General features: G+C 48.4%; 47 protein-coding genes, 4 tRNA genes and 4 pseudogenes (1 of these 55 running past the window's edge). 17 read left to right on the forward strand and 38 right to left on the reverse strand.

Features of this window, described 5'->3' with window-relative positions; translation table 11 throughout:
- Positions 1-59 precede the first annotated feature (59 nt).
- The 4 genes from CIL02_RS13215 to CIL02_RS13230 form a co-directional block, all read right to left on the reverse strand.
- The gene (locus CIL02_RS13215) at positions 60-917 is read right to left on the reverse strand and encodes an enoyl-ACP reductase (RefSeq protein WP_094402421.1); all 858 of its coding nucleotides are present in this window, start codon (positions 915-917) and stop codon (positions 60-62) included.
- 175 nt (positions 918-1,092) lie between these two features.
- Positions 1,093-2,577, reverse strand: a complete 1,485-nt coding sequence (locus CIL02_RS13220; protein WP_094402422.1) for a glycoside hydrolase family 10 protein — start codon at positions 2,575-2,577, stop codon at positions 1,093-1,095.
- 106 nt (positions 2,578-2,683) lie between these two features.
- On the reverse strand, positions 2,684-4,258 hold the full coding sequence (locus CIL02_RS13225; RefSeq protein WP_094402424.1) for an OmpP1/FadL family transporter: 1,575 nt from the start codon (positions 4,256-4,258) through the stop codon (positions 2,684-2,686).
- Positions 4,259-4,404: 146 nt separating this feature from the next.
- Positions 4,405-5,385 (reverse strand): hypothetical protein, encoded by a 981-nt coding sequence (locus tag CIL02_RS13230; RefSeq protein ID WP_094402425.1) that lies wholly within the window; start codon positions 5,383-5,385, stop codon positions 4,405-4,407.
- Between the two features lie 144 nt (positions 5,386-5,529).
- Between CIL02_RS13230 and prmA the strand changes: the two genes are divergently transcribed.
- Entirely contained in the window at positions 5,530-6,396 is an 867-nt protein-coding gene (gene prmA, locus CIL02_RS13235) for a 50S ribosomal protein L11 methyltransferase (RefSeq protein WP_094402427.1), read from the forward strand.
- Positions 6,397-6,408: 12 nt separating this feature from the next.
- On the opposite strand, the gene CIL02_RS13240 is transcribed toward prmA, so the two are convergent.
- The 10 genes from CIL02_RS13240 to nspC all read right to left on the reverse strand — a co-directional run bounded on the left by CIL02_RS13240 (position 6,409) and on the right by nspC (position 11,806).
- Positions 6,409-7,098 (reverse strand): DNA alkylation repair protein, encoded by a 690-nt coding sequence (locus CIL02_RS13240; RefSeq protein WP_094402428.1) that lies wholly within the window; start codon positions 7,096-7,098, stop codon positions 6,409-6,411.
- Positions 7,095-7,700, reverse strand: a complete 606-nt coding sequence (locus tag CIL02_RS13245; RefSeq protein WP_094402430.1) for a 4'-phosphopantetheinyl transferase superfamily protein — start codon at positions 7,698-7,700, stop codon at positions 7,095-7,097. The genes CIL02_RS13240 and CIL02_RS13245 overlap by 4 nt, the downstream gene beginning before the upstream one ends.
- On the reverse strand, positions 7,687-8,979 hold the full coding sequence (gene gldE, locus CIL02_RS13250) for a gliding motility-associated protein GldE (RefSeq protein ID WP_371589505.1): 1,293 nt from the start codon (positions 8,977-8,979) through the stop codon (positions 7,687-7,689). Before gldE ends, CIL02_RS13245 begins: the two co-directional genes overlap by 14 nt.
- 85 nt (positions 8,980-9,064) lie before the next feature.
- Entirely contained in the window at positions 9,065-9,502 is a 438-nt protein-coding gene (locus tag CIL02_RS13255) for a single-stranded DNA-binding protein (RefSeq protein ID WP_094402433.1), read from the reverse strand.
- Positions 9,503-9,538: 36 nt separating this feature from the next.
- Positions 9,539-10,096, reverse strand: coding sequence for a hypothetical protein (locus CIL02_RS13260; RefSeq protein ID WP_094402435.1), 558 nt, complete (start codon positions 10,094-10,096; stop codon positions 9,539-9,541).
- A gap of 31 nt (positions 10,097-10,127) precedes the next feature.
- Positions 10,128-10,200, reverse strand: a tRNA-Gly gene (locus CIL02_RS13265).
- Positions 10,201-10,218: 18 nt separating this feature from the next.
- A tRNA-Leu gene (locus tag CIL02_RS13270) sits at positions 10,219-10,302 on the reverse strand.
- Between the two features lie 25 nt (positions 10,303-10,327).
- Positions 10,328-10,409, reverse strand: a tRNA-Leu gene (locus CIL02_RS13275).
- A gap of 42 nt (positions 10,410-10,451) precedes the next feature.
- Positions 10,452-10,524, reverse strand: a tRNA-Gly gene (locus CIL02_RS13280).
- A gap of 112 nt (positions 10,525-10,636) precedes the next feature.
- A complete protein-coding gene (gene nspC, locus CIL02_RS13285) occupies positions 10,637-11,806 on the reverse strand; it encodes a carboxynorspermidine decarboxylase (RefSeq protein WP_094402437.1) in 1,170 nt (389 codons plus the stop codon).
- A gap of 98 nt (positions 11,807-11,904) precedes the next feature.
- Between nspC and CIL02_RS13290 the strand changes: the two genes are divergently transcribed.
- The 3 genes from CIL02_RS13290 to CIL02_RS13300 all read left to right on the forward strand — a co-directional run bounded on the left by CIL02_RS13290 (position 11,905) and on the right by CIL02_RS13300 (position 13,969).
- Positions 11,905-12,513, forward strand: coding sequence for a thiamine phosphate synthase (locus tag CIL02_RS13290; protein ID WP_094402438.1), 609 nt, complete (start codon positions 11,905-11,907; stop codon positions 12,511-12,513).
- Positions 12,514-12,567: 54 nt separating this feature from the next.
- Positions 12,568-13,506 carry a ribose-phosphate pyrophosphokinase gene (locus CIL02_RS13295; protein WP_094402440.1) on the forward strand — a complete coding sequence of 313 codons (939 nt, stop codon included), beginning with the start codon at positions 12,568-12,570 and terminating at the stop codon, positions 13,504-13,506.
- 127 nt (positions 13,507-13,633) lie between these two features.
- Entirely contained in the window at positions 13,634-13,969 is a 336-nt protein-coding gene (locus CIL02_RS13300; RefSeq protein WP_094402441.1) for an MmcQ/YjbR family DNA-binding protein, read from the forward strand.
- Positions 13,970-14,038: 69 nt separating this feature from the next.
- Here the strand turns inward: CIL02_RS13300 and CIL02_RS13305 are convergent, their stop codons facing one another.
- From CIL02_RS13305 to CIL02_RS16785, 11 genes and pseudogenes are all read right to left on the reverse strand, one after another.
- Complete coding sequence (locus CIL02_RS13305; protein WP_240513703.1) at positions 14,039-14,566, reverse strand: GNAT family N-acetyltransferase; 528 nt, start codon at positions 14,564-14,566, stop codon at positions 14,039-14,041.
- 182 nt (positions 14,567-14,748) lie between these two features.
- A complete protein-coding gene (locus tag CIL02_RS13310) occupies positions 14,749-14,931 on the reverse strand; it encodes a hypothetical protein (RefSeq protein WP_094384305.1) in 183 nt (60 codons plus the stop codon).
- Entirely contained in the window at positions 14,912-15,493 is a 582-nt protein-coding gene (locus CIL02_RS13315) for a zeta toxin family protein (protein ID WP_094402443.1), read from the reverse strand. The genes CIL02_RS13310 and CIL02_RS13315 overlap by 20 nt, the downstream gene beginning before the upstream one ends.
- Positions 15,494-15,796: 303 nt before the next feature.
- Positions 15,797-16,018 (reverse strand): hypothetical protein, encoded by a 222-nt coding sequence (locus CIL02_RS13320; RefSeq protein WP_094402444.1) that lies wholly within the window; start codon positions 16,016-16,018, stop codon positions 15,797-15,799.
- A gap of 286 nt (positions 16,019-16,304) precedes the next feature.
- On the reverse strand, positions 16,305-17,633 hold the full coding sequence (locus CIL02_RS13325; RefSeq protein ID WP_094402446.1) for an ATP-binding protein: 1,329 nt from the start codon (positions 17,631-17,633) through the stop codon (positions 16,305-16,307).
- 704 nt (positions 17,634-18,337) lie between these two features.
- The gene (locus tag CIL02_RS16775) at positions 18,338-18,775 is read right to left on the reverse strand and encodes a VOC family protein (protein WP_371589506.1); all 438 of its coding nucleotides are present in this window, start codon (positions 18,773-18,775) and stop codon (positions 18,338-18,340) included.
- A pseudogene (locus tag CIL02_RS16780) lies at positions 18,761-19,354 on the reverse strand (DJ-1/PfpI family protein); the annotation flags it as partial. The pseudogene CIL02_RS16780 and the gene CIL02_RS16775, both read right to left, overlap by 15 nt.
- Positions 19,355-19,364: 10 nt before the next feature.
- Positions 19,365-20,375 (reverse strand): acyltransferase family protein, encoded by a 1,011-nt coding sequence (locus tag CIL02_RS13340; RefSeq protein WP_094402447.1) that lies wholly within the window; start codon positions 20,373-20,375, stop codon positions 19,365-19,367.
- A gap of 28 nt (positions 20,376-20,403) precedes the next feature.
- Entirely contained in the window at positions 20,404-20,898 is a 495-nt protein-coding gene (locus tag CIL02_RS13345) for a DinB family protein (RefSeq protein ID WP_094402449.1), read from the reverse strand.
- A 342-nt stretch (positions 20,899-21,240) separates the two neighbouring features.
- Positions 21,241-21,672: a pyridoxamine 5'-phosphate oxidase family protein gene (locus CIL02_RS16430; RefSeq protein WP_170935104.1), complete on the reverse strand. Its 432-nt coding sequence runs from the start codon at positions 21,670-21,672 to the stop codon at positions 21,241-21,243.
- Positions 21,673-21,723: 51 nt separating this feature from the next.
- Positions 21,724-22,023 (reverse strand): annotated as a pseudogene (locus CIL02_RS16785) (zinc ribbon domain-containing protein); the annotation flags it as partial.
- 252 nt (positions 22,024-22,275) lie between these two features.
- Between CIL02_RS16785 and CIL02_RS13355 the strand changes: the two are divergent.
- From CIL02_RS13355 to CIL02_RS13370, 4 genes are all read left to right on the forward strand, one after another.
- Complete coding sequence (locus CIL02_RS13355) at positions 22,276-23,331, forward strand: MBL fold metallo-hydrolase (RefSeq protein WP_094402452.1); 1,056 nt, start codon at positions 22,276-22,278, stop codon at positions 23,329-23,331.
- A 68-nt stretch (positions 23,332-23,399) separates the two neighbouring features.
- Positions 23,400-25,418 carry a glycoside hydrolase family 88 protein gene (locus CIL02_RS13360; protein WP_094402454.1) on the forward strand — a complete coding sequence of 673 codons (2,019 nt, stop codon included), beginning with the start codon at positions 23,400-23,402 and terminating at the stop codon, positions 25,416-25,418.
- 45 nt (positions 25,419-25,463) lie between these two features.
- Positions 25,464-26,222, forward strand: a complete 759-nt coding sequence (locus tag CIL02_RS13365) for a (Fe-S)-binding protein (RefSeq protein WP_094402456.1) — start codon at positions 25,464-25,466, stop codon at positions 26,220-26,222.
- Positions 26,219-27,637: a lactate utilization protein B gene (locus tag CIL02_RS13370; RefSeq protein WP_094402457.1), complete on the forward strand. Its 1,419-nt coding sequence runs from the start codon at positions 26,219-26,221 to the stop codon at positions 27,635-27,637. Before CIL02_RS13365 ends, CIL02_RS13370 begins: the two co-directional genes overlap by 4 nt.
- A gap of 388 nt (positions 27,638-28,025) precedes the next feature.
- Here the strand turns inward: CIL02_RS13370 and CIL02_RS13375 are convergent, their stop codons facing one another.
- Positions 28,026-28,607: an LUD domain-containing protein gene (locus CIL02_RS13375; RefSeq protein WP_094402459.1), complete on the reverse strand. Its 582-nt coding sequence runs from the start codon at positions 28,605-28,607 to the stop codon at positions 28,026-28,028.
- A 694-nt stretch (positions 28,608-29,301) separates the two neighbouring features.
- Between CIL02_RS13375 and CIL02_RS13380 the strand changes: the two are divergent.
- From CIL02_RS13380 to carB, 4 genes and pseudogenes are all read left to right on the forward strand, one after another.
- Positions 29,302-31,353: pseudogene (locus CIL02_RS13380) on the forward strand (TonB-dependent receptor domain-containing protein); the annotation flags it as partial.
- A gap of 98 nt (positions 31,354-31,451) precedes the next feature.
- A complete protein-coding gene (locus CIL02_RS13385; protein WP_240513705.1) occupies positions 31,452-32,861 on the forward strand; it encodes a DUF4374 domain-containing protein in 1,410 nt (469 codons plus the stop codon).
- 4 nt (positions 32,862-32,865) lie between these two features.
- Positions 32,866-34,167 (forward strand): PepSY domain-containing protein, encoded by a 1,302-nt coding sequence (locus CIL02_RS13390; RefSeq protein WP_094402464.1) that lies wholly within the window; start codon positions 32,866-32,868, stop codon positions 34,165-34,167.
- A 649-nt stretch (positions 34,168-34,816) separates the two neighbouring features.
- Positions 34,817-38,047 carry a carbamoyl-phosphate synthase (glutamine-hydrolyzing) large subunit gene (carB, locus tag CIL02_RS13395; protein WP_094402465.1) on the forward strand — a complete coding sequence of 1,077 codons (3,231 nt, stop codon included), beginning with the start codon at positions 34,817-34,819 and terminating at the stop codon, positions 38,045-38,047.
- 259 nt (positions 38,048-38,306) lie between these two features.
- On the opposite strand, the gene CIL02_RS13400 is transcribed toward carB, so the two are convergent.
- The 11 genes from CIL02_RS13400 to CIL02_RS13455 all read right to left on the reverse strand — a co-directional run bounded on the left by CIL02_RS13400 (position 38,307) and on the right by CIL02_RS13455 (position 50,411).
- Complete coding sequence (locus CIL02_RS13400; RefSeq protein ID WP_094402466.1) at positions 38,307-39,764, reverse strand: NADH-quinone oxidoreductase subunit N; 1,458 nt, start codon at positions 39,762-39,764, stop codon at positions 38,307-38,309.
- A gap of 84 nt (positions 39,765-39,848) precedes the next feature.
- Positions 39,849-41,360 carry a NuoM family protein gene (locus CIL02_RS13405; protein WP_094402468.1) on the reverse strand — a complete coding sequence of 504 codons (1,512 nt, stop codon included), beginning with the start codon at positions 41,358-41,360 and terminating at the stop codon, positions 39,849-39,851.
- Positions 41,361-41,376: 16 nt separating this feature from the next.
- Positions 41,377-43,368: an NADH-quinone oxidoreductase subunit L gene (gene nuoL / locus CIL02_RS13410; RefSeq protein ID WP_094402469.1), complete on the reverse strand. Its 1,992-nt coding sequence runs from the start codon at positions 43,366-43,368 to the stop codon at positions 41,377-41,379.
- Between the two features lie 6 nt (positions 43,369-43,374).
- On the reverse strand, positions 43,375-43,683 hold the full coding sequence (gene nuoK / locus CIL02_RS13415; RefSeq protein WP_094402471.1) for an NADH-quinone oxidoreductase subunit NuoK: 309 nt from the start codon (positions 43,681-43,683) through the stop codon (positions 43,375-43,377).
- Positions 43,680-44,195 carry an NADH-quinone oxidoreductase subunit J gene (locus tag CIL02_RS13420; RefSeq protein ID WP_094402472.1) on the reverse strand — a complete coding sequence of 172 codons (516 nt, stop codon included), beginning with the start codon at positions 44,193-44,195 and terminating at the stop codon, positions 43,680-43,682. Before CIL02_RS13420 ends, nuoK begins: the two co-directional genes overlap by 4 nt.
- A 9-nt stretch (positions 44,196-44,204) precedes the next feature.
- The gene (locus CIL02_RS13425) at positions 44,205-44,738 is read right to left on the reverse strand and encodes an NADH-quinone oxidoreductase subunit I (RefSeq protein WP_094402474.1); all 534 of its coding nucleotides are present in this window, start codon (positions 44,736-44,738) and stop codon (positions 44,205-44,207) included.
- A gap of 27 nt (positions 44,739-44,765) precedes the next feature.
- On the reverse strand, positions 44,766-45,851 hold the full coding sequence (gene nuoH / locus CIL02_RS13430) for an NADH-quinone oxidoreductase subunit NuoH (RefSeq protein ID WP_094402475.1): 1,086 nt from the start codon (positions 45,849-45,851) through the stop codon (positions 44,766-44,768).
- A 43-nt stretch (positions 45,852-45,894) separates the two neighbouring features.
- On the reverse strand, positions 45,895-47,460 hold the full coding sequence (locus tag CIL02_RS13435) for an NADH-quinone oxidoreductase subunit C (RefSeq protein ID WP_094402477.1): 1,566 nt from the start codon (positions 47,458-47,460) through the stop codon (positions 45,895-45,897).
- 8 nt (positions 47,461-47,468) lie between these two features.
- A complete protein-coding gene (locus CIL02_RS13440) occupies positions 47,469-48,341 on the reverse strand; it encodes an NADH-quinone oxidoreductase subunit B (protein WP_094402478.1) in 873 nt (290 codons plus the stop codon).
- Positions 48,332-48,682, reverse strand: coding sequence for an NADH-quinone oxidoreductase subunit A (locus CIL02_RS13445; protein ID WP_094402479.1), 351 nt, complete (start codon positions 48,680-48,682; stop codon positions 48,332-48,334). Before CIL02_RS13445 ends, CIL02_RS13440 begins: the two co-directional genes overlap by 10 nt.
- Before the next feature lie 874 nt (positions 48,683-49,556).
- Positions 49,557-50,411, reverse strand: a complete 855-nt coding sequence (locus CIL02_RS13455) for a hypothetical protein (RefSeq protein WP_094402482.1) — start codon at positions 50,409-50,411, stop codon at positions 49,557-49,559.
- 167 nt (positions 50,412-50,578) lie between these two features.
- Here CIL02_RS13455 and CIL02_RS13460 point away from each other — a divergent pair, with 167 nt between their 5' ends.
- From CIL02_RS13460 to CIL02_RS13480, 5 genes and pseudogenes are all read left to right on the forward strand, one after another.
- Entirely contained in the window at positions 50,579-52,972 is a 2,394-nt protein-coding gene (locus CIL02_RS13460) for a mechanosensitive ion channel family protein (protein ID WP_371589489.1), read from the forward strand.
- Positions 52,973-53,059: 87 nt separating this feature from the next.
- Positions 53,060-53,836, forward strand: coding sequence for a 3-deoxy-8-phosphooctulonate synthase (gene kdsA / locus CIL02_RS13465; protein WP_094402485.1), 777 nt, complete (start codon positions 53,060-53,062; stop codon positions 53,834-53,836).
- A complete protein-coding gene (locus CIL02_RS13470; RefSeq protein WP_094402487.1) occupies positions 53,837-54,811 on the forward strand; it encodes an SIS domain-containing protein in 975 nt (324 codons plus the stop codon).
- Positions 54,808-56,067 (forward strand): phosphatidylserine/phosphatidylglycerophosphate/cardiolipin synthase family protein, encoded by a 1,260-nt coding sequence (locus tag CIL02_RS13475; protein ID WP_240513707.1) that lies wholly within the window; start codon positions 54,808-54,810, stop codon positions 56,065-56,067. The genes CIL02_RS13470 and CIL02_RS13475 overlap by 4 nt, the downstream gene beginning before the upstream one ends.
- Positions 56,068-56,151: 84 nt before the next feature.
- Positions 56,152-57,270: pseudogene (locus tag CIL02_RS13480) on the forward strand (YhcG family protein).
- Positions 57,271-57,627: 357 nt separating this feature from the next.
- Here CIL02_RS13480 and CIL02_RS13485 read toward each other — a convergent pair.
- A protein-coding gene (locus CIL02_RS13485) for a response regulator transcription factor (protein WP_094402594.1) crosses the window boundary here: on the reverse strand, positions 57,628-57,671 show its 3' end. The gene runs 550 nt beyond the window's last position; the window shows 44 of its 594 coding nt (coding positions 551-594); its start codon lies beyond the right edge, outside the window; its stop codon occupies positions 57,628-57,630.

Below are 57,671 nucleotides of genomic sequence, written 5' to 3' on the forward strand. Positions count from 1 at the left end.
AAATCCGCCTCAACTGCAAGTATATTTACAGAACACTATCTGAATATCTAATAAAGAATTTATCCATAGATAATCTTTCCGTTCTCGTCCTCGTAAGGAGTGAGGTCCTTAGAGTACTGGTTCATGGCGCGGAGGCTCATACCCATTGACGAGAAGCCGCCATCGTGGAACAGGTTCTGCATAGTAACCTTGCGTGTGAAGTCGCTGAACATCATGACGCAGTAGTTGGCGCAGTCCTCGGCAGAAGCGTTGCCGAGAGGCGACATCTTGTTGGCGAAGTCCATGAGGTTGTCCATATCCTTGATGCCCTTGCCTGCTGTGGTTGGGGTTGGCGACTGCGAGATGGTATTGATACGTACGTTCTTCTCACGTCCGTAGATATAGCCGAAGCTACGTGCTATGCTCTCGAGCATGCTCTTGGCATCGGCCATGTCGTTGTAGCCGAAGAATGTGCGCTGTGAGGCTACGTATGTGAGAGCCACTACGGAACCATACTCTGCTATGGCGTCCTGCTTCTTGGCCACCTGCAACATCTTGTGGAAAGAGATGGCAGAGATGTCGAGTGTTTTCTGAAGATAATTGTAGTCGAGGTCATCGTATGTACGGCGCTTGCGTACGTTAGGGCTCATGCCTATGGAGTGGAGAACGAAATCAATCTTTCCACCAAGAAGTTCCACCGACTGTGCGAACACCTTCTCCAGGTCTTCAACGCTTGTTGCATCGGCAGGGATTACAGGGGCGTCAAGCTGCTTGCTCAAACCGTCAAGCTCACCCATACGCAGTGCCATCGGAGTGTTGCTGAGTGTTATCCTGGCACCTTCTTCTACAGCCTTCACGGCTACTTTCCATGCGATAGAATCCTCGTTCAATGCGCCGAAGATGATACCGCGTTTTCCTTTCAATAAATCGTGATTCATATATACAAAAATAAATTCGGCTGCAAAATTACACATTTGCAACCGAATTGTGCATATCTTTAAAGATACATTAACAGTTTTTGTACGAAAACCTTTTCATTACGTGCTTTTTCTGCACATACAGAGCGATTTGTGTAATCGGCAAATGCTCTTGTGCCAGATTGGCTTATGCCTGTCAGAGCTTCACCTTCTTCTTTGCCGCCTTGCTCTCGTTGGACATGCGGTCGAGGCTTGTCACCATATATGTATATGATGTGTTACCATCCTCGTATGGCAGTTTGTAGAAGGTGTCGGTAGTAATGGCAACGATGCTACGCTCATTGTTGATGTCGGCCTTTTGTCCTTTTGCAAAGCGGTAAACGACATAGCGTACAGCCTCATCCTTCCATCCGCTACCCTTTGGAGCTGTCCAGAACAATATGTAGCCATCGCTCGTCCATACGGGCTTCACCTTTCTTGGCTTGGCAGGAGCCTTTTCATCTATATTGGGGGTTTGTGGCTGTAGAGCCGGATAACGCCAGTAGGTGTTGCGAAGAATGGTTCCATAGTTGCCCACGTTGTCGGCAACGGCCTTGGCATACCAGAGCACGGTACCCTTGACATTGGGAAGCTGCTTGTGCATGGCATACTTGGCGGGCATCTGGTTGACGGAAGGGTTGGCAAGATCGGGGTATTTCACGGTACGCTCTACGTCCTCACCGATATACAGGGGACACTTGGCAAAATACTTGTTCCACCATTTCATGAGCGTCGCATAGTCTGCCGTAGGGTGGCCTATCTGCCAGTATATCTGCGGCACACAATAGTCTATCCAGGAGTTGTTGGCCCAAAGGAGCACATCGGCGTACAGGTCGTCGTAATTCTGCAGCCCGTTGGTATCGGAGCCGTTCAGAGGGTCGTTCTTCTTATTGCGGTAGATGCCAAAGGGCGACACACCGAACTTCACCCATGGCTTGCGCTGATGGATGGTCTTGGAGAGCTGCTCTATGAAGAGGTTGACATTGTAGCGCCGCCAGTCGCCACGGTTCTTGATGCCATTGCCATACTGACGATACTGGTCATCATCGGGTATCACCTGTCCCGGTACGGGATAGGGATAGAAATAGTCATCGATGTGGAGGCCGTCAATGTCGTAGCGGCTTACTATGTCGTCGACAACCTTGCAGATGTAATCCCTGTTCTGTGGAATACCGGGATTGAGTATGTACAGTCCATCGTAGGCAAACACCCGTTCGGGATTTGTTATGGCTATGTGGTTGGCGGCCAAGGAGGTTGTACCCTTTGTCTTGGCGCGATAGGGGTTTATCCACGCATGCAGTTCCATTCCGCGCTTATGGCACTGGTCTATCATCCACTGCAGGGGGTCCCAGTAAGGCGATGGCGCCTGTCCCTGAACACCTGTAAGGAAGCGGCTCCAAGGCTCGAGCTTGCTCTCGTAGAGGGCATCACACTCTGGACGCACCTGGAAAATGATGGCGTTGACACCATCACGCTGCAGTTCATCAAGCTGCTCCGTCAAGGTAGCCTGCATAGCCGACGTGGACATACCCTGGAACTGTCCGTTTACACACTGTATCCACGCACCCCTGAATTCCCTTTTCTGGGCATAAGCAGAAACGAGGATGAATAACGCTGTCAAGAAAAATAAGGTTCGTTTCATAGACATAAAGTAATTGCAGATGCAAAGGTAACAAAAAAAATGGAGAGTAAAGAATTCCGATGTAAAAATTCCATACTCTCCATTATTCAGCTGACAAGCTGACAACTTAGAACTTATATCCCAATGTGAACAAAAGCTGATGACGCTTGTTGCTTACCTTCACGGCATCGGCATAGTTGTCAATGCTCTCAATGGTTCCGTCGGGATTGTCGAAGTCGCCGTAGCTGTCGAGGAAGGGGTGGAAGTTGCCGTTCTGCGCACTGTACTGATAGGCTACATCAAAGCTGAACTTGCCTACGTTGTAGCCGATACCGCACGTAACACGGTTGGTGGACTCCCAGTTGACATAGTCGGTAGAAGAGGCGTAGTAAGAGCCTTCGGAGGTGATGGTTCCGTCCTTATAGCCGTTCTTCTCGAAGAGTGGCGACACGTAGTTGTAGCCGAAGCGTATGGCCAGCATTGGGTCAGGCTTGAACTCGAGGCCAAGCTTTACGGTGCTCACCCCCTTTAGCGTACGCTCCGTATGACGGTTCATGTTCTTGTCGCTGCTCGACTCATCGTAATAAGTGCCATACCATGTATCATAATATCCGCCATCAATGACACGGGTGTCCATGGATGTGTAGTCGGCATATTCATATCCTGCTCCGATAGCCAGGAAGTTGCCAACGGTATGTCCAAGGCTCAGTCCGAACTTCCAAGGAGTATAGAGCTTGAAGTCGTAGGCCTCACCATTGTCAGGTGCAGCATTTCCATCAGTCATATATGTATAGTTGGTAGTGGTAAGGTCGTACCATGTTGGTGTAGCCACAGACACGCCTATACGGAACGGGCTGTCCTCCACAGGACGGAAGATTACGCCGGCCTTTACATCGAAACCAGTACCGGTAATCTCGCGGTCGTCAACAACGGCCAGTTGGCCGATATTGTCGATGTTGGGCGCGAACTGCTCGCAGTACTCGCTGTAGCCCTTATAGTGGACATCATGTATGCCGACAGTAAGTCCGAGATACACACGGTCATTTATATTGCCGCTAATATTGAAGTCATACTCTCCGATATAGCCTCTCGTGGCCTTGTTGAAGTCGTAGGCCGTAGACTCATAGTAGCCGTAGTCGTTCCCGTATTTTATGAGGTTGTTATAATATAGGTAATCCAGCTGGTTGTTTGTGATGCAAGTTTTGCCCTCATCAGGAAATCCTTCGTTGTCAAGCTCATAAAGCAGGCCGCTGCGTAACTTTATATACGACAGTTTGTTCTGCGATGCACCGTCAAGACGGTCGGAGGCAGCAAGTATCTGGTTGAAATTCTTGCTCTTATGATAGTTGAACGCAAAGTTCACATAAGAGTTACGGCCTGAGCGCTTGGCAAAGACAAAGCCTATCTGGTCGAAGCTGACAGTGTTCTTGTGGCCAGGCGAGAAATTCTCGACATCCTGCTGCGATACAAGGCCAAAGGAGCCTGTCACCTGCGACTTGCGGAAAAGGCCGATGCCGGCAGGATTAGTACCAATGGTGGAGATGTCGGCTCCGAGAGCGTCCATAGCTCCTCCCATACCAACATATCGTGCGGTACCGTTGAGGTCATTATCGATAAGATTGGTATTCTCGTATGTTTCTTGCGCATAGGCAGAGAGCGTCATAAACGACAATGCTGCCAGACTAAATAATTTTGTATTCATATTATGGGTTGAATTTTATCCAACCGTTTCTCGCCATGGCAATGACTGAACAAGTTCATCATTGCTCATCTGGCTTAACGAAAACGTTGGAATATATTTGTTACTACATTATATTATATTATATATATGTTGATACCGCGACGCTGTTATCGTCTGCCACCAAAGTGTCCACCGCCACCGCCGCCTGAGAAGCCGCCGCCGCGGGTGCCTCCTCCAGAGAAGCCGCCCGACGAAGAGCTTGAGCCTATGGAGCGGCTGCCGCTGAACGATGGTGTCGACTGTGAGTTGGATGGAGTATAGCTGTTGTTGCGGTATGTGTTGTTGCGGCTGTCACCGGTATTGTAGCTTCGGGAGCCGAAACGGTATGTAGACTGCGACGTAGCTGTGGAAACCGTTCTACGGTTGCCGAAACGAGAGCTGCCTGTATTCTTGCCATTGCCCAGCCTGCCTGCTACAAGACCATGGTTGCTCGTTCCGCTGATGCTTCCTCCAGGACGGTTGGGACGGACGGCCACACCACCCCATCCTGGATAATGTCCGAACCAAGGGTCATACCAGCCACCATACCAGCCATGCCATCTGTGCCAGCCCCAGTAGCCACCGGCATACCACGGGTCGTACCAGCCATAATACCATGGATCATAGCACCAGTCATAGTACCATGGGTCGTACCAGCCGTAACGGGAATACCAGAATGGCGAGTGCCACCCGTAATGCCATGGAGCGCAATAACCATCCCAACGGCTCATGTAGCGGGTGCACCGATAGTCATCCGAATCGTCATATCCGCCTGCAAAGTCATTGCCGGTATACTCGGAAAAGACGAAAGTGGTGTCAATATACGCTGAGTCGGGATAGACTCCTGCTCCTGCCTCGAAGCTTATCACATCACTTGCCACGGAGTCGGCACTGATGGTCTGATAGGAGCTGCGATAGCGTCCGCGTCGGTTGTACTCATCGACCGGGCGGTTGCTGCCAACATAATATGCGGGCCTGTTGTCATAGACAACTTCCGCACGCTCTGCCTTAGCCGACTTCTTTGGTGTGAAGTAGAGGTCATCGTCCTGCGCCATCATGGTCAGGGGCATCGCTCCACACAAGACTAATAAGAGAATTAACTTTTTCATGTTTTCTACTCCTTTATTTCTGTTTTTACTATTCACGTTGCAAAATTAACTATGATTATATTGCAAATTTACGGAAAAACCCTAAAGAATGATAGGAATTTCCCTATTTTTTATATATTTGCATGTGATTTTTAACTAATAATTATGGAATATATAGTTGCAGATATCAAAATAGAATGCCAAGACGGCATGATACAGATTGCCCGCGACCTGCTAACCGACGACCTGGGCGTAGTGGGCTTTGAGTGCTTTGAGGATACAGAGGACGGCATCATGGGGTATATACAGAAGGACGCTTACGACAGGAAGAAGATGGACGAAGCCCTGAAAAGCTTCATTCTGCCCGACGTAAGCATCACATATACCGTGAAGGATGCAGAATACAAGGACTGGAACAGCGAGTGGGAAGAGGCTGGCTTTGAGCCAATAGACATAAACGGCGCCATCACGGTATATGACGCAAGACATCAGGATGCAGACAGCATAAAGACTCCCATTGCAATAGGCATAGAGACAAGGCAGGCTTTCGGCACCGGCACCCATGAGACTACGCGCATGGTCATAGAGGCACTCCTCAACCAGAAGCTGCAAGGCAAACGGGTTCTCGACTGCGGATGCGGTACCGGAATACTCGGCATAGCGGCCTCAAAGCTCGGAGCAAAAGATATAATAGGCTACGACATAGACGAATGGAGCACGCACAACGCCACGCACAACGCAAGCATAAACAATGTCACTAACATGCAGGTGATGCTCGGCGACGCATCGATACTGAAAGAAGTCAAGGAGAAATTCGATGTCGTCTTGGCAAACATCAACCGCAACATTCTGCTGAGCGACATGCCTGTATTCGCATCGCTTATGACTATCGGAAGCACACTCATTATCAGCGGTTTCTACTCTTCAGACGTACCATTGCTTGAAGAAAAAGCTGCAGAACTGGGAATGGAAATTACAGACATTAGGACAGACAATGAATGGACATGCCTGACATTGAACAAGAAGAAATAACAAAGGTGACCGTCACCGTCTCAATGTCCTAAGGTACGCCTTGTGCTCAAGGCTAACCCTACGGCTTTCAACAGCCTTTTGTATGGACTTGTTGTGCGTCCACACAGGTAATTTGTTGGCTTCTATGTAACGTATGGCGTAGGCATATTGTTTTGCAAGGGCCGTAGCAAAATACCATGCCACCATCATTCGTACATAATAATGTGGGTTGTCAACAGAGCCAACAAGGTGAAGATGACTTTCACAGAAACCATCATCAAGGAAATGTGTCATTAGCATGCCTATTCCAAAACGGCAAACAAAAGGCCGACTATCGGAGAGCCACCGGCAGGCATCAGACTCAAGGCGCTCACTATAACGGCGATTGCGGAAAAGCTTTGGACGAAGCATATCGCATGTTGCCCAGTTATCAACAAAAGGCAGGAACTTGTCAAGCTCAGCCACTACCCTATCGTAGTCTTTCAACTCAGCAATAACAAAACCACGAAGATTGTCCTCCTCAAAATACTTTTCTGGCAGACTCATGCCCAAGACAACGTCTGGACATTCCCTTGCCAAATTCTTGGCAAGAAGACGGAGTTCAGGCGTTCTGACTCCAATAACGCGATCCTTATTGACATCAGGCATCAGAGAGCTGCTGAAATCACGATAACGGACATCCTGCATCTCAAATAGTTTGCGCTCTATCTCTGATATGTTCATGGTATTATATAAGTCATAACGAAGCAATCTGTCACATAATAATTTACTGTTACCATATCGCCTGACTGCATATTCTCGGCTATGATACTTCCTGCGGATGACAGCTCGTAGACGTGGAGACGGATGTCGAGTAAGGCCAGATGTTGTGAGGAAAAGTATTTATAGACAGCCTCCTTGGTACACCAGCATACCAGCTGACGGGTAATGCCATCGTCCTGCTCATCGTCACGTATAAACCGGCCAGCAATCTTGGCAACCCTATTGCTAACATACTCAATGTCTACCGACACATCATGCTGAGGGGACAAAATAACTGCGGCATAGCCACGGGTGTGGCTGATGCTTACATGCCAGCCATCAATAAACGGACGTCCATCCTTATTATGGCTGACGACAAGGTTCCCGTCACCCGTCATAATATGTATAAGAGCATGCACAGACAACACCTCAAGCCGACGGGCATCACGACTATGAGAGTCCAGCACATGCTGCAGTTTACCAAGCGACGGCATCATGGCGAGCATATCGCTGACTGTCTCCTCCATGCGCCATATGCCAAGGATAGCCCCTGACGTCAGATGGTCTATTCTAAGCAACGCCATTCTTCTTGTCGTGTACTATGACCTTCACACGGCTTATACGCCTCTCCTCCAATCCAACAACCTCAAACGAGTAGTTAAGATGGTCTATCTTTTCATGGATGCTCAGGAAATCGCCCTTTAGCTCAAGCAGAAGTCCTGCCAGCGTGTCTGCATCACCCTCGACATCAGCAAACTCGTCATCGTCAATCTGTAAGATGCGGCAGAAGTCACTAAGAAGAGTCTTGCCTTCAAACAAATAGGTATTATAGTTCAGCTTGGAGTAGGTCTTCTCCTCCTCATCAAACTCATCGTTTATCTCACCGACTATCTCCTCAAGAATGTCCTCAAGGGTTACGATACCACTGGTACCGCCAAACTCATCGACAACAATGGCAATATGCACCTTGTTCTCCTGGAACTCACGCAGCAGGTCGTCAATCTTCTTAGTCTCGGGCACGAAATACGGAGGTCTGATAAGGCTCTGCCATCTGAATGACGAAGGCTTGCTAAGATGCGGCAACAAGTCCTTTATATACAATATACCGCAGATGTTGTCAGTGTTTTCCCGATATACAGGTATGCGACTGTAGTTGTTCTCAACTATGCACTTCAGAACATCGGTATAGCTCGAACGGATATCCAGGTCAACAATGTCCTGGCGGCTCGTCATCACCTCCTTGGCCGTTTCGTCACCAAAGCGGATAATGCCCTGCAACATGCTCTTCTCCTCCTTAATCTCATTCTTGTCAGTAAGCTCAAGCGCCTGCTCCAAATCGTCTACGCTCAGTTGCCGTGCCTCTTTCTGCACGACTTTCTCTGCAAGCATGCCGCTGTGTATGAGTATGGTCTCCAATGGCCAGAAGAACTTGCGGCAGAATACTATTCCCGACACAACACGGCGGCAAAAAGCCAATGGAGCCTGACGGCTGTAAACCTTCGGCATAATCTCGCCGAAAAGCAGCAACAGGAAAGTGAGCAGGACAGTGATGAAGAGAAATTCCAGCACTTCAGACTTAAACCAAACCAACGAGCCTATGACGTAATTGCACAGCATGATGATGGTTACGTTGACGAAGTTGTTCGTGATAAGTATTGTAGCGAGTGTTCGCTCAGAGTCATCACGCAATATGGAAATGCTCTTGTCAGCAGGATTCTTCTCTGGATCGAGGTTGTCAAGGTCCTGTGGAGACAAGCTGAAGAATGCTATCTCCGAACCACTGGCGAAGCCAGACAATAAAAGCAAGAAAGCAGCCAGAATGGCTGCTAACAGAACACCCGTGGTAATCGGTTGGAAAACCACGAGATCGCTAATGTGTTGTATGTCTATAAAGTCCAATTTTACTTAATATTTGCTGTTTGCGTTCATACTGTAAATCTGATCAAAGTCAAAATGGCAGCTGCTCATTGAGGTCCGACTCCTGCTGTTGCTGTCGCTGCTGTGACAGTTGCGACGTTTGAGGCTGTTGCTGAGCCTGACTTTGTGTCTGAGATAATGAGCGTGGAGTCAGAAGTTCCATGTTCTCCACCTCTATTTCGGTATATTGATGTCTGATACCACGTTTGTCGTCATATGAACGGTTGCGCAGCCGACCTTCCACATATATCTTGTCACCCTTATGCACATACTGCTCAACTATCTTTGCAAGCCTTCTGCTGAACATCAGATAGTGCCAGTCTGTTCGATCAGGTACCTGAGTGCCATTTGGCAGAGTATAACCGCGCTCAGTTGTGGCTAATGAGACTTTAGCAATAGCCTGATCAGCCTCAAAATAATGTACCTCAGGGTCTTTGCCCACATTGCCTATCAACATCACCTTATTCATATAGCATTTCAGGTTTTGATTAGCAGACAAATATACTTACTTCCACATTCCAAGATACTTGAAATGGAAATTCTTTCCTTTTGCTGACGGGAACTGGCTACGGGCGTCAACACGGTCTCGAAGATTCTCTATGATACGGTTGTAACAGTCCATGCCCGATACTGCCTTGCAGCGAGCTACGAACTTAGTGTCACGATACTCAAACTTTCCTGTTGATGGCACCATGACAACGCGCTTGAAGTCAAGCTCACCCTCATACCATCCCTGTTTCTTTTCGTTTAGACGTGCTAGCGGATTGTCGGCATTCTGCCTGCGGTCTATAGGCATGTTGGCGTTATTGGTGTTTGGATGTATAGCTTTCTTTTGCTTGAAATCAAGCATGGTCTGCGCAAGAGTTTTAATAACGATGAAATAAACTCTTGAACGCACCTTATACCTCTTCGGATAAAAGACATCACTTGCGGCATAGTCACGAATATCAGCCTCAAGTTCCTCAGTCATGTTAATATCTGATATGGAACTAAGAAAATCAATAGCTTCCTCGACACTATGTACTAATGTCTCGTTGTCAAAATAGCGTAAATATAAATTCATTGATTTTGTTATGTTTCTCTTAAAAGAAAAGAGCGGAAAACGGGACTCGGACCCGCGACCCCGACCTTGGCAAGGTCGTGCTCTACCAACTGAGCTATTTCCGCAACACTAAATATAAAATGTGAAGAGGAGGAGACTCGAACTCCCACGTCACAATTGACACTACCCCCTCAAAGTAGCGCGTCTACCAATTCCGCCACCTCTCCAACATTAATCCATTCTGAATATTAGTGCCCAGAACAGGACTCGAACCTGCACGCCTCTCGGCACACGCACCTGAAACGTGCGCGTCTACCAATTCCGCCACCTGGGCATTAGAAGATATTCTTCTTGTTGGTCATATTTCCAGAATGTGAGCGGAAAACGGGACTCGGACCCGCGACCCCGACCTTGGCAAGGTCGTGCTCTACCAACTGAGCTATTTCCGCATTTCCTTGCGCTGCAAGGAGCACTTCTCTTAATGCGGTTGCAAAGGTACAGCTTTTTTCCGAACCAGCAAACTTTTTCCCACTTTTTTTTTAGAAAAGTGCTTTTTTTCCTTCAATCCATCCTATTTTTATAGTCGTCATAGCCATATTGACGCAAGATTTCAAGATTTCCATCCATTCGGAGCAACGCTATGGCAGGATGGTTCACCCCGTTAAACATGTTTGTCTTTACCGTCGTATAGTGGAGCATATCCTCGAAAATGACATTCTCGCCAATATGCAACTCATGGTCGAAACGCCACTGACCCATGAAATCACCACTAAGACACGAATTGCCACCCAGCCGGTAGACATGCTCCATACCATTTACATCCTCGTCATCGCCGACAACATCCGCACCACGTACGGCAGGCATGTATGGCATCTCAAGGCAATCGGGCATATGGCATGTGAAGCTGACGTCGAGTATGGCGGTACGGATACCCCGGTCCTCAACAACATCCACGACCTGCGACACAAGCGGTCCCGTCTGCCATCCAAACGCACTGCCTGGCTCAAGTATAACCTTCAAGTGCGGATATCGCATGCGGAATCCCTTTATTATATTAATAAGGTGTAAGACGTCATAGCCCTTGCGCGTCATCAGATGGCCTCCACCAAAGTTTATCCATTTGAGCTGAGGAAACCACCGTGAGAATTTCTCCTCTATGTGTACAAGGGTACGCTCGAACACATCTGCCCCACTCTCGCAATGGCAATGACAATGGAATCCCTCTATAGCGGAAGGCAGGACGTCAGGAAGCTTTATACTGGTGACACCGAACCGGCTACCGGGAGCGCATGGATTATAAAGTTCAGTACCTACCTCGCTGTATTCCGGATTAACCCTCAGCCCTATACTCAGATTGGAATTGGCCGAGAGGGCAGCCCCATGCAGTCTCTCAAACTGTGTCAAGGAATTGAAGGTCAGATGGCTTGAGCAGCGGGCGACAGCCTCGATTTCCGAGTCAAGGTATGCTGGTGAGTACGTATGGGTGGGAGCACCAAATTCCTCAAAGCCCAAACGAGCCTCATTGAGGGAACTGGCCGTGGTTGACGATATGTACTCCCTGAATATCGGGAACGTCTTCCAGAGGGCGTATGCCTTGAAAGCGAGAATTATCTCAGCTCCCGACTCTTTGGCGACATGGCTTATCAGGGTAAGATTACGACGTAACGCTTCCTCTTCCAAAATGTATGTCGGAACGGAAATCTCACTGAAAGTTTGCTTGTTTACAATCATATTACAACAATTTTAGTGCAAAGATAGCTTTTTATTTCCGTAATAATTGCAAATTTGGGATAAAATCCCTACTTTTGCACTCGAAAACAAGAGAAACGATGAAGCTCGTAATAATGACTAAATCCACATTCTTTGTGGAAGAAGACAAAATACTAACTACGCTCTTCGACGAGGGTATGGACAACCTGCATCTTTTCAAGCCAGGGTCCACACCTTTATATGCTGAGCGCCTGTTGTCTCTTATACCTGAGGATTATTACAGGAAAATCACTGTACACGACCATTTCTATTTGAAAAACGAGTACGACCTCGCCGGCATACACCTTGACAGCGCGGACACTGAGATTCCCAACAACTACAAGGGGAAAATAGGGCGCACGTGCACCGACATACAGATGCTCAAGGAGATGAAGAAGAAGTCAAGTTGCGTATTCCTGAAAAACATCTTCGACTGCATAGAGTTCAGCGAAGAGAAGAAGACTTTCACACAGCAGCAACTTGAGGATGCTGCAGACAAGGGACTCATCGACAGGCATGTGTACGCACTCGGCGGCATGAGCCTCGACAATATCCGTATGGCAAAGACGCTGGGCTTCGGAGGCGTCGTCATCTGCGGTGACCTCTGGAGCCGCTTCGACATACACAACCAGACCGACTTCAAGGAACTCATAGCACATTTCGAGAAACTAAGAAATGCCGTCAGGTAACATTACTCAGCACACTACAATATATAAACACATATAAAAACACCAATAATAAAAATGAGTGCACAAAACTCTTTTTTGGTTTTCTCGGGTACAAGCACGAGATACCTGGCAGAGAAAATCTGCGCAAGCTTAGGATGTCCATTGGGAAACCTCGTTGTCACGAAGTTCTCTGATGGAGAATTTGCAGTGTCGTACGAAGAGTCCATACGTGGCCGTGACGTATTCCTCGTTCAGAGCACATTCCCCAACTCCGACAACCTGATGGAGCTTCTGCTCATGATCGATGCTGCCAAGAGAGCATCGGCAAGGCACATCATCGCGGTTGTACCATACTTCGGCTGGGCACGACAGGACCGCAAGGACAAGCCAAGGGTAAGCATCGGAGCTAAGCTCGTTGCTGACTTGCTGAGTGTGGCAGGCATAGACAGGCTGATAACGATGGACCTGCATGCAGACCAGATACAGGGTTTCTTCGACGTACCTGTTGACCATCTCTACGCCTCAGGGGTGATACTGCCATATCTGCAGAGCCTCCACCTTAAGGACCTCGTAATAGCATCTCCTGACGTAGGCGGAAGCAAGAGGGCAAACACATACGCCAAGTATCTCGGCTGTCCGCTCGTACTATGCAACAAGACCAGGGCCAGGGCAAATGTTGTTGAGAGCATGCAGATAATTGGTGATGTCAAGGGCAAGAATGTTGTCGTTATCGACGACATGGTCGACACTGCAGGCACCATAACCAAGGCTGCCGACATAATGAAGGAAGCTGGTGCTCTGAGCGTAAGGGCATGTGCCTCGCATTGCGTTATGAGTGGCCCCGCATCAGAAAGGGTTCAGAACTCCGCTCTTGAGGAGATTGTATTCACCGACTCCATCCCCTACTCCCACAGGTGCTCCAAGGTTAAACAGCTTTCTGTGGCTGACATGATTGCCGAGACCATCCGCAGGGTAGTAAGCAACGAGAGCATCAGCTCACAGTATCTTGTATAAGACAACAGTATTTATATATGCACCGTACAACGAAGAGCCAATTCTCTGTTGTACGGTGTTTACATATTAAGTTGGGGGCTGTTCCCCCACTCGATAATCTCACCATACCGCTAACCAACATCAGACTATGAACATCGAAGAAGTTAGGGAATACTCTTTATCCCTGCCGGAAGTAACCGAAGATATGCCTTTCGGCGATGACAACATTGTATTCAGAATAAACGGGAAGATTTTCCTGTGCCTCTGTCTAAATGCCGTTGAACCCCACTTCGCTACTAAGTTACGGCCTGAGCGCAATGAAGAACTGAGAGAACAGCTCGAGTGGGTAAGGCCAGCATGGCATTGGAACAAGAAGCACTGGAGCGACATCTACTATGAGCATATAGACGGACGCTGCGTGAAAGAGTGGATTACAGAAGCGTACAACCTCGTTGAAAGCAAAAACAAGAGAAAGTCAAAATAGCCTTCCCATGTTTTCCTACACAGCAGTTTCCTATTACTAGACTGATGGCTCTACCCCCTATAACGATGCTTAAAGTGACTTAAGTTCAAGCCTCAATACCCTTATAGGCCTGTTCTCTCCTAAGTGCAGACTGTTGTCGAATACGGTTTCGCCGGTAGCTACGAAACCACACTTTTCCATTACTCGTCCAGATGCATGATTATCTGTGAAATGTCCGCTGATGAGCGAACGAATAACGGTTGTTTCACGAATATGTGCAATCATAAGCCGAAGAGCTTCAGTACAGATGCCCTTTCCCCAATATGGCTTACCTACCCAATAGCCCACCGTGGGTTCTCCTTCCCGAGCAGGCAGGGAGCAGTCGCACGACGGACCATAGCCAATGGCTCCTATTGCCTCGCCTGTTTCGTTCCATACGATGGCCCATGTTGTAGGATTATTGAACACTGTGCGTATTATCTCCAAACTCTCCTCTTCAGACTTATGAGGCTGCCAACCTGCACGCGGCCCTACCTCAGGGTCACTTGCGTATTTATACAAAGCCTTGGCATCCGTCTCAAGCCAATGGCGAAGCGTTATTCTTTCTGTTTTCATCATGAAATTCAATTCAATTGGAAAATTATTGTACTCTTGAGGGGAATAACTGCCATCAAAAAGATAATGCACATTGTGCCAATCGTTGGAGTGTAAACAACATCAGTTTTAACAAACAAAACTGTTAACCAGAATCAGTACACGTCAAAAAGGATGATGTCAATATTTTCTATCTTAAGTCATGATTATTGAAACCGAGGGTTGGCGGCAATCACATCTTTTGCCGCAACGTGATATATCCTTCCGTTGTCGTCTTGATAAACACACGTCTCTCCCCTTGCCGCCTTTTCGTGCAGCATGTTGCGCTCGGCCTCAAGAAGGCCTGCCCTTACTTTATTACGGAATATCTCAAGTTCTTTTTCTGACATAGCTTTTAATTGTTTCAAATTTCACAGAATTGATTATATCTATTATCTCTTTAGCCCCAACCGCAATTTCTTCTCTATCATTATCACTATTGTCGTATATCATCCAACTGTCAACCTCATTCATAAACAGGTTGAATAGGTTGGAGATACCGGCGGAATATCTTCTGATGATGACGTCTTGAGGAATGTTGTGGCCACCATGGGCAACACGCTCAGCCACTCGCTGCATAGCCAGTTCTGGGGATTTCAACCAAAAGTAAATAAGATGCACTTGGTATCCTTCGGTGTGGGCACGTCTTACAAGATTGATATATGAGCGTGTGGCTAGTGTAGTCTCGATGGAAAAAGACTCTCCTCTTCTAATCAGACAATCAATCCTTTCAAGCATAAGTCTTCCAGCCTCTATTGCTACTCCTTCGGGGTTGAATGGCGACAATCCTTTGGCGATTTCATCAGCATTCACGAATTCCCTTACCAAAAGAGCTTTTGGTAGTATCGTCATGGAAGCTGTGGTCTTTCCCGCCCCATTACATCCTGCTATGATATATAACAATCGAGCCATCGTAACGCAAAATTACAATAAAAATGTGTATTCTCCAAATAATTTCATGAAATCTACATTACTTTAATGCGAAACAGTCAACTACAGTTTGGCTTATTGTTCCGGCATCTCCACATTCCACCATACTAATAGCAGTCATCTCGGCTGACTGTGGCGAAGATGCAGACACTTGGAGGACAATAGTCTCTCCAAGGTCTGTCGTTATCTGTACGTCAAAAAATTCCATTCAGTTTTCTCCTTATAACCTCAATGTCATGATTGTGGTCACGTTTGATTCTTTTACTTTCCCCAAAGTCTGAATAACTAATTGTTGCTTCGATCGTATGTAATACTCACACAGAACATAGACTCGATATCTTCAAGGTCGCGTTCCAATGTCCTTACACCTATCTCCTTATATCCATATATATAATATAGGCTATCGTTGACACGGCTCAAAAGCTCCTGCTTGGATATCCGTTGCCGTTTCTTTATGTTGTTTAGGATAAGCAGCATCCTACGCATCTGTTCTACCTGCTTGCTCATATCATTATCAATTTTGGTTGCAAAGATAATGATGCTTTGCGTCAAAACATGTCGCGACCACAAAAAAATGAATACAAAAATAAAAATAATGGTGAATGTGACATTATTTCAAGGTTTTATGTGGCGGTTGGAATCTTCCCGAAGTGAAGTTGCCCCCATGCCACTATATAGCTTATTTCCCTAAGGAAATTCTGGGCGAGGGGCGACCCACCAACGCCCATTTCTGGCTCATCCATTTAAGCACAGGGGCAGCATGGCAGTAGTCGTAATCCAGTTTTTTCATTATTTATGAAGTTGATGTCATACCATATATCTTCGATATCCTGTCGGCAAGATACAGGGGCAGGTTTAGAAGGTCATCATCCTGGCGGATGTTCCTTGTGGAAAAACGCAAAGACAATGAGGGAGAATAGGCCTTACGGTAAATGGACAGACTCTTAGCCCTGACATTGTTTTCAGACTTCACCTCCACCGGCACTATCTCATTATCTATCTGCAAGACAAATTCCACTTCTGCCGTATTGCCGGAAGTCCAGTAAAAAATACTGTCACCGAATTGCCGTCTCAATGATTGTAATACATAGTTTTCCGATAAAATGCCTTTGAACTCAGTGAATAGTCTGTTGCCGGATATTGCAGATTGAGCAGTCAATGAAAACTTACTGCACAACAGACCGACATCATTCAGATACAATTTAAAGGCATTGCTCTTGCTGTATGCAGACAATGGCAAACGAGGAGTTTCAATCATATTTACCCTCTGTACGATTCCGGCAAGGCATAGCCATTCGATGGCAGATTCATATTCCCTGGCTCTCGCTCCCTTTTGTATGTCGGCATAACGGAATTTGCGGTCTTCCTTAGCCAGTTGGTCTTGCAAACTGTTCCACACTTGGAACACCCGTGGTATGTCTTTGTTGTTGATATGTTTCGAAAAGTCAAGGGAATAGGACTTTAATATATTTTGCTGAATTGTTTGCACTGCCTGCCATTCACGATTGTCGGCAAAATCACTTACTGCTTCCGGCATACCACCCAATGCGAGATATGCCTTATATGCCTCAATCAATCGGCCGTGAAGCACTTCGGGAACAGGCATACTGCCGTCTATCATCATATAAGATGAATACAAACCCGTATCAACAGCTCGCAAATACTCAGTGAACGACAATGGATAGAGAGTCATGAAATCAACCTTGCCTACAGGAAATGAAGCACCTTGACGATTGAGTGCAACACCAAGCAATGAACCGGCACAGGCTATGGCATAATCACGGGCATCTTCACAGAAATATTTCAAACTGTTCAGCGCTTCATTACATTCCTGCACCTCGTCGAATACTATCAGGGTGGTGTCTGGCTGTATGCTCATACCAGATGTCATCTCCAACACCTTAATAATATCCGCCGGACGCTTGCTGCGCTTGAAATCTTCCTTAAGTTCAGGCATTGTATCGAAATTGAAATATGCCAACTTCTCAAAACATGCCTCACCGAATTTTCTCAATGCCCACGACTTGCCCACTTGGCGTGCTCCCTGCATCACCAATGGTTTCCTTCGCTTGCTATCTTTCCAAGCCTTCAGGTCGTTAAATATATCTCTCGTTATTTCCATTCCTATGAATTTGTGGCAAAATTACACATTTTTCCTATGAAAAACGTGACACTTCGCACATTTTTAATATTTATTATCCTATAAGGGGAAGAATGGCTAGCTTAGCAACCGTTATTTGTTGATTTTGACCTTTAGTTAAGGTCTCCTTTATATTATTATATGAACGTTATTATGGGTACATAAGATACTAAACATTATTGCAACAACAAAAAAACGAATGAAAATCTGAAGTAGCACTCCAAATAATCACTCGATTTTACTATATTATTGAATCATGATTACCCTATCTCCTCCCAGAAATAATCTGGCATTTTCGGTGAAAGCGTACGCTCTGATCATCGATCGACATTCTTCCACTTGATGCTCTTCTTCGCTGTCATCAAGAAATTGCTGTGACAGGTACATCTGGTTTATCGTATCAAATTCTTTATCCATAGGCTATTAGAAACTATAACTTTGCCCCCCATTATTCTTAAGGATTATAATTACGCCAAAACACGGTCTTTCATCTATAAGAATGGTACAAGAATACTACTGTGACATATTGAAATTCTGGTGCAAAAATACGAAGGAAATCGAAAATCCCCAAATCTATGTTGCAAGACGTTGCTGAACACATAATTTTGTAACGTTACGTCACGTGTTTCTTTCTCATTTATCCAAAGAACGAGTTCATCGCCCCGTGTGTCTATATCGTGTATCTGTCATTCAACAAACGAAGAGATCTCTATCAAGTTGCCTTCAGGGTCAGCCACATAGCAGGTGCGCTGTCCCCAAGGCTCTGTCGTAGGGGCAAAGACAGGTTGAGCACCCATGCTTACTGCACGATCATACTCCTTGTCTACATCAGCAAATGCGGGAACATCGAAGGACAGTTCCAATGTACCATTAGTACCATCGGGATAGGCATACTCATGAGATGTCATCTGCTCGAAGGCGTCGCGGGGGAAGAGGATGATGCGTGATGTGCCGAGTGTCATCTCTACATTAGAGTCTGTTCCGTTCCATTCCGTTTGGAAACCGAAGATATTGCGATAGAAAGCCACCATCTTGGCATTGTCGGTGGTAAAGAGGCCAACGGTATTGAACGTGAAACGCGGTTTCGCCTGCGACATCATCTTTCCGAACTCCACGAGCCCCATCTTGTAGAACAAACGATACATCTCTATCTCCTTCGGATCGTCGTTCTTGAGCAAGGTAAGAATCTCGCATGCAAACTCTATGCTGGCGCTGCCATTGGCCGTAACTATGTTCCTGTCGCTCACAGCCTGTGCGTTGACATAGCCGGCGGCGTTGGTATAAGCACCACCCCACAGCTGCAACTGCTCAATACCATTGCCCGTGTGGCGTACATCGTTGAGAAATCCCTTGCTCGCCATCCATGAGGCAGCATTGCAGATAGCTCCTACTATGCGCCCTTTCCTGATAGCATCGGCAACGAGCGGAGCGACACGCTCAGCGGCCTCGCTCTTCCAACCATAGCCCCCAATGAGCACCAGGGCTGCATAGTCCTCGGGAATGGAGTCAAAAGTATAGTCGGGCAAAACGCGGAAACCGCTGATAGCCTCAATGGGCTCCATCGACTCAGCCACAATCTTGTTCTCATACTTAGGATTCTCCTTCATTGCCATGCTATCTGAACGCAGCGGTTGCGTAAGATAAGGCAACTCATGCTCAGCAAACTGCGGCAGCAAAACATATAATACTTTCTTCATACTCATTATATATTTTTCAAATTATTCTCTTCACGCCTGGAATCAGTCGAAGCAACCATGTAAGTGCGAATGACAGAAGGGTTGTGACAACACCGACAAACATAAACTTGCCGAAGGCTCCCATCCACACGCCATCAAACATATTCTGAAAACAAATCATCAACGGCAAATGAACTATATATGCTCCGTAGCTCTGGGCTGAGAGCCAAGAGAGCGCATTGTTGCCCATATTGACTTTCTCCCTAAATAGCCACAACAATCCGAAACTGATGAAAATGCACATCAGCGACTCATAGATTCCAAACCATTGCCAAACGAAATCATTCCACTCACCGTCTTGTCGGACATAGTTTCCTATAGCCAAAGCTCCACCTATCAACAATGCCACAATACCCGTCGTCTTGGTCATCTTGTCGAGCCAGCAAAACCTGTAGGCAAGTATGCCCAAAGCAAACATCATAACATACTGAAGATAATGTGCAGGCTCAAATATCCATAAACTAAGACCTATCCAATTAGCTTGTGGACTCACCTGACGAATGAAATAACTGCCGATGCCCATCACTATGGCAGCAATAAACAGCCCTATTAGTGTCGGTCGTGAATCGCAGTCTTTAGATATTGCCGAGCATCTTTTCCTAACTACGGCATAGAAGAAGCTGAATATCAAAAGACTTTCCACAAACCACATATGGGCAAACTCGAACTTGCCTGTAGCGGATGTCAAAAGACCGCCCATCAACAACAATGGTACTCCAAGACGAAGAATTTTCTTCCTGACAAAAGTGCCAAAACCCTGTCGGTCGTAACTGCCTGGTACAAAATACCCGGAAATGAAAAAATACAATCCCATGAAGAAAGCGGCATTGGTAGAGAAGAAATGCCATATCCAAGGCATCACCTCCGCAGGATTTGAAGGAGTATATCCCCACTCGCCACCGTCACCATACGCTTGTCCCGCATGATGGAATATTACCAAGAAGGTCAATACTACCTTCAGATTGTCAAGATAATTCAACCGTACCATGATATTTACTAAGTAAATTACAATAATCCTACAATAGTTCGTGAATCTGCTCGAAATGCAGGTTCAAATGGTTTATATATCCGCATATCATTGCATCGAGAGTCACACGGCAGCCTTCATAGTCCACCCAATAGTTGTTGAGCTTGGTCTTGTCAACAGAGCGGATGACGTGGCAGATGTGCTGATTGTATAGTTTCAGCAGCATAACGAGCTGTTGCCAGTCTTCATGCTGATAGTCCTGAAGCTGAATCCACAGGTCATTGTCCTGAGTATAGTCCGGGAAGACAAGCATTCCCATCTCCGTGTTTGGCATCGAGTGTCCGCAACGGGGTGCATATTGCAGTCGCACTATACGCTGATGGTTGTTGGATGCCGAGTCGATGAGATGGCCCACGAGCATCTTCACTGTACGGTTTTGCTTGTTTCTCTTTATGCTCACCTGCTCGTCAGAAAGAGAGAGAAGTAAGGGTATCTCACGGTTCATAACCTCGTTGATATCATCGATAATTGCTTTGGACTTCATATCATTTCTTTATTTTATTTTCACAAACTAACAGGAATACGAAAATCAATCCCACAACCAACATCCCAATCGAAATTATAAGCGGAGGGGATAAGAGCCCTACCATGAGGGCAAATACAGGTACAAGTATAGACATAACAAAATAAGAATGAAATGTTTAATGCCAATCCATCCAAAGACGAAAACCGTTAAGTTGCCTGAAAGGTTAATAACCTTACGGCTTTAAGGTTAATAACCTTATCAGGCATGAAACTATATTCATCTTCAAAGCCAAATTATTCCTATGACCATGTCTAATATAGGTTGTTGCCATTCCAAACAAATGACAAATAGGCGGTAATGTTATTCTATTACGAAACTACGGGGATAGAAGTCACTGTAGAAGCGGCCCTCTGTGGCCGTGAACTTCAGAACACAATAGTTAGGGTCGGTGACTCCACCGGGATAGTACTGTGTATCTCCCTCACGCCATATCATATCCTTGCTTTGTTGGTCGGTCAGAACCTCCATGGTACCTTTCAACATTACGGCACGGAAGTTACTCTCGTCACACAGATAGATAGATGCTTTCGGGTTTGCCCTGTAATGAGCCACACGAACAGAGAAGGTATTGGTGGTGAAATAGAACACCTTTATGCCCTCGCGCTTGCGTGGCGACAGCATGGCCTTCATACAAGGGTAGCCTTCCTCATCAACTGATGAGATATAGGTAACGGGTAGTTTATCTGCCATGTCTACAATGAGTTGCTTCACTGGAGCAAGTCCAGCATACATCACATCCTGAAACTCGTGCGAGGTGATGGTAATCTCCTTTCTCCAACGTTTCAGATGAGGGAAGAACATCTTCATCTGCCCAATGGCTTCCTCGCGTGTTACCTTATGCTCGGAATCCTTATTGAACTCCCCAACAAACTGAGCGCAATACTCTATCATCTCATCCATTGTGCATTGCTGCACAAACTTTCCGTCAGCGTAGCAGTACTTGCAGTACTCGTCGTTCGGACTTCCATCAACGTTTGTGCCGAAATCGCTGGCATCAGAAAGCGGCATGCCACAACTCTGACAAAATTTCTGTTCTTTTTCCATATTATGTTTGTTACTGTTATTCTTATATGTAATATTCATTATGCAATAACGTGCAAAGATAGTGCTGACGAGAGCAAAAAGACAAGCTTAAGCATATTGCACCTTATTTATTTGCAAAGTTACAAAAAATGTCATGTATGTGATTTGTAAAAAACGGACATGCACACATCATTTCCTACTATTCGGAAATATTCTGTCTGCAGATAGCTAATAAGTCGAATAATTTATGTATCTTTGCCAGTAAATTACTAAACATAGCAATATTTCTAACTACACATTATTATATTATATATGAAGAATATCTTTTTGACACTTGCCTCCATGTTCTGCTGTCTCGCAGGATGTACGGCACAATCAGACAAGTATACAAGTCTTGACGTTGCAGAGTTTGAGAAGGTCGCTGCCAACGACAATATCGTTCTCCTTGACGTGCGGACAGCCATGGAATACCGAGAAGGCCACCTGCCGGGAGCTGTCAATGCGGATGTTCTTCGCGACGACTTCCTTGCACAGGCTTCACTCTTGCTGCCAAAAGAAAACGCCGTGGCACTATACTGCCGAAGCGGAAAGCGCAGCAAGAAGGCTGCACAAATCCTCTCCGACAACGGATACAAGGTGACTGAACTGAGCACGGGCTACAACGGATGGACGCAGGCAGGCAAGGAGGTGAGCAAGCAGGAGGTAGACGTGTTCACCACCGACAATGGTTCTCTCGTCAGGATTTACTGCATCAAGCACGGTACGCTGAGGATGAGCGTTGGCGGCAAGTGGATATACGTAGACCCTGTAACAGACAAGGTTCCACCTGTCACCGATTTCTCGACATTGCCAAAGGCAGACCTCATCCTGCTCACACACGAGCATCCCGACCATTTGGATGCCAAAGCCATCAGCCAGCTCACCAAACAGGACACAAAGCTGATAACCAACCGCAGATGCAGCGACATGCTTGGTGGCAAGGGACAGGTGATGAAGAACGGCGACTCGGCAACCATCGGCGAATGGAACATAGAGGCTGTTCCGGCTTACAATACATCGAAGGGAAAAGAACAGTTCCATCCGAAGGGACGCGACAACGGCTTCGTACTTACTATCGATGGTTTCAGGATATATATTGCCGGAGACACAGAGGATATCGACGAGATGAAAGACATTGCCGATATCGATGTGGCCTTCCTGCCATGCAACCAGCCCTTCACCATGACACCAGAGCAGGTGGCCAAAGCAACCAAGACCATCCATCCGAAAGTGCTCTTCCCATACCACTACGGCAACACGGATATTCGCCAGGTGAGGACATTGCTTAAGGACAGCAGCACGGACGTCAGAATAAGGCAGTATCAGTAGAAGGGTTCGAAGGGTTTGAGGAGTTTGAGAGGTTCGAGGGTTCGAGGAGTTCGAGGAGTTTGAAAGCTATGAACATAAGATTATTACACAACATCGCAATAATTGCCATGCTCACCATGTCATCAGGGGCTACGGCAGACACCACACTCGACTTGCTACCTGGCAAGACGGAGGTTCTGAGCATACTGAACAACGTAAACAGGACATGGCAGGAGAGGAACCCCTCACACGGTAACTTCTTCTGGAACAGGGCCGTATACCATGTCGGCAACATGGAGGCATACAGCGTAACCAACGACAGCCAATACCTTGACTACTCCACGGCATGGGCCGAGCACAACAACTGGTGTGGGGCAACAAGCAACGACACCACAGAATGGTCATCCTCCTACGGCGAGGGAGGCAAGTACGTGCTCTTTGGCGACAACCAGATATGCTTTCAGGTATATGCCGACCTTTACAACTACGACAACCGCTCAGACGAGAGAAAGATACAGCGCGCACTCGGGGTCATGGGCTATCAGATAACAACTGGCTACAACGAGTACCTGTGGTGGGTGGACGGCATGTTCATGGTTATGCCTACAATGGTAAAACTGTACAACATCACAGGCGACAGACGCTATCTTGAGAAGATGCACGACTACTGGCTGTATGCCACAGAGCTGATGTACGACTACAACGAAGACCTATACTACCGAGACGCAAAATACATTTATCCCGGACACCAAACCCTCAATGGACTGAAAGACTTCTGGGCAAGGGGAGACGGATGGGCATTCGCCACTCTTGCACGCCTGCTTGACGAGATGCCTGCAGATGCACCATACCGCAGCGAGTATGCCTACTTGTACTGCCGTATGGCCAAATCGCTGCAGGGTTGCCAACAGGAAGAGGGCTACTGGACACGCTCGCTACTTGACCCGGCACATGCGCCTGGACGCGAGACATCAGGAACAGCACTAAACGCATACGCCTATGCTACTGGCATACGGCTGGGCATCATCTCTGCCGATGACTATGCCTCCACTCTCTGCAAGGCATGGGACTACCTTGCATACACCGCATACCAGACTAACGGAACAGTAGGCTACATACAGCCCATTGGCGAGAAGGCCGACCCAAACCAGACTCTAACAGCATCGAGCTATTACGATTTTGGCGTAGGCGCATTCCTAATGGCTGCCGCCGCCGTGAGCCGCATAGCACCCGACAAGCCATACATAGAGCCGATTGTCCTACGCAGCGCAACGATAGATAACGCATACGAGATTACGCTCACTTTCAATGTGTCACCAAATGCTGACGAGGCTAATGTTGCAGCCAACTACTCCATCGACGGACACATACCTGAAGGTGCGGTAATTTCTTACGACAAAGACAGAAAAATAACCATTACCCTACCCGACTCTTTAGACTACGGAGTACACACAGTGGAAGTAAGCAACATACATTCTGCTGAGGGAGGACGCATGCCAGAGGGACAACAGCAGGCAATGATACGCACCGTTAGCCTTGACTCACCAGAGAAAGAGTTCATAGTCACGGCAACAGGCTCGCAGGAAGGGAATCCGCACACCAACGCCTACGACGGCTCGCTCGACACCCGATGGAGCCAGGAAGGCGATGGACAATGGATATGCTTCGACCTGAACACACAGAAGGAGGTCTATGCCGTGGACATAGCATTCTACAACGGCAACCAACGTGTATTCTATTTCGACATACAGACCTCTGAAGACAACACGATATGGAGCGATGCGGCTACAGGACTTGTCAGCTCGGGACTTACCAACGAACTGGAACGCTTCCCCATTCCGACGACATCAGCAAGATATGTCAGGATTGTAGGCAACGGAAACAGCACCAACAGATGGAATAGCCCTACCGAAATACGCATACGCTACAGCAACACAAACGGTATCACAAACACTATGAAAGACTGCACGACATCCCAGCCACAAATCTACGACCTACAGGGACGCAAGCTAAAAAGCCCTGTAAAGAAAGGCATATACATCATCAATCGCCGAACTCAGGTCAAACAGCATATTCCAACAGGACCGACAACATTATCCAGCAGGTAAAACAAAAAAATCCAGCAGGACAAACATAAAAACAAGCATAAGAAAATGAAAATCGGACTTTTCATTCCATGTTACGTCGACGCTCTTTATCCCAGTGTCGGCGTGGTCACCTACAAGCTCCTGACAAGCCTCGGGCTTGAGGTGGAGTATCCGGAGCGGCAGACATGCTGCGGACAACCAATGGGAAACGCGGGATTCCAGCAGAAGGCAGAACGCCTCGTGGAGGACTATGACCGCCTCTTCGCCCCCTATGACTATGTCGTGGCGCCATCGGCAAGCTGTGCCGCATACGCGAGAATATTCCATCCCGGCATAGCCGGACACGAGTGTGAGGCAGCCAAGAGGACAATGGACGTGGTGGAATTCCTGCATGATGTGGTGAAGGTGAAGTCATTCCCGAAGAGCAGCTTCCCACACGTGGTGAGCATACACAACAGCTGTCACGGCGTCAGGGAACTCGGACTCGCATCGCCTTCCGAGCGCAATGTGCCACAGTTCAACAAGATACGCGACCTCCTCTCTCTCGTCCCCGGGATAACAGTCTGTGAGCCTGAGCGGAAGGACGAGTGCTGCGGATTCGGCGGAATGTTCTCAATCGAGGAGCCGGATGTCTCCATACGCATGGGACGCGACAAGCTGGCCCGCCACATAGAGACAGGCGCGGAGTATATCACAGGGCCTGACTCGTCGTGCCTGATGCACATGCAGGGCATCGTGAAGAAGAACCCCGGCACATTCAAGGCTGCCAACGGAAAGGAGATAAAGTTCATCCATGTCGTAGAAATATTAGCAAGCGGACTATGAGTACGAAACATTCAAAGCGTGCCGCGAAGTTCAACCGCGACACAGAGCGTGTCTCACGCCACGACAAGACATTCTGGAGCGTGCGCCAACGCCGTGACTCCCTCGCACACAACATACCAGAATGGGAGGACCTGCGCGAGGCGGCAAACAACATAAAGAAACACACCATAACACATCTGGCTGACTATCTCGAGATGTTCGAGAAGGCTGCCACAGAGAACGGAGCCCACGTACACTGGGCAAAGGACGCAAAGGAGTATAACAGCATCGTCATCGATATCATGCACAGCCACGGAGTCAGGAAAGTGGTGAAGAGCAAGTCGATGCTGACAGAGGAATGCCATCTCAACGAGCATCTGGAGAAAGAGGGCATAGACGTCGTGGAGACTGACCTCGGAGAGCGCATCCTCCAGCTCATGCACCTCGCACCGAGCCATATCGTCATGCCGGCGATACACATAACGAAAGAGGAGGTGGAGGAGTGTTTCGAGAAGAAAGGCGTCATACGCGACGCCGAGCCGCATATTTCGAAAGCAGAGCGCGATGCAGCGCCACCAGCCGACCCGACATACCTCACACGATGCGCACGATACCACCTCAGGGACAATTTCATGACAGCTGACTGCGGAATGACGGGCGCAAACTTCGGCGTGGCAGAGACGGGAGATATCGTCGTATGCACGAACGAGGGCAACGCTGACATGTCGACATCCGTCCCCAAGCTACACATTGTCAGCATGGGAATAGAGAAACTCATACCTGACTATGACTCGCTCGCCGTGTTCCAGCGCCTCCTCGCACGACACGGGACAGGACAGCCGACAACAGTCTACACATCACACTTCCGCAAGCCAAGACCCGGAGGGGAGATGCATATAATACTCGTAGACAACGGACGCTCGGACATTCTCGCCAACGAGGGACACTGGCAGACACTGAAATGCATGCGCTGCGGAGCCTGCATGAACACATGCCCCGTATATAGACGCTCAGGAGGATACTCATACACATACTTCATACCGGGACCCATCGGCGTGAACCTCGGCATGCTGCGCGACGCTGGCAAGCACTACCACAACTGCTCGGCATGCTCGCTCTGCTGCTCGTGCGACAACGTGTGCCCCGTCAAGGTCGACCTCTCATCACAGATATACCGCTGGCGTCAGGACCTCGACAGCATGCACCACGCCGACAAGATGAAGAAGACAATGTCCGCCGGAATGCGCTATGTCTTCGAGAGGCCATCGCTCTACACCACAGCCCTCCGCATGGCGCCATGGGCAAACCATCTGCCCAGCTTCATAACCAACATAAAGGCCAACACATGGGCTAAGGGACACAGCATGCCAGAGTTCGCCAAGCTATCATTCCATGAGATGTGGAAGCGTGGCATGGTCGATAACAAGAAGTCGTGAGAAGAAGCGGATAGTTGTTTTCGAGGCTGTGGTTAATAGCAAGAAAACGGCTCTCTGCTTGGCATCGGGGCTAACGGTCGCGTCCCTTCCGGGCTGTGGATAAGAGCAAATACACGGCTCTCTCGCTGCTCCATCCGGGCTAACAGTCGCACCCCTCCGATGCTGTGGATAAGAATTTACAGGACAGTAATAGTTCTTTTACAGATTGTTGTATATGGCGACTCCCGCCAGCCGTTCTTTGCTGCCATTCTGATTGTCAGTCTGGCAGTGATTGGCTGGCGGGAGTCGTTGCGTTTGTTGTCGTCAGTTGTGATGTTGCTGATACTTGTGTCTGCTTATTATTGTTGTTAGTAGTAGTATCTGTGTAGCTTGAGATAATGCTGTGGGATTAGGGCATGAGCATGACTGTCACTCCGCGTGCCGCCTGTGCTCCATAGACGAGGGCCTGCTCTATATCGGCAGTCTTTGAGGGGCCGGATATAAATGTGCCGAATCCGTAGTCTGTGAACTCAATCTTGCGGTATGCCTCGTGCATGTTGCTGACGATGTCTTTCCTCGACACGAGTATGACGAGATACTCTGCCATGAAGCATACGGCTCTCTCCTTCATTGTCTGTGGTATCCATACGCATGCGTTCTCTGCCACTCCGACAGTGCCTCTCACTACGCCTACGTCAGTGCGCTCCAGCTCCTGCGCCTCTGTGACGGTGTCGGGATTGAGCGTCGCGCTGATGCCTGGTATGTTCGTGGCTATCACCTTCGCCTCGGGATAAGCCTCCCGTATCTTCTGGTTGAGGTCGTCGCCCTCGCCTATCTCCATCAGGCGTGCGCCTGCTGTGGTTGTCGTGGCGTGTATGAACTCAGCCACGGGGTCGTCATAGACGGTCTTTGGGAATGAGAGGTCTGCTGTCTCGTATGTCTCGCGTGTGTTCTGGCGGAGACGTCCCAGTATTTTCTCTTTGCTGTTCATAGTGTTATGTTGGAGGATAATTTCTTCTTATTACTTTAATCGGCAGCACTTTTGCTTGACATTGTCTACAGATAACAGCGTGACATGAATCCGCACAATGTCTGTCCATGTCATAGCCATCACTTGTCTAATCGCTGCTAACTGGTGTAACTAAAATTCATCAATGACATGGCAAAGATACATAAAATTCGGAGAAAACCCTCGCTTTAGACAGAATATTTTACGTATCGGACAAATTTTTCTCTCATCTGTCATCTGCAATATCCTCTTACTCAGGACCTCGCAGCAGGCTGACAGGCTATCAAAGCGTCGGGGAATACGGGCAGACATCTCTGTGTCCTGTTGTGTGGACGACAGCATGGAAGCCCTCCCATATGTATACCGGAGGACATCTGTACACCTAACAAAATCACGTGTTTTAGGTATTGTAGGAATGAAAAAAGCACCTTAACTTTGCACCCGAAAAACAACGTGTAGTGTCTGACCACGTAAATCCAGTTGTATTTATGCGATTAGGCCACAAGGCCACCTATTTATATATATTATGAGAAAGTCAATATTCACACTGGCTATATTATGCCTGACATTATTTATGTTTATGCCCATGTCTGCCCAGCAGGATTCCACAAGAGTGAAACACCGCGGAACGAAAAGCGAAAACCGACACCATGGCAAGCACATCGACAATGAGTTGCAACTTGACGAGGTGGTGGTCGTAGCCGGTGGAGTGAGCAGGGTGAAGAGGTCGGCATTTAACACTATAGCCGTAGATACCAAGGAAATGCAGAATACGACGAAGAACCTTAGCGACGCGCTCTCAAAGGCTCCCGGACTGAAGTTGAGGGAGTCGGGAGGAGTGGGTTCCGACATGTCGCTGATGATGGATGGATTCAGCGGCAAGAGGGTAAAAGTGTTTATCGACGGTGTGCCACAGGAAGGTGTGGGGGCATCATTCGGACTCAACAACATCCCAGTGAGCTTTGCCAACAGGATTGAGGTGTATAAGGGAGTAGTGCCAGTGGGATTCGGTACTGATGCCATTGGCGGTGTGATCAATGTGGTGACCAACAAGCGTCATAGCGGATGGCATCTCGACGCATCTTATTCCTATGGCTCATTCAATACTCATAAGTCGAACGTCAGTTTCGGACAGACATTCAAAAACGGACTGACATACGAGATTACGGCATTCCAAAATTATTCCGATAACAACTATCGTATCAACTCGCCCGTGGAGGACTTCGAGACGGGCAGGATAGACCGTGACAAGAAAGAGAGCGTGAAGCGATTCAACGACACATACCACAATGAGGCAATAGTGGGAAAACTGGGAGTGGTAGGCAAGAAATGGGCCGACCGACTGCTCTTAGGATTGACTTGGTCGCAGATGTACAAGGAGATACAGACGGGAGTGAGGCAGGAAATCGTGTATGGCGAGAAGCACAGGCGCAGCCATGCACTGCAACCGAGCCTGGAATACGTGAAGCACAACCTCTTCACTCGTGGTCTTGACCTGACTGTGACGGGAAGCTACAACCGAGATGTCACGACAAACGTGGATACCGCTTCATACAAGTATAACTGGCGGGGAGAAAAGGCATTGCTCAATTCGCCAGGTGAGCAGTCGCTGATGCACTCGCGTGCTACCAACCATAACTGGAATGCCACTGCCACCCTCAACTACCAATTGGGCAAAGCTCATCTCTTAACATTCAACAACGTGCTCACCGACTTCCGCCGAAGCAACGCATCGCTGCTAACAGCAGAGACTCTCACCGACGCCATCGACAAGCATACACGCAAGAACATTGCGGGACTGCAATACAGACTCACTCCTGCAGACAACTGGAATCTGTCAGTTTTCGGAAAATACTACAACCTCTATGTGGCAGGACCTGTGGCTACCACCGAAACGCTCGATACATACACCAAGACAAGCCATACCATCGACTTCTGGGGATATGGAGCGGCTGCCACATGGTTTATTATTGACGGACTGCAGGTGAAACTATCCTACGAGAAGGCATGCCGTCTGCCTACCATCGAGGAGATGTTTGGTGATGAAGACCTGGAGACGGGTGACATCGGTATCAAACCAGAACGAAGTGACAATGTCAACCTCAACCTCAGTTATTCACGACGTATAGACAAGCACACGTTCTACGTGGAGGGTGGACTGATATATCGCGACACCAAGGATTATATCCAGCGCAATATCATGAGTCTGAGCGGAGGAAAATATGCCGCATCATATATCAACTACGGAAAGGTGCTCACCAAGGGATTCAATCTCTCATTGCGCTATGCCCACGGACGATGGCTGAGCATTGGTGGCAACTTCACCAAGATGAACGTATGCGACAACATGAAGACATCGATGGGCTCTACGTCGGCAAATATCAACTACAAGGAGCGTATGCCCAACCTGCCATATCTCTTTGCCGACTCAGACATCAACTTGTATTGGCGCAACTGCATGAAGAAAGGTAATACGCTCGCCCTGACATACGACAACCAGTATTTGCACAGCTTCACATACTATTCGTCGCACATCGGTGCCAACAAGGCCGATTATGTCGTGCCCAACCAGTTCTCGCACAATATAGTATTGACCTACAGTATGATGCGCGGAAGATACAGTGTGTCATTGGAATGTCGCAACTTCACCAACGAGAAGCTCTACGACAACTTCTCGCTGCAAAAGGCGGGAAGGGCATTCTACGGCAAGGTTAGGGTGCATTTCTAAGGAAAAAAACAGCCTCACCCCCAGCCCCTCCCCCAAAGGGAGGGGAGTAAAATGCCAGAGGGCTCATTAATTGGATAACATTTAATATATATACAACGATGAAAAACTATTTGAAAATGGTGCCCGCAGCCTTAATTGCGGTAAGCCTTGCGGCTTGTTCTGACAGTGATGACAATGTGGCGGATACAACGACCGACACTCCGGGAGTGACTGTAGGAAAAGAGGCATTCGCACTTGCCACATCACTTCCCGACGGCGAACAGACTGCCAATGTGTTGCTCACATCGCAGAGCCTAACCGAAGGCAGCGTATCGGCCATCAACAACGGACTGGTGAACGACGGTGCCACGGAATGGGTGTTCTACGGCGACAAATATCTCTATGCCCTCACCTACAACCAGGGCAATGCCGGTACGACACGCTCATACGTGCTCAACTCCGACGGACAGATGAAAGCCCGTTCGGCAGAATACAAGGTGACACGATTCACATCATTCGGCAAGTTTGGCGACTATATAATCTCGGCTTCCACGGGCGACGGACTGGCGGAATATGCTGATGCTAACGGCAATCTGCCTAAGATGTTCCTCTTGACATACCTTGATGTGGCAAACGAGACAGCCACACAGAGCGATTCAAAGAAAAAGGATAACTTTATGTCGGAGAATTTCCTCGGCAACGGTGAATATGCCATGCTGTCGGGATTCCTCGAGAGCGGCGGCAAACTCTATAGCGCTGCCATCGGTATGGGACTCAGTGCCTATGGTTCGGGCATTGATGGCGGAAAGTATATCCTTCCGGGCAATGAGGACCTTGTGAAGCAGGAAAGCGGCGGCTCGGGTGGCGGTTCATACGTCAAGGGTGAACTCAGTGGCACTCAATATCCCAACGAGTGCTGGGTGGCAATCTTTGACAATGAGCAGCTCGACGGCAGACGACTGATAAAGACCGACAAGATCAGTTATGCATGTGGCAGATACCGTTCGCAGTACTATCAGTCGATATGGGCTGCCGACAATGGTGATATCTATGTGTTCTCACCAAGTTATGCCAAGACAGTAACCGACCCGCGTCAGCAGACAACGCTTGATGCTGGTGTGGTTCGCATCAAGGCCGGCGCAACTGAGTTCGACCCCAACTATTATTACAGTATAGAGGCACAGAGCGAAGGCAAGTCATTCCTGCGCTGTTGGCATGCCGGAGGCAACTATTTCCTTCTGAGAATGTATGACCGTCCGTTCTCTCAGACAGGATATGTGGCAACAGAACTTGCAGTGTTCAATGGTGATACAGGTAAACTGACCTTCGTCAGCGGTCTGCCTGCAACCGACAAGATTACCGACTTCGGAAAGATGCCATACGTAGAGGGTGGATATATCTATATGCCTGTGATGACATCCGACGCTTATCCAGTTATATACAAGATTGACCCTGCCACTGCCACAGCCACCAAGGGTTTGAGCGTTGAGGTGAGCACAGTGACGGCTGTAGGAAAGATAAAGGAGTAAAAAAATGAAAAAAGCATTAAGAAAAATACACTTGTGGTTATCGGTGCCTACGGGCATCATCATCACATTGGTGTGCTTCTCGGGAGCTATGCTCGTATTCGAGAAGGAGATTACGGAGGCCATAAAGCCTGAACTGTATTTCGTGAAAGAAGCAAAGGGAGAACCTATCCCGATGCAGGAACTGATGGAGAAGGTGGAAGAGACATTGCCCGACTCTGTAAGCATTTCGGGCGTGACTGTCTTTGCCGACAGCACCCGCACTTATCAGGTGAGTCTCACCAAGCCCCGTCGCGCCTCCATCTATGTCAATCAATATACAGGAGAGGTGACCGGACGCTCCGAGCGTCTCCCGTTCTTCAATACCATGTTCCATCTGCACCGCTGGCTTCTTGGCTCATCGACGGGAATGGGAAAACTTCTTACAGGTATATGCACCCTCGTACTCGTATTCATCCTTGTCACAGGAATACTGATGTGGCTCACCAACCGCAACAAACCGTTGAAGGCAAGTCTTGCCATCCACGTGACAAAAGGTTGGGGACGATTCTGGCACGACCTCCACGTGGCTGGAGGAATATATACCACAATCTTCCTGCTCGCCATGGCACTTACGGGATTGACTTGGTCGTTCTCATGGTATCGCACTGGTTTCTATGCATGTTTCGGTGTTGAGTCGTCGGAAAAAGGCGGAGCACATGGAGGCAGCGCTTCCAATGAAGGACAAAGAGGAGGTGACACTATCCGAAGGGGAGAGAGACAGCAAGGAGAAGGTCGTCATGGCGGTGGCGAAGGACACGGCTATCATGGCGGTGGCGAAGGACACAGCTATCATGGCGGTGGCGAAGGTCGCGGCTATCATGGTGGTGGCGAAGGTCGCGGCTATCATGGTGGCGGCGAAGGACATGGATATCACGATGGTGGTGATTTCGGATTCCATCGTCGCTCACCCTATCGCCATTGGGACGATGTGTTGAATGAAATGGCCTTGAAGAATCCCGGCTATCAGCAGATAACCCTTAAGGCTGAGGCGGCAGAGGTTGTTTCCGAGGGACGTCTGAGCTTGAGGGCTACCGACAAGTACTCGTATGACAGAAGAAGCGGGGAGATAACCGACGTCAAACTCTATTCCTCAGAGGGAAAGGACACGAAAGTGAGAAGTGGTGTATATATGGTACACACTGGCAGTTGGGGAGGTATCATCACCCGGATCCTCAATTTCCTCGCAGCCCTGATAGGTGCTACATTGCCCCTCACCGGCTATTGGCTATGGATTCGCCGACTGACGCGAAAAAGAGGTAAAATTTAATATTGATACAGAAGAAACAGCATATAACATAGGTTCATCAGAAATATGGAGTGACGCATAATAATATATTATTCCTGAAGTATATTATTAAATGAAGCGGGTGAAACGGTTTGCCATAGGAGATGAATACGTTTGCATCCCTGATAAGGTTAATAACCTTACGGCTGAAAGGTTAATAACCTTACGGCCTTAAGGTTATTAACCTTATCGGCAATGATATATATATGCATAGACCACGCAACAATATATTGTCACTCGAGATATAGCATGAACCGCAAATATGAATACGCCACAGACAAGATCTATAACCTTAGCGGCAATGAAGGTAACAAATACAGACCACACTGCTATAAATGGTAATCACTCGAAATGTCGGATGACCCACAAAACACGCACTTTCCGTTAACGCAAGAAGACCGGGTAGTTACCGAAGGACTGCCGAAATGTTAAAACTACGAAAACTTTCCCTATTAGCCGGCTGTACTAATAGGTTTTTTATCCCAACTGGCTTATATTTCGATTTTTTTATCTAAATTTGCATATCGTAAGCCGTGGCAAGCAATATGAGCGTGGACTTTCATTGCGCCCGGCAGCATCTGCCTTTGCAAGAGAACTTAAACATACTAATAATCATTCATAATATCTTTAAATGGAGAAACAGCTAAAGAAAGTACTCGTCCTTGGTTCGGGTGCGCTTAAGATTGGACAGGCTGGCGAGTTCGACTACTCTGGCAGCCAGGCTCTTAAGGCTCTTCGTGAGGAAGGCATCAAGTCGGTGCTCGTCAATCCTAACGTTGCAACAATTCAGACAAGTGAGGGTATTGCCGACAAGGTCTATTTCCTGCCCGTCAATACTTATTTCGTAACCGAAATCATCAAGAAGGAACGCCCCGACGGCATCCTGCTGGCTTTCGGCGGACAGACGGCACTTAACTGTGGTACGGAACTGTTCCTCAACGGTACCCTGAAGGAGTATGGGGTAAGGGTGCTCGGCACAAGCGTTGAGGCTATCATGAACACAGAAGACCGCGACCTGTTTGTGAAGGAGCTGAACAAGATAGACCTGAAGGTGCCAGTGTCGCAGGCTTGCGAGACTATGGAGGATGCCATAGCGACGGCACGCCGCATAGGATATCCTATTATGATTCGCTCGGCTTATGCCCTGGGCGGCCTTGGCTCTGGCGTATGCCCCGACGAGGAGACGTTCGTGAAGATTGCCGAGTCGGCATTTACGTTCGCACCACAGGTACTTGTCGAGGAGAGTCTGAAGGGATGGAAGGAGATAGAGTTTGAGGTTATACGCGATGCCAACGACCATTGCTTCACCGTTGCGTCAATGGAGAACTTCGACCCGCTCGGCATACATACCGGTGAGTCTATCGTCGTGGCTCCTACATGCTCGCTGTCTGACGACCAGGTGAAGATGCTTCAGGACTTGGCCATTAAATGCGTGCGCCATCTGAACATCGTTGGCGAGTGCAACATACAGTACGCGTTCAACGCTGAGACCAACGACTACCGTATCATAGAAATCAATGCACGCCTAAGCCGCAGCTCCGCACTCGCCTCGAAGGCTACGGGCTATCCTCTCGCCTTCGTGGCTGCCAAGATAGCTCTTGGATATACTCTTGACCAGATAGGAGAAATGGGCACTACCAACTCCGCGTATGTCGCCCCACAGCTCGACTATCTCATCTGCAAGATACCAAGATGGGATCTCACCAAGTTTGCCGGAGTAAGCCGCAAGATAGGCTCAAGCATGAAGTCGGTTGGAGAAATAATGTCTATCGGACGCACTTTCGAGGAGCTTATACAGAAGGGACTGAGAATGATCGGACAGGGCATGCACGGCTTTGTGGGCAACGACCATACGAAGTTCGACAACCTTGACGAGGAGCTCGCCAACCCTACCGACCTGCGCATATTCGCCATTGCGCAAGCACTCGAGGAGGGATATTCCATTGACAGGATATACGAGCTGACAAAGATAGACCCATGGTTCATTGGTAAGCTCAAGAATATCGTTGACTACAAGCACAAGCTTGAGACATACAACGCCATTGAGGAAGTGCCTGCCGATGTATTGAGACAGGCAAAGATACTCGGTTTCTCTGATTTCCAGATAGCACGCTTCGTGATAAAGAACGCCTCTGGCAACATGGAAAAGGAAAACCTTGCCGTGCGCAGCCATCGAAAGAAGCTGGGCGTGCTGCCTGCCGTGAAGCGCATACCGACCGTTGCCAGCGAGCATCCCGACCTTACCAACTACCTCTACATGACCTATGCTGTTGAGGGGCATGACGTAAACTACTACAACAACGAGAAATCGGTAGTGGTGCTCGGCTCCGGAGCATACAGGATTGGTTCATCAGTAGAGTTTGACTGGTGCTCAGTGAACGCCATCACCACGGCGCGCAAGCTCGGATATAAGAGCATAATGATAAACTATAACCCCGAAACGGTTTCTACTGACTATGACATGTGTGACAGACTCTATTTCGACGAGCTGTCCTTCGAGCGTGTGCTCGATGTCATAGATCTTGAGAATCCACGGGGAGTCATCGTCTCGGTTGGCGGACAGATACCAAACAACCTCGCAATGAAACTCTACAGGCAAAGCGTGCCAATACTGGGTACTTCACCCGTGAGCATAGACAGGGCAGAAAACCGCAACAAGTTCTCTGCCATGCTCGACCAGCTGGGCATCGACCAGCCACAATGGAGTGCACTGACAAGCATGGACGACGTGAAGGCGTTTGTAGACCGAGTTGGTTTCCCCGTACTGGTTCGTCCATCGTACGTGCTGTCCGGTGCCGCCATGAACGTATGCTACGACTACGAGGAGCTTGAGCGCTTCCTGCAGATGGCAAGCGAGGTAAGCAAGGAATACCCAGTGGTTATCTCGCAGTTCATGACCGAGACCAACGAGATTGAATTTGACGCAGTGGCACAGAACGGTGAGGTTGTGGAATATGCCATCTCCGAGCATGTGGAATATGCGGGCGTACACTCCGGCGATGCCACCATGGTATTCCCCGCACAGCAGATTAGCTTCGCAACGGTAAGGCAGATAAAGAAAATAAGCCGTGCCATAGCTAAAGAGCTGAACATCTCGGGACCGTTCAACATACAGTTCCTCGCCAAGGGACGTGACGTTAAGGTCATAGAGTGTAACCTGAGAGCCTCACGCTCCTTCCCGTTCGTGAGCAAGGTGCTTAAGACAAACTTCATTGATACGGCCACACGCATTATGCTCGATGCGCCATATACGAAACCCGATAAGAGCGAGTTCGACATCGACCGCATGGGAGTGAAGGCAAGCCAATTCTCGTTTGCCCGACTGCAGAATGCCGACCCAGTTCTGGGTGTTGATATGAGCTCTACTGGCGAGGTGGGATGTATGGGCGACTCCTACGAGGAGGCTCTGCTGAACTCGCTTATTGCTACCGGCTACAAGATACCGTCTAAGGACAAGGCTATCATGATTTCCTCTGGTGGAACAAAGGAGAAGGTAGCCATGCTCGATGCTGCCCGCGCTCTCGTCATCAAGGGCTACACAATATGCGCAAGTGACGGCACGGCAAAGTTCCTTAATGAAAACGGAGTAAAAGCAACTGCTGTGGCATGGCCTGACGAGGAGAATAGCGACAGGGAAAACGTGATGACAATGATTGCCGACCACCAGTTCGACCTCATCGTGAACATCCCCAAGAACCATAGCAAGCGGGAACTTACCAATGGCTACCGCATACGCCGCGGAGCCATAGACCACAACATTCCTCTAATGACAAATGCAAGACTCGCCTCTGCATTCATCGAGGCTTTCTGCGAGATTGGACAGGAAGACCTGCAGATAAAGAGCTGGCAGGAATACGATTAGATTATTTCCGAATATTGAACAATTTATTATTGTCGCGCTGTAAGCGCAAAAGAGCATAGCCCAGGGTAGAGCGTAGCGACACCCTGGGTTATTTCATGTAGGTGATGGTCGCGCTGTAAGCGCAAAGCATACAGGTTCCAGTTTTGGATACAACAAATTGGAAAACAACAAATTATTAAGGGGCGCATCAAATTGATGCGCCCCTTATAGTTTATACTAATGTAATATAATCCAGAAACCTGTTACGGCTTCAAAGACACTATGCCACTACGCAACCGAATATCCACTCGTAGACAAAGCTTATGATACCGAAAAGGACGATACCAGAAGTACAGAGTGCCAAAGACAAGCGGGTTCTCTCAGGTGTTGCGAAAGCAGGCAATGGCTCCTCGGTGCGGTTGATGTACATGGCCTTTACAATGAGCAGATAGTAGTAAAGGCTGACCACTGTATTGACAAGGGCTATGAATACTACTACGTAAGTTAGGGCACCCATTGCTGTGTCAACAGCCTGTCCCTGAATTGCAGCCATGAAGACGAAGAACTTCGAGAACATACCTGCAAACGGAGGAATACCACCAAGCGAGAACAGCGCAAGAGTCATAATGAACGACAGACGCGGGTTGGTCTTGTAGAAACCATTCATTCGTGACATGGTTATGTCACCGTCGAAAGTACTCTCAAGAGTCGACAATATTCCGAAGACAACCAAGTTGGCTACTATATATATAAGAATATAGTAGGACAGGGCAGTAGCCGATGCGTCAGACGGGCTGAGCAGCGCAAGCATGATGTAACCGGCCTGTGAGATAGAGCTGAATGCCATGAAGCGTTTAACATTCTTCTGTCTGATGGCAAAGAGGTTTGCCACAGTGATAGAAAGCACGATGACGATGCACATCATCGGGTGCCAGTAGTCTATCATGCTGCCAAATACCTTGGTAAGGATAGTGAGGAGAGCGACAGCTGCAGCACCCTTTGAAATTACGCTAAGATATCCGCCTACAACAGCAGGTGCGCCCTGGTATGTGTCAGCAGTCCAGAAATGGAATGGCACGAGGGAAAGCTTGAAAGCAAGTCCGCTGAAGAAGAACACCAGACCGGCAACAGTGAGAGGAGTTGCTGTAACAGCAGCTGCGAAATTGCAGAAATAGAGGTTGCCAACAGCACCATAGAGCATGCTGAGACCATATACCATCACGCCGCTTGAGAAAGTAGCGGTGAGTATGTATTTGGCGGCAGCCTCCGCGCTGTCCTGCTTAAATCTTGCATAGGCCACGAGGCATGCCATGGGCACACTCGCCATTTCAAGACCAAGGAAGAATAACAGGAAGTTGTTGGCGCTGACCATGAAGTTCATACCCAACAGGGTTGAGATGACCAAAAGGTAGAACTCTCCCTGACGTGAGCGTGTATTCTGCCCATTCAGCCAGTGATAAGACTGCAACAGAACGAGGATAGTTCCAAAGGCGAGAATGGACTTTACTGCGGCGATGGCCTGTGTAGAGTAGTACATTCCGCCGAAGGCTGTAACGTCACCACTGCCTGAGAGATTAACCAGGAAGTGCAATGTCATAAGTGCGCATACAAGGTTGTTTTCCCATTTGCGCTTTGCTTCTTTTGCCGCCACAAGGTCAGCAATAAAGACTATAACCAGAACCAGCGTAAGCGTAACTTCTGGCATCATGTTGAAAAATTGACTGTAATCTACATTCATGATAATTGTTGTTTATCCTATCCTGCAAGCCGTTTGCGCAGTAGTCGATTGCGTAGCGGCTAACAGGACGAGGGGATTTCAATATCAGATTGATGCAAGTGTGGCATATTCACCGATGTGCCTGATGATAGGAGCAACGGCATCGTTGATGATATTCTGTGCCCAAAGCGGAGCAAGTCCGAGACCGGCAACGCAGGCGATGAGTCCGATAACGGCAACGCGCTCGTCCCATGTGGCATCGTGAAGGTCAAAGAACTTTGGGTTAGCCACTTTCTCGAAGAGAATCTTGCCGACAACACGAAGGATGTAGACGGCAGTGATGACTATTGACGTACAGGCAATGATGGTACATGTACGGCGGAAGGTGTCTGCGTTCTCGAACGATCCTACGAAGATATTCATCTCGGCAACGAAGCCGGAGAAGCCTGGCAATCCAAGGTTTGCAAGACCGGCGATGACATAACCTACGGATAGGAACGGCACAACCTGCATGAGACCGCCAAGGTAGCGAACGTCACGAGTACCGGCACGATGATAAATCATACCAATGACAGCAAAGAAGAGGGCTGTCATAAGTCCGTGGGAGAGCATCTGCAGCACGGCACCTGTGATGGCAGTCTGTGTTGTCATGAGCAGGGCGAAAAGCACCATACCGCAGTGGGAAACTGACGAATAAGCATTGATGTACTTAAGGTCGGTCTGGACGCATGCCGAGAGGGCACCATAGACAACAGAGATAGTAGTGAGCACGAGGAACACGGGAGCCCAGACATCGAGTGCGTCAGGCATGAGGTACATGGCGATGCGGAAGCAACCGTAACCACCAAGTTTCATAAGCACACCAGCATGAAGCATGGACACAGCCGTAGGCGCACTGGCGTGACCATCGGGAGACCATGTGTGGAATGGGAAGAGTGCTCCAAGAACACCGAAACCGATGAAGATAATCGGGAAGAAGATGTTCTGAATATCAACTGGAATGTTGTGCAGATTTGCTATCTCAATGATATTCATGGTCTGTGCACCACTATAGAAGAAGATGGCCAGAATACCTATGATGAGCAGAGCGGAGCCACCCATAAGCATAAGGGTGAGCTTCATTGCTGCATACTCCTTGGCTCCACTACCCCATACACCAATGAGCAGGTACATAGGGATAAGCGCAACCTCATAGAACATGAACATAGTGAAGAGGTCGATGGAGATAAAGAATCCAAAGACACCCGTAGAAAGCAGTACAAACCAGAGGAAATACTCCTTCTTCATCGGCTGCATCTGCCATGAGGCAAAAGTACCGGTGAAGACAATTATTGCAGAGAGGAGTATCATGACAACAGAGATGCCGTCAACGCCAGTCGCAAACTTGATGTGCAACGGCTCGAACCATGTGATGGAGTCACCAAGTATCATTGGATATTGGTCAGCAGGCAGGACCTCACGTGTACCGATGAAGTCGAAGACAAGATATACGGAGAGTCCGAGAAGAGCAGTCGCACCTGTCACCATCACGCCCCGCACCTGATTGTCGTTCTTTGCAAGCCATAGGCCCAAGAGCATCAGAACGGGAATTACTACGAATAATGTTAGATATGTCATTATTGTATATACTTTATTAGATCAGAAAAAGCAGAATTAATGTCAAGGCAACAGTACCGGTGATGAACCATACTGCGTATGAGCGTACGTCTCCGCTCTGCCATGGGCGTATGGTCTCTCCAAGCTCATTGGTGCTCCATGCCATGAAGTTGAACGTACCGTCGATGCAGTGGCGGTCGAACCATGCTATTGGCGTAGAGAGGCAACGGAAGATGAACTTGTGAGTGATGAACATGTAAACCTCGTCCATATAGAAGCGCTTGTATGCCGCACGGTGCAGACGTGGCATCATGCTGTACATCTTGTCGGCAACAGGCTGTTTCTCACCTTTATAAATATATGTGGCGAGACAGATGCTGATGATAGCTATCACGGTGCTGGTTGCAGCAACCTGTAGGTCGAAGTGGATGGTATAGTCCTGACCGTTGGCTGTAACGAAGCTACCGAAGCTGCCACCCCAACCGCAGAAGCCTGCAAGAGTGGTATAGATACCTACACCTACTGTGATGACGCAGAGTACGATGAGAGGTACCGTCATGGTAAGAGGTGCCTCATGCGGAGTATGATGTGCATGGAGCTCCTTGTTCTCTGTACCCCAGAATATGCCGTAATACAGACGGAACATGTAGAATGCCGTCATGGCAGCGACGCCAGTCATAATCCAACCTACCACTGGGCTGTATTCGAAGCAGGCAGTGATAATCTCATCCTTTGAGCTGAAACCGGAGAAGAAAGGAATACCGGCAATGGCAAGGCAGGAGATGAGGAAGGTGATATGAGTGACAGGCATGTACTTACGCAGGCCTCCCATAGCCGACATCTCGTTGGAGTGTACTGCGTGGATGATACATCCGGCACCAAGGAAGAGGCAAGCCTTGAACATAGCGTGTGTGAACAGGTGGAACATGGAAGCCATGTAGCCGAGCGAGCCATGAGCATCGATAACCTCATGGTGTCCAGGCAGGCAAACGCCAAGTGCAACCATCATAAAGGCAATCTGCGAGATTGTCGAGAATGCGAGCACACGCTTAATGTCGCTCTGTGCACAGGCAACGGCTGCTGCATAGAAAGCGGTGAATACGCCTATCCACACGATGATGCTCATCTGACCGGGAGCATACTCTATCCACAGAGGGAAGAGACGTGCTATCTGGAACACACCGGCAACAACCATGGTAGCGGCATGGATGAGCGCACTGACAGGTGTAGGACCCTCCATGGCATCGGGAAGCCAAATGTGCAATGGGAACATGGCTGACTTACCAGCTCCACCAATGAACATCAGCACAAGGGCTGTAGGCAGTATAAAGCCACCAGCAGCAACGGCCTTGGCAGCATCGGCAGCTATGAATGGCACTGCACCGTCGGCAAGCTGCAGGTTGTTGACGAACGAGAAGCTGAACGACTCTGTGTAGAAACCAAAGATAAGAATACCGATGAGGAAGAACAAGTCGGCAAAACGGGTAACGATGAAAGCCTTCTTGGAAGCGGCCACTGCGGCATGCAGCGGATAATAGAATCCGATGAGAAGGTATGAGCTAACACCCACAAGCTCCCAGAAGAGATACATCTGGAAGATGTTTGTTGCCACAACAAGTCCAAGCATGGACATTGTGAAGAGCGACAGGAAGGCGTAGTAGCGCTGGAAACCCTTCTCTCCATGCATGTAGCCAAACGAGTAGATGTGTACCATGAGACTCACGGTAGAGATGACAATGAGCATCATCACCGATATAGGGTCGAGCATGATACCGAGATCGAAGTTCAATGCTCCGAAGTGCATCCAGTTGAAGTTGAAAGGCACAACGGTAGCATAAGCTCCGTCAGCGCAACGGTCAGCAGTAAAATATCCAAATGCCGTCACGTAGGACAGAATGGTGACAATACCCAGCGATGTGGTACCGATGAGTCCGGCCACCTTATGTGACATCTTCATGCCCCACAATCCCAGAATGATGAAGGAGAGCATGGGCAGAAGAATAATCAGAAATGCATAACTGTAATCCATAGTCTTTTAAAGTTTCATGTTATTGATATTTTCCACTTTATCAGTAAAGAAATTCTCATAGACATTGATGATAATGGCTATGGCCACAGCAGTCTCGGCAGCACTCACACCAATAGAGAACAGGGTGAAGAAGAAGCCGTCAAGCTGTCCAGGGTAAAGGAACCTGTTGAAAATTGCAAAGTTCAGGTCGGCAGCATTAAGTACCAGCTCGACAGAAATCAACATTGCAATCAGGTTGCGTCGGGTCACGAAACCGAAGACACCGATAAAGAAAAGCAGTGCGCTAAGCACCAGCAAACACCAAACGGGAATCATTCGTCATCTCCTTTCTTTCCAATTAAAGTACCACCAATGATGCAAGCGAGGAGGAAGAGGGATATGAACTCGAATGGGAGAACGTAGCCGTCGACACCCGAAGAGAGCAACTGTGTACCGATTTTCTCTATTGGCACCTCACCATTGCTTGCGTAATTCTCTATAAAATTGTTCTTGACAAAGATTGTTATCACTGTCACCGCACCTGCTACCGCGATGAAGGCTCCCTGCCATATGCGTGAGCCTTTCACACGTTCAACCATTCCTTGAAGCGTGCGCTTGGAAAGTAGTTGAATAGCAAAGATATACATGATGGTTATACCACCTGCATAGATACTAATCTGCGCAGCTCCGAGGAATGTATAGTCGAGCAGGAAATAGATGCCCGCTACACCGAAGAGCACAAACAGCAGGAATGTTGCGGCGCGCATGATGCTTTTTGTCATAACGCACATCACAGCTGAACCAAGAATGATAACAGCCAAGATGCAGAACATTACTAAATTTGCCATAATCTGTTATTACTTGGTTTTAGTGTTAAACTTACCGATAGTGATTGGTGCGCCTCCGTCAAGAAGTCCTGGAAGCGAGCCTCCCTCGTAAACCTCCTTGTCGAGGTGCAATACCAGCTTGTTGCGGTCGAAGACAGCATTCTCGAAGTCGTTTGTAAACTCAATAGCTCCGAAGTTGCAGGCATTAACGCACAGCTGGCAGAACATGCAGTCACCAAGGTCGTACTGATAGTCATCAAGTTTCTTCTTCTTGCGGCCAGTCTCAGGGTCTTCCTCCATGTGCGCAACAATCTTGATGGTGCCGTTAGGGCAAGCCTTTTCGCACAACGTGCAGGCCGTACACTTGTAGCTGTTGTCGTCGTTACGCTTGAAGACAAGGCGTCCGCGGTGGCGTGCGGCGACATGCAGCGTGGTCTTGCGGTTCTCGGGATACTGCTCCGTGCTCTTCGGCGTGAAGTATTCCTTCAGCGTGGTCTTCATTCCCACAGCGAGAGTCTTGATAGCAGCACCAACCTCACCGAAATATGATTGTAAATTTTCCATTTCTATGTCGAAATAAATCACTAATAGTTAAAATGTCAGTCCCAAAGATACGCATACCGTTGTGAGCACCAGCACGCAGAGCATGAAAGGCATGATGTATTTCCACTCAAGCGCAAGTATCTGGTCTACACGCAGACGTGGGAATGTCCAGCGTACCCACATGAGGAGCCATACTATAAAGAATGTCTTTGCGAAGAACCATACAAAGCCGGGGATGAGATTCATGATATTGTCGAAAGCCTCAACACCGATGTTCAATGGTGCCCATCCGCCAAGGAACACTCCGCTGGCGATACCAGATATCACGAAGAGATTAAGGTACTCAGCCAGATAGTAGAAGCCGAAGCCCATACCGGAGTACTCCGTATGGTAACCGGCAGTAAGCTCACTCTCAGCCTCGGCAAGGTCGAACGGGCCACGGTTGGCCTCGGCATTGCCAGCCACAAGGAACGCCAGGAACGCCAGCAAGGCAGGAATATGTCCCTGAACGATGAGCCACTTCCATGGTCCAGTCTGTGCACCCACTATCTCACTCATCTGCATGGAGCCTGTGATGATTACGGCACAAATGAGGCAGAGGCACAGAGACATCTCGTATGAAATCATCTGCAGTGCACCACGCATAGCGGAAACTACAGAGTACTTGTTGTTGGAGCCCCAACCAGCAAGGAACACGCCAACAACGCCAATGGTGCTGATGGCGGTGATGAGGAACACGCCGACATTGAAGTCGAGCACATGCATGCCCTTGTTCCATGGCAGGAAGGAGAATGTACCCACTGATGCCACGATAACGAAGAACGGTGCGAGGAAATAGAGCAGCTTGTCAGACTTGTCGACAGCGAAGATCTCCTTGATGAGCATCTTGAGCACGTCTGCAAAGACTTGAAGCGTACCCCACGGACCTACGCGAACCGGGCCGATACGGCACTGGAAGTATGCACAGACCTTACGCTCCATGAAGATGAGGACAATGGCTATGAGGGCATAGGCAACAAGGATGCCAAGACCCACCAGTACGCACTCTATCAGGATGGTCAGAAAGTCACCCAGCCCCAAAGTCTGTCGCAACAAGCAGTCAATCCAATTAGAAACTATACTGAAATCAAACATTTGTTCAATTCTTTATTAAATGGTTATAATAATCTGTTATCGCTTAACGGTCGATGTCTGGAATGACAAAGTCGAGAGCTGCACCGACGGTAATAAGGTCTGCAATCTTTGAGCCACGAAGCATCTCGTCCATGGCCGCAACGTGATTGAGTCCCATAGGACGGAACTTCAGACGATAAGGACTCTTGTCGCCACGGCTGTCGAGATATACGCCAATCTCTCCACGTGAGCCTTCGCATGAGAAGTACCACTGTCCCTCAGGCAGCTTGATGATAGGCTTCTGCTTGATGAAGAAGTCACCCTCAGGAATATTGTCGATTAGCTGCTCGATGATGTTCAGGCTCTGGTAAATCTCGTCGATACGGTTGAGGTAGCGTCCCATGCTGTCGCAGGTGTTGCGCGTAACCTCCTTGAAGTCCACCTTGTCATACATGGCATACGGATGGTTCTTGCGAACATCGTTGTTCCATCCGCTGGCACGTCCGGAGCATCCTGTGACACCATAGCTGATGATGTTCTTCTTGTCCATCGTGCCCACACCCTCGAAACGGTTATGGGTGATAACATTGTCACCGAACACATCCATATACTCCTGTACCATAGGTCTAAGGTAAGCGATAAGGTCCTTAACATTCTTCACGAAGTTTGGATCGATATCATCCTGAAGACCTCCGATGCGATAGTAGTTCTGAATGAGTCGTCCGCCTGTAGTCTCTTCCATGACGTTGAGCACATGCTCACGGTCGCGCATGGAGTAGAGGAATGCCGTAAGGGCACCAAGGTCCTGTGCGCAGCATCCAAGGTAGAGCAGGTGCGAGTCAATACGCTGCAGCTCGTCCATAATGGTACGCACGTACTTGATGCGGTCAGTGAGCTCGACACCAAGAGCCTCCTCTATGACACCCACGAGTGCATGACGGTTCATCATTGCGCTGAGGTAGTCCATACGATCGGTGAGTGCAAGAGTCTGTGGATAAGTATACGACTCACACATCTTCTCTATACCACGGTGAATATATCCGAGATGAGGGTATATGCGGCGGATGGTCTCACCGTCGAGTACAGTCTGCAGGCGAAGCACACCGTGAGTAGAGGGGTGCTGGGGACCGATGTTAACAACAAAGTCCTCCTCGCCGAAGAGCAAGTTCTTCTTTGCGGTGAGCTTGCCATTGCCATCGAGCGAGTACTCGCAGCCATAGTCTGCCTCCACGTCATCCTCTGTGGTATACACATTGTCTGCAAAATTGTAGTTCTTGCGGAGCGGATAGCCCTTGAAGTCGTTCCTCAGATACAGCCTGCGCATATCGCGGTGTCCCAGGAACTTGATGCCCAAGAAGTCGTAGACCTCACGTTCAAGTATCTCGCTAATCTTCCACAAATGCATTGTTGTCGGCAACACGTGGTCGTCACCAGCGGTCTTGGCAATCTGCTTTACACTGACGCGCTCGTGCGTCTCAGTGTTTTCAAGAATGTAGACACATCCGAGTCCTTCCTCTCCGAAGTCCTCGCCTACTATAGTAACAAGGTAGTCGAAATGTTTCTCATTCTTCAACTTTGTCATACCTTCGACAAAGCTGTCATAACCGAATTCTATGTTTTCTAACTTCATTGTCTACCTTATTTATTATTATTAGAGTCAGTAGTTTTCTTCTCTTCTGCCTTCAGCTTGTCGAGTTGCTTACCGAGCTTCTCAACCTCCTCCTTGGTAGGTGCCTTGTCAACGACAATGGGTTCCTTCTTCTGAGCAGCAGGCTGGGCAGCAGCGGCAGGCTTGGCAGCAGCAGGCTTTGGTGCGGCAGGTTTCGGAGCTGCAGGTATATAAGATGCGGCTCTCTGCTTCTTGGTCTCCTCAACAGATATGCCGAGCTTCTCCTGGAATATGAGTTCCTCGTTGCTCTTGCCGAGCAGTCTCTCGTCGGCATCCTGCTTGTGGTTGGCTCCTCCGAAGAATTTCTCAACCTTAACCTTGCGCTGAAGCTGCATCATACCGTAGAGTATGGCCTCCGGACGCGGTGGGCAGCCAGGGATGTAGACATCAACGGGGATAATCTCATCAATGCCTTTAACGACATGATAGCTTCCCTTGAAAGGACCGCCAGAGATGGCGCATCCGCCAACTGCGACTACATACTTAGGCTCGGCCATTTCGTCGTAGAGACGTTTCAGCGCTGGAGCCATCTTGTTGGTGATGGTACCAGCACACATGATAAGATCTGCCTGACGTGGAGAGTTACGCGTTACCTCGAATCCGAAACGCGAGAAGTCATAACGTGCGCAACCTACAGCCATGAACTCGATGCCGCAGCATGAGGTTGCAAAAGTGAGCGACCAGAGCGAGTTGCTTCGGCCCCAGTTGATTAGCTGGTCAAGATTTCCCAATACGAGGTTCACACCTCCGTCATTGAGGTCATTAGCCATCTGCTCAAGCGTCTCATTGTCTTTCCATTCATCATAAGGAAAGGCCTTGATTTTTGGCTTTCTTACTTCCATTCCAACACTCCTTTCCGCCAAGCGTATGCCAGGCCAAATATTAATACCAGCAGGAAGAATGCAACACTAACAAGGGCTGCTATTCCCAACTGCTTTACAACGACTGCCCACGGATATAGGAACACAGTCTCGATGTCGAATACCAGGAAAAGGATGGCAAAGAGGTAGTAACCGACATTCACTGGCAACCATGAGGAGCCGCGGGTCGGTACACCACACTCAAAAGGCTGACCCTTTACCGGATTGTACGAGCGTGGACCAATCAGCTTGGCGATGACGTAAGCGCCAACCACCAGCACGACAGCCGTCAACAATACGGTGACTAATAAATAGAAATACATAAAAATATAACGTTTTTAGAAAATTTTCCTTAGGCACAAGGCCGATTGTTTTAAACATCTGCAAAGTTACAAATAATTTTGGAATAAACCCTAATTATATTGAAAAAAAGTTCTCATTAATTCAACGAGTACCGAATGTCAGATAACAAAGAGGCTTAAAACTATTGTTCAAACTAAGTGAAACTAATGTTTCAAGGTGGGTTCTATTAATTCGCTTTGTCAGATTTTGGATTTATTATCGAGGATAAATTGTAGTTGAAGAGGGAGTGTGTATTTCGGGAGAGGATGGGACTCCTAAATGAAAGCAATGCTTTGCGTAGGCAAATGCAAAGCTTTGCGTGGACGGATGCAATGCTTTGCGTAGGCAAATGCAAAGCTTTGCGTGGGCAGATGCAAAGCTTTGCGAGAGCGGATGCAAAGCTTTGCGGGAACGGATGCAAAGCTTTGCGTCTTAGATGGGCAAAACTGGCACGGAAATTCTCAGTCCTATTCTGGATAAGAGTAAATGGTGGAAAGACTCACCTGACGGCTACAGTAGTCCCCAGGAAATTTCTGCCGATCTCTCTAAATGTCGGATTAAGCAAAAAGTGTGGAGCCTTTATAGGGCAAAGACTCCACAAGCCAACCCTCCAAAGCCACTTTGGGGCATATAGAGAACTGACTTTTTCCTGTCCTCATCTGATTACCTTGCCACAACAGGCATCATGTTGGCGAGAGGCAGGAATATCTATTCTAAAAAAACAAAGATCTGACTATTAAAAGACAATTAGCTATCCGTTTGCAAATATAGAAAAAAGCCTGAATAGCTCAATAATCCTTTAAGTAGAATTAACATATTGAACACAAAAAAGCCCAAAGTATTCTAATGACAATATTAGAAATAATAATTTATGAGACCATCAAGAGGGGATTTCTTTATTGTTCCAATCTTATATTGTTCAATATCAGCGGCCTTACGAAGCTGAAATTCAAAAGCGTTGGCCACGCCTCCGATAAAGCTTACTGACAAATCCTTTCTCTGGTACGGAGCGATATTAAGACGGAAAAAAGAACAAAAATTCTCCACAACCATCATTTCCAACTCTGACTTTTCATTTACATATTTACTAATAAAAGGAACTATTGAAGCAAGAAACCTATTGGCCATGGGTTGTCTGTATATACGATCGATAACGCCAGCATAGTCAAGGCTTACCCAAGCAAGGAATTCATCACGCAAGTCTGCGCTCAGCCATCCCTTGAAAATACCATTTAGGAAAGAACGGCCAAGCACCGCACCACTACCCTCGTCACCAAGAATATAACCCAGCGGCGGAGTGTTGGATGCTATACCGTTGCCATCATACAGACACGAGTTGGCACCTGTTCCGAGAATGCAGGCTATGCCCGCAGTCTTGCCAAAGAGCGCCCTTGCAGCACCCAGCAGGTCGTTGTAAACCTCGAATGTAACTCCACAGGCTGCCAGCTCATCATTGAGTAACGACCTTAGCAACAGGGCTTTAGACTCAGTACATCCGCTGCCATAGAAAAAGCCTTCTGTTTTATCCTTGCCAATTAATGCATTGAAAAAAACAGGACTACATAATTCGTCATGGATAATCCGCCGTATCGTTTCCTCTGTCTGATGAAAGGGGTTAATACCTTGAGTTTGTATGGTGGCCACCACCCTACCCTCCTCGCACAGGCACCAGTCGGTCTTAGTGCTTCCGCTATCTGCTATTATTGTCATTTCTTCTTTTTTGTGTGCAAAAATAAGGAATTAATTCCTAATATATCATCGAAATTCATTAATTTTGCATTCAATTATTGAATAAAATGATTTCCGTGACACCAAGACAAGCTATAAGACTGTTACTTATGCAAAAAAAACTATTGCTTTTGATGCATGTCATCATTATGATGGCATCACCATCATATGCGGTTCTGAAAGAGAAGAACATCGACAACACGCTGTCGCTTCTGCGACTTGAGCTTACAAGCTACCGTATCGAACTGGAGCGACAGTCGGGAATTATGAGGGAACAGCAGAAGCAGGTGACTACCACCATGCTGTCTGTGATGAACAAGAGCAGGCAGAACTCCCTAATGCTCTACTCTCAGAAAAATGGTTTCATTTTCGACCTCACATACGCCTGTCACGAGGCAACTGAACAGTATCATGAGTTCCAGAAGAACGTGCGTCCCTTCCGTCAGTACATAAATACTGCCGATGTGGAGATATCACGCTACGACAGCCTCATCAACGAGCTTAGCATGATGAATAAAATCGGACTCTCAGAGAGGGCGAAAATTGACCGCAATGTCTGTCTTACACTTGCCGTTAACATCAGGCACACGCTCAGCGACAACCGCAACCAGATGCAGGACTACATCAAGATTTACAATCAGACTGAGGAAAGGCTGAAATACCTGAACACGTACGCCAACAAACGATATAGCGACATACAGCAGAGCATATTCAGCAACCGCGGCGACAACTACCTAAAGATACTCTCCAACCTTGGCCACCAGCTTAGCGAGACCACAGAGACGGTATCGTCAAAATACAGGCCACAGAAGAAGGTGCAGTCCGACTGGGACAGCCGCATCATGCTCGGCCTGCTCTGCATAATCATTTTCGGAGGCTTCATAGCCGTGCTCATAAATTTCGTCATCATTCGGTGGATTATCCGCAAAGCCACACTATACGAGCGTCTTGCCATTTACAGGGATACGCTTGAGCGCAAGCTCACCTGCATCAACCTCGCCATGTCCGTTGCGACATTTGCGCTCATACTGGGTGCTGTCAGGATGATTGTGGAACAGAACTTCCTCATCATGGCCAGTGGCCTGCTCATAGAATACACCTGGCTCATGGAGGTTATAGTGCTGTCACTGATACTGCGCCTCGACGGCAAGCAAACACGCAACGGCTTCAAGATCTACATGCCAATTATGGTTATGGGATTCCTCGTCATAGTCTTCCGAATAGTGCTGGTACCAAACGACCTCGTCAACCTTGTATTCCCACCAATACTTTTGGCTTCCATTATATGGCAATGGAACAGGATAAAGAATTACAGCAATGGCATAGAGAAGTCAGACCGCTACTACTCCTATATCTCCCTGTGCGTATTCGGTCTGTCCACAATATTCTCCTGGATTGGCAACACCCTGCTGGCCGTTCAGATACTCATATGGTGGGTAATGCAACTTACCTGCATCCTTACTATCACCTTCCTGCGCGGATGGCTCCAGAAATACTCCGAAAAGAAGAAAATCGCCAACAAGGCTATCACCGGACGCTGGCTCTTCGATTTCGTATACGACGTTGTGCTGCCCGTTCTCTGCGTGGCATCCATCATCGTGTCTATCTACTGGGCCGCTGATGTCTTCAACCTCAGCGACACCACATGGAGCATCTTCCGCAAGTACTACATCGACGAAAAGGGCTTCCGAGCCAGCATCTTCACCATAACTTTGGCAACAGTACTGTACTTCCTGTTCAAGTACGTCAACAACACCGTTACTGAGCTGGCACGGCTACACTTCGAGAATGTCGACCATGCTACAGCAGCCACACGATTCGTAATGGCCAAGAACATAATACAGGTCGTTGTCTGGGGAACATGGTTGCTCACCGTACTTGCCGTCTTCCACGTCAGCAACACATGGCTTGTGGTCATCTCCGGTGGTCTCTCCACAGGTATAGGATTTGCCTTGAAGGACATCATCGAGAATATATATTACGGCATATCTCTCATGACAGGACGCATCAAGGTTGGCGACCTCATAGAATGTGACGGCGTACGCGGTACCGTAAGCTCCATCAGCTACACCTCAACAATGGTCAATACCGTCGACGGATCCGTAATAGCTTTCCAAAACTCACAGCTCTTCACCAAAAACTACAAGAACCTTACACGCAACCATGGCTACGAGCTTGCCATCATCCCAATTGGCGTTGCATACGGCACTGATGCCGCCAAGGTGCGCGAGCTGCTCACGAGCGCTATAACCAAGCTCACATGCCGCGACAGGAGAAAAGAGGTCAAAGTAGTATTCTCGGGGTTCGGCGCAGACTCCATCGACTTCAAGGTTCTCGTATGGGTGCCCGTTATGACAAGAACCTATGCTAATGGAGAGATTATGGAAACCATATACAACTGCCTGAACGACAACCATATAGAGATACCATTCCCACAACGTGACATCCACATCATTGCGCCCTCAGCAGGAAGCCCGACCTTCGCCGACGATGAGGACGAAGCAATGAAGACCATAAACAACGGCAAGCCTCAGGGAATGTGAGAAACGCCCCGTGACGTTTAAATAAGTTAAAAACTTCTTTGTCAGACATATTTTCCGTAACTTTGCATTCATATCATACGAGAAACCATGCTACAAGCAAAAAACCAGCCAAAGCCGACATTCATAGCCGGACCATGCGTCATAGAGTCGGCAGAACTGCTCGATACCGTGGCAGCACGCCTTGTGGACATCAACCACACACATGGCACAGACATCATCTTCAAGGCTTCGTTCGACAAGGCCAACCGCACAAGCATCCACTCGTTCCGCGGTCCGGGATTGGAGAAGGGATTGCAGATGCTCGCCGACATCAGAGACAGGTACGGCCTGCGCGTCACCACCGACATCCACGAGAGCTGGCAGGCCAAGGCGGCTGGACAGGTGTGCGACATCCTACAGATACCTGCATTCCTTTGCCGCCAGACCGACCTGCTTGTGGCAGCCGCACACACAGGAGCCATAGTCAATATCAAAAAGGCACAGTTCCTCAGTGGCAATGACATGCGTTACCCAGTAGAGAAAGCACTTGAGAGCGGTGCCAAAGAGGTATGGCTCACTGAACGCGGCAACTGTTTCGGCTACAACAACTTAGTTGTAGACTTCAGAAACATCGCAGACATGAAGGAGATAGTACCCATGGTCATCATGGACTGCACACACAGCGTACAACGACCATCGGCAGGCAACGGCAAGACCGTCGGCGACCGTAAGTTCGTACCTTCCATGGCGTTGGCAGCCAAGGCGTTCGGTGCCACGGGCTATTTCTTCGAGGTTCACCCAACACCAGACTCCGGGCTGTCAGACGCAGCTAACATGCTCGAATTGGACCAGCTCGAAAACCTTATAATCAAACTGCTACAGTAAATGACAAACGACAATCCAGTAAAAGAAAACGTCCGCCAATATGCCATACAGTGCATACGCGATGAGGCCGAAGCCCTTCTGGAGCTAATTCCGCAGATAGACGACAACTTCGATGCCGCCGTAAGCATGATGTTCAACTGCCATGGCAAGATCATCATCACCGGTGTAGGCAAGAGCGGACATATAGGCGCGAAGATAGCAGCAACACTGTCCTCGACAGGCACCCCCGCATTCTATGTCAACCCACTCGACATTTTTCACGGCGACCTTGGCGTAATGACATCCGACGACGTGGTGCTCGCACTGAGCAATAGCGGACAGACAGACGAGCTGCTGCGCTTCATTCCGATGGTCAGACACATGCACGTACCATTAATCGCCATGACAGGCAATGAGCACTCCCTGCTTGCAAAATATTCAGACATACATCTGAAATGCCGCGTCACAAAGGAGGCATGTCCTCTGAACCTGGCCCCGACCAGCTCCACTACGGCAGCCCTTGCCATGGGAGACGCAATAGCCATAGCACTGATGCAGGTAAGGAAATTCAAGCCACGCGACTTCGCACAGTTCCATCCCGGAGGAGAGCTGGGAAAGCGGTTGCTTACCACTGCTGCTGACGTGATGCGCTCCGATGACATGCCGATAATACCCGAGGACATGCACCTTGGCGAGGCCATCATCCATGTGTCAAAGGGCAAACTCGGCCTGGGAGTATCATTGTCTCCCGACAACACAGTAACAGGACTCATAACAGACGGCGACATCCGGCGCGCCATGGAACGTTGGCAGGCACAGTTCTTCGACCGCACGGTGTCAGACATCATGACCCGCACGCCAAAGACTGTACTTCCCACCACCAAGATAACGGAAATATTGCGCATAATGCACAAATATAAAATTCACACGGTTCTTGTCGTCGACACCAACCAGCACCTCGTTGGCATCGTCGACCATTACAGTTGCATGATTTGAGACACATTATTATATATATACTGCTTGCGCTCCCGATAGCCACACATGGACAGTCGAGCGACAGCATTCTCTACGGCAGGATGCGGGAATGTGGAGTCACATTCTCGCATAATAATGCTGTTTGCCTGCTCACCAACGGACAGGAGAAATTCGATGACATGTTCACGGCCATCAGGCAGGCACGGCACTCCGTCCATCTGGAATACTTCAATTTCCGCAACGACTCCATAGCCTCGCTGCTGTTCGACATCCTTGCCCAGAAAGTTACCGAGGGAGTAAAGGTACGGGCACTCTTCGACGCCTTCGGAAACTCCAGCAACAACCGTCCGCTAAAGAAGAGCCATATCACAGAGCTGCGCAGGCGCGGCATAGAGATATACGAGTTCGATCCCTTGCGCTTCCCATGGATCAACCATGTATTCTCCCGCGACCATCGCAAGATTGTGGTCATCGACGGAGAAATCGGATATACGGGCGGCATGAATGTCGCCGACTACTACATAAACGGCACCGAGGTCGTAGGCTCATGGCATGACATGCACTGCCGCATCGAGGGAGAGGCCGTACACACCCTACAGAGCATCTTCCTGAAAACATGGAACATGGTGACAAGGCAGAACATACATGGCCCAGAGTACTACAGGTCGTTTAGGCCCAGCGGACATTTTCAGGAACTCAAGCAGGACACTACCACCACGGCCTACCATAAGACCGTCGGCATCATAAACCGCGAGCCCCGCACATCAAACGAGATTATCAGGGAATTCTACTACACTGCCATAGACGCAGCCAAAGACAGCATAAGAATTATCAACCCCTATTTCACGCTGAACCGCAAGCTTAAGCGCAAGCTTGCCGCTGCAGTACGCCGCGGCGTAAAAGTGGAAATCATGTTGTCAACAAAGAGCGACATTCCGCTCACCCCCGACTGCGGTTTCTATAATGCCCACAAGCTGATGAAGAAGGGATGCGACATCTGGCTCTACACACCGGGATTCCACCATACCAAGATTATCATGGTCGACGGGAAATTCTGCACCGTTGGCAGCGCCAATCTCAACGCGCGCAGCCTCAGCTGGGACTACGAGGCCAACGCCGTAATCATAGACAAGCCAACGACAAAACAGCTCAACGACCTCTTCGACAAGGAGAAGAACGACAGCTTCCTGCTAACCCCAGACAACTGGAAATCATTTCGCACCCCATGGCAACGGTTCCGTGGATGGTTTGCCCATCTGCTTGCGCCCGTCATCTGACCAATGCGGCAGCAGGGCGAATCGTAAGAATTTGACGCACAACCGAGAAATAATAGTAACTTTGTAAACGAATTAAAGAAAAGTATGGTTAAGAACACAAATATACAAGTGGTTGATAACTTGACGGATAATTTTCGAGGTTATGCGGCATTGCTTTGCAAAATCAAACAACGGGTACTGCTTGCCCAGCAACGAGTAATTTATGCCGCTAACGAAGAAATGCTTCGGATGTATTGGGACGTTGGCGAAATGTTACAGCAAAGCCAAGATGCTGACGGTTGAGGCAAGAAAACCTTGCAACGGTTGGCTGCGGATCTGAAGAATGATTATTCCGAGATAAAGGGCTTTTCTGTACGCAATATGCAGTGCATGATACAGTTCTTTAACGAATATAATCAGGAACTTACGATGGTGAAAGGGGGAGTTTTTCCAATTACGCAACCAGTGGTTGCGCAATTAGGTCAATACAATTTCGCACTTCCCATAAAACATTTATCATGGGCGCATAACCTCATACTTTTACAGCAGGTCAAGGACATTCGCGCACGTTATTGGTATATGGTGCAGAGTATCACTTCCCATTGGTCAAAACGCTATCTGCAAGAAGCTATCAAACTTGATGACTACGGCAAACATGGAGCGTTGGCAAACAACTTCACTGAAACCCTGCCCGTACCGGAAGCAAATGATGTGAAAGCCATGCTCAAAGACCCGTATATATTCGATATGCTGACTTTTACCGACCAATATAATGAGCGTGATGTGGAAATCGGTTTAGTGAAGCATGTAGAAAAATTTCTTTTGGAAATGGGAGCCGGATTCGCTTTCATGGGTAGGCAGTATCACATAGAGGTATCGGGCGATGATTACTATATAGATATACTGATGTACAATGCTTTTCTGCATCGCTATCTGGTGATAGAGTTGAAAGACACGGAGTTTATGCCGGAATATATCGGCAAACTGAACTTCTATTGTTCAGCCGTAGACGATATTCTTTGCCGTGAGGGAGATAATCGAACTATCGGGTTATTGCTTTGCAAGAGCAAAGACCGTATTAAGGCTGAATATGCCTTGCGTGATATTCAGAAGCCAATCGGCATATCCGACTACGAATTGGGGCAAGCCCTGCCGAAAGACTTCCGTGGCAGTTTGCCTACGATTGAAGAGATTGAGAAAGAACTGGAGTTTAATGGTCAATGAACTAGGGTGTACAGTTTGATGTGCAAAAATCAGTAGCAAAGAAAGGACAAAAGTGTTATTTGTCCTGCTATTATCTACGCTTTTGCGCTTACAGCGCGCATGGACAATGCCACCTTACACCCAGGGTGTCGCTGCGCTCTACCCTGGGCTGTGTGCTTCTGCGCTTACAGCGCGTGCTGGTCAATGTATTTTCTGCGAACAAGTAGTCAGAGTAAATCAGGAACAGTCCCATTTTGGGTACAACAAACTGGACACCCTATACAATAAGACAACAATAGATAACCTTACACTCGAAGCAAGAGAAGAGGAAGAATACCTACTTACCATGCCCTGCAAGGGGGGGGCGAAGCAAGATACTCAAATCCTGTTGATATCCACGAGCCCGTGCATTACAGCATAGA

It is taken from the genome of Prevotella sp. P3-122 (genome assembly GCF_002251365.1).
Taxonomy (GTDB): Bacteria; Bacteroidota; Bacteroidia; order Bacteroidales; family Bacteroidaceae; genus Prevotella.

Bases quoted from the DNA above. Each gene is read 5' to 3' on its own strand.
- CIL02_RS13215 (WP_094402421.1), bottom strand. From the start codon at position 917: ATGAATCACGATTTATTGAAAGGAAAACGCGGTATCATCTTCGGCGCA.
- CIL02_RS13220 (WP_094402422.1), bottom strand. From the start codon at position 2,577: ATGAAACGAACCTTATTTTTCTTGACAGCGTTATTCATCCTCGTTTCT.
- CIL02_RS13225 (WP_094402424.1), bottom strand. From the start codon at position 4,258: ATGAATACAAAATTATTTAGTCTGGCAGCATTGTCGTTTATGACGCTC.
- CIL02_RS13230 (WP_094402425.1), bottom strand. From the start codon at position 5,385: ATGAAAAAGTTAATTCTCTTATTAGTCTTGTGTGGAGCGATGCCCCTG.
- prmA (WP_094402427.1), top strand. From the start codon at position 5,530: ATGGAATATATAGTTGCAGATATCAAAATAGAATGCCAAGACGGCATG.
- CIL02_RS13240 (WP_094402428.1), bottom strand. From the start codon at position 7,098: ATGAACATATCAGAGATAGAGCGCAAACTATTTGAGATGCAGGATGTC.
- CIL02_RS13245 (WP_094402430.1), bottom strand. From the start codon at position 7,700: ATGGCGTTGCTTAGAATAGACCATCTGACGTCAGGGGCTATCCTTGGC.
- CIL02_RS13255 (WP_094402433.1), bottom strand. From the start codon at position 9,502: ATGAATAAGGTGATGTTGATAGGCAATGTGGGCAAAGACCCTGAGGTA.
- CIL02_RS13260 (WP_094402435.1), bottom strand. From the start codon at position 10,096: ATGAATTTATATTTACGCTATTTTGACAACGAGACATTAGTACATAGT.
- nspC (WP_094402437.1), bottom strand. From the start codon at position 11,806: ATGATTGTAAACAAGCAAACTTTCAGTGAGATTTCCGTTCCGACATAC.
- CIL02_RS13290 (WP_094402438.1), top strand. From the start codon at position 11,905: ATGAAGCTCGTAATAATGACTAAATCCACATTCTTTGTGGAAGAAGAC.
- CIL02_RS13295 (WP_094402440.1), top strand. From the start codon at position 12,568: ATGAGTGCACAAAACTCTTTTTTGGTTTTCTCGGGTACAAGCACGAGA.
- CIL02_RS13300 (WP_094402441.1), top strand. From the start codon at position 13,634: ATGAACATCGAAGAAGTTAGGGAATACTCTTTATCCCTGCCGGAAGTA.
- CIL02_RS13305 (WP_240513703.1), bottom strand. From the start codon at position 14,566: ATGATGAAAACAGAAAGAATAACGCTTCGCCATTGGCTTGAGACGGAT.
- CIL02_RS13310 (WP_094384305.1), bottom strand. From the start codon at position 14,931: ATGTCAGAAAAAGAACTTGAGATATTCCGTAATAAAGTAAGGGCAGGC.
- CIL02_RS13315 (WP_094402443.1), bottom strand. From the start codon at position 15,493: ATGGCTCGATTGTTATATATCATAGCAGGATGTAATGGGGCGGGAAAG.
- CIL02_RS13320 (WP_094402444.1), bottom strand. From the start codon at position 16,018: ATGAGCAAGCAGGTAGAACAGATGCGTAGGATGCTGCTTATCCTAAAC.
- CIL02_RS13325 (WP_094402446.1), bottom strand. From the start codon at position 17,633: ATGGAAATAACGAGAGATATATTTAACGACCTGAAGGCTTGGAAAGAT.
- CIL02_RS16775 (WP_371589506.1), bottom strand. From the start codon at position 18,775: ATGGGGCTCGTGGAGTTCGGAAAGATGATGTCGCAGGCGAAACCGCGT.
- CIL02_RS13340 (WP_094402447.1), bottom strand. From the start codon at position 20,375: ATGGTACGGTTGAATTATCTTGACAATCTGAAGGTAGTATTGACCTTC.
- CIL02_RS13345 (WP_094402449.1), bottom strand. From the start codon at position 20,898: ATGAAGTCCAAAGCAATTATCGATGATATCAACGAGGTTATGAACCGT.
- CIL02_RS16430 (WP_170935104.1), bottom strand. From the start codon at position 21,672: ATGTATGCTGGACTTGCTCCAGTGAAGCAACTCATTGTAGACATGGCA.
- CIL02_RS13355 (WP_094402452.1), top strand. From the start codon at position 22,276: ATGAAGAATATCTTTTTGACACTTGCCTCCATGTTCTGCTGTCTCGCA.
- CIL02_RS13360 (WP_094402454.1), top strand. From the start codon at position 23,400: ATGAACATAAGATTATTACACAACATCGCAATAATTGCCATGCTCACC.
- CIL02_RS13365 (WP_094402456.1), top strand. From the start codon at position 25,464: ATGAAAATCGGACTTTTCATTCCATGTTACGTCGACGCTCTTTATCCC.
- CIL02_RS13370 (WP_094402457.1), top strand. From the start codon at position 26,219: ATGAGTACGAAACATTCAAAGCGTGCCGCGAAGTTCAACCGCGACACA.
- CIL02_RS13375 (WP_094402459.1), bottom strand. From the start codon at position 28,607: ATGAACAGCAAAGAGAAAATACTGGGACGTCTCCGCCAGAACACACGC.
- CIL02_RS13385 (WP_240513705.1), top strand. From the start codon at position 31,452: ATGAAAAACTATTTGAAAATGGTGCCCGCAGCCTTAATTGCGGTAAGC.
- CIL02_RS13390 (WP_094402464.1), top strand. From the start codon at position 32,866: ATGAAAAAAGCATTAAGAAAAATACACTTGTGGTTATCGGTGCCTACG.
- carB (WP_094402465.1), top strand. From the start codon at position 34,817: ATGGAGAAACAGCTAAAGAAAGTACTCGTCCTTGGTTCGGGTGCGCTT.
- CIL02_RS13400 (WP_094402466.1), bottom strand. From the start codon at position 39,764: ATGAATGTAGATTACAGTCAATTTTTCAACATGATGCCAGAAGTTACG.
- CIL02_RS13405 (WP_094402468.1), bottom strand. From the start codon at position 41,360: ATGACATATCTAACATTATTCGTAGTAATTCCCGTTCTGATGCTCTTG.
- nuoL (WP_094402469.1), bottom strand. From the start codon at position 43,368: ATGGATTACAGTTATGCATTTCTGATTATTCTTCTGCCCATGCTCTCC.
- nuoK (WP_094402471.1), bottom strand. From the start codon at position 43,683: ATGATTCCCGTTTGGTGTTTGCTGGTGCTTAGCGCACTGCTTTTCTTT.
- CIL02_RS13420 (WP_094402472.1), bottom strand. From the start codon at position 44,195: ATGGCAAATTTAGTAATGTTCTGCATCTTGGCTGTTATCATTCTTGGT.
- CIL02_RS13425 (WP_094402474.1), bottom strand. From the start codon at position 44,738: ATGGAAAATTTACAATCATATTTCGGTGAGGTTGGTGCTGCTATCAAG.
- nuoH (WP_094402475.1), bottom strand. From the start codon at position 45,851: ATGTTTGATTTCAGTATAGTTTCTAATTGGATTGACTGCTTGTTGCGA.
- CIL02_RS13435 (WP_094402477.1), bottom strand. From the start codon at position 47,460: ATGAAGTTAGAAAACATAGAATTCGGTTATGACAGCTTTGTCGAAGGT.
- CIL02_RS13440 (WP_094402478.1), bottom strand. From the start codon at position 48,341: ATGGAAGTAAGAAAGCCAAAAATCAAGGCCTTTCCTTATGATGAATGG.
- CIL02_RS13445 (WP_094402479.1), bottom strand. From the start codon at position 48,682: ATGTATTTCTATTTATTAGTCACCGTATTGTTGACGGCTGTCGTGCTG.
- CIL02_RS13455 (WP_094402482.1), bottom strand. From the start codon at position 50,411: ATGACAATAATAGCAGATAGCGGAAGCACTAAGACCGACTGGTGCCTG.
- CIL02_RS13460 (WP_371589489.1), top strand. From the start codon at position 50,579: ATGATGGCATCACCATCATATGCGGTTCTGAAAGAGAAGAACATCGAC.
- kdsA (WP_094402485.1), top strand. From the start codon at position 53,060: ATGCTACAAGCAAAAAACCAGCCAAAGCCGACATTCATAGCCGGACCA.
- CIL02_RS13470 (WP_094402487.1), top strand. From the start codon at position 53,837: ATGACAAACGACAATCCAGTAAAAGAAAACGTCCGCCAATATGCCATA.